Origin of the sequence: Streptococcus sp. 23.2, from assembly GCF_016648665.1 — a bacterium.
In the GTDB taxonomy this organism is placed as follows: Bacteria; Bacillota; Bacilli; order Lactobacillales; family Streptococcaceae; genus Streptococcus; species Streptococcus salivarius_E.
Map to the genome: position 1 here is coordinate 7,007 of NZ_JACLQJ010000004.1, position 57,671 is coordinate 64,677.

Annotated in this window: 43 protein-coding genes and 2 tRNA genes (1 of these 45 cut by a window edge); 5 read left to right on the plus strand and 40 right to left on the minus strand. The window is 41.5% G+C overall.

Translation table 11 applies throughout. From position 1 onward, the window contains the following. Positions 1-1,266, minus strand: a 1,266-nt coding sequence (locus tag H7T98_RS03280) for a YSIRK-type signal peptide-containing protein (protein ID WP_201035945.1), incomplete at its 3' end; no start/stop codon positions are given. Positions 1,267-1,616: 350 nt separating this feature from the next. Then, entirely contained in the window at positions 1,617-2,705 is a 1,089-nt protein-coding gene (locus H7T98_RS03285) for a hypothetical protein (protein ID WP_037602955.1), read from the minus strand. 434 nt (positions 2,706-3,139) lie between these two features. Between H7T98_RS03285 and H7T98_RS03290 the strand changes: the two genes are divergently transcribed. Then, entirely contained in the window at positions 3,140-4,663 is a 1,524-nt protein-coding gene (locus H7T98_RS03290) for an ATP-binding cassette domain-containing protein (protein ID WP_037602958.1), read from the plus strand. A 94-nt stretch (positions 4,664-4,757) separates the two neighbouring features. Here H7T98_RS03290 and H7T98_RS03295 read toward each other — a convergent pair whose 3' ends face one another. Beyond that, positions 4,758-6,626 carry an ABC transporter ATP-binding protein gene (locus H7T98_RS03295; RefSeq protein WP_049545411.1) on the minus strand — a complete coding sequence of 623 codons (1,869 nt, stop codon included), beginning with the start codon at positions 6,624-6,626 and terminating at the stop codon, positions 4,758-4,760. Beyond that, positions 6,616-8,361, minus strand: a complete 1,746-nt coding sequence (locus H7T98_RS03300) for an ABC transporter ATP-binding protein (RefSeq protein WP_037602964.1) — start codon at positions 8,359-8,361, stop codon at positions 6,616-6,618. The genes H7T98_RS03295 and H7T98_RS03300 overlap by 11 nt, the downstream gene beginning before the upstream one ends. A 775-nt stretch (positions 8,362-9,136) precedes the next feature. On the opposite strand from H7T98_RS03300, the gene gshAB reads away from it, so the two are divergent. Further along, positions 9,137-11,401 carry a bifunctional glutamate--cysteine ligase GshA/glutathione synthetase GshB gene (gene gshAB, locus H7T98_RS03305; RefSeq protein ID WP_175061908.1) on the plus strand — a complete coding sequence of 755 codons (2,265 nt, stop codon included), beginning with the start codon at positions 9,137-9,139 and terminating at the stop codon, positions 11,399-11,401. 61 nt (positions 11,402-11,462) lie between these two features. On the opposite strand, the gene H7T98_RS03310 is transcribed toward gshAB, so the two are convergent. The 29 genes from H7T98_RS03310 to H7T98_RS03450 all read right to left on the minus strand — a co-directional run bounded on the left by H7T98_RS03310 (position 11,463) and on the right by H7T98_RS03450 (position 46,059). Then, positions 11,463-12,059, minus strand: a complete 597-nt coding sequence (locus H7T98_RS03310) for a hypothetical protein (protein WP_096832974.1) — start codon at positions 12,057-12,059, stop codon at positions 11,463-11,465. Further along, positions 12,040-13,569, minus strand: a complete 1,530-nt coding sequence (locus H7T98_RS03315) for a DUF1310 family protein (RefSeq protein WP_049545338.1) — start codon at positions 13,567-13,569, stop codon at positions 12,040-12,042. Before H7T98_RS03315 ends, H7T98_RS03310 begins: the two co-directional genes overlap by 20 nt. Positions 13,570-13,674: 105 nt before the next feature. Then, positions 13,675-14,235 carry a GNAT family N-acetyltransferase gene (locus tag H7T98_RS03320; protein WP_049545337.1) on the minus strand — a complete coding sequence of 187 codons (561 nt, stop codon included), beginning with the start codon at positions 14,233-14,235 and terminating at the stop codon, positions 13,675-13,677. A gap of 212 nt (positions 14,236-14,447) precedes the next feature. Continuing rightward, a complete protein-coding gene (locus tag H7T98_RS03325) occupies positions 14,448-16,853 on the minus strand; it encodes a glycogen/starch/alpha-glucan phosphorylase (protein ID WP_049545336.1) in 2,406 nt (801 codons plus the stop codon). A 342-nt stretch (positions 16,854-17,195) separates the two neighbouring features. Continuing rightward, positions 17,196-18,626, minus strand: a complete 1,431-nt coding sequence (glgA, locus tag H7T98_RS03330; RefSeq protein ID WP_021143828.1) for a glycogen synthase GlgA — start codon at positions 18,624-18,626, stop codon at positions 17,196-17,198. Beyond that, complete coding sequence (glgD, locus tag H7T98_RS03335; protein ID WP_156685290.1) at positions 18,623-19,759, minus strand: glucose-1-phosphate adenylyltransferase subunit GlgD; 1,137 nt, start codon at positions 19,757-19,759, stop codon at positions 18,623-18,625. Before glgD ends, glgA begins: the two co-directional genes overlap by 4 nt. Further along, the gene (locus tag H7T98_RS03340; protein WP_049545334.1) at positions 19,749-20,891 is read right to left on the minus strand and encodes a glucose-1-phosphate adenylyltransferase; all 1,143 of its coding nucleotides are present in this window, start codon (positions 20,889-20,891) and stop codon (positions 19,749-19,751) included. Before H7T98_RS03340 ends, glgD begins: the two co-directional genes overlap by 11 nt. A 190-nt stretch (positions 20,892-21,081) precedes the next feature. Continuing rightward, complete coding sequence (gene glgB / locus H7T98_RS03345; RefSeq protein ID WP_049545333.1) at positions 21,082-22,962, minus strand: 1,4-alpha-glucan branching protein GlgB; 1,881 nt, start codon at positions 22,960-22,962, stop codon at positions 21,082-21,084. Positions 22,963-23,131: 169 nt separating this feature from the next. Beyond that, positions 23,132-25,327, minus strand: coding sequence for a type I pullulanase (gene pulA / locus H7T98_RS03350; protein ID WP_201061259.1), 2,196 nt, complete (start codon positions 25,325-25,327; stop codon positions 23,132-23,134). Positions 25,328-25,541: 214 nt separating this feature from the next. Then, a complete protein-coding gene (locus tag H7T98_RS03355; protein ID WP_156685288.1) occupies positions 25,542-27,956 on the minus strand; it encodes a DNA translocase FtsK in 2,415 nt (804 codons plus the stop codon). 99 nt (positions 27,957-28,055) lie between these two features. Continuing rightward, positions 28,056-29,054: an NAD(P)/FAD-dependent oxidoreductase gene (locus H7T98_RS03360; protein WP_156685287.1), complete on the minus strand. Its 999-nt coding sequence runs from the start codon at positions 29,052-29,054 to the stop codon at positions 28,056-28,058. A gap of 1 nt (position 29,055) precedes the next feature. Continuing rightward, positions 29,056-29,775 carry a tRNA (guanosine(37)-N1)-methyltransferase TrmD gene (trmD, locus tag H7T98_RS03365; RefSeq protein ID WP_156685286.1) on the minus strand — a complete coding sequence of 240 codons (720 nt, stop codon included), beginning with the start codon at positions 29,773-29,775 and terminating at the stop codon, positions 29,056-29,058. Then, a complete protein-coding gene (gene rimM, locus H7T98_RS03370; RefSeq protein ID WP_037602994.1) occupies positions 29,765-30,283 on the minus strand; it encodes a ribosome maturation factor RimM in 519 nt (172 codons plus the stop codon). The genes trmD and rimM overlap by 11 nt, the downstream gene beginning before the upstream one ends. A gap of 220 nt (positions 30,284-30,503) precedes the next feature. Next, positions 30,504-30,575, minus strand: a tRNA-Glu gene (locus H7T98_RS03375). A 29-nt stretch (positions 30,576-30,604) separates the two neighbouring features. Beyond that, positions 30,605-30,676 (minus strand) — tRNA-Gln (locus H7T98_RS03380). 301 nt (positions 30,677-30,977) lie between these two features. Then, the gene (locus tag H7T98_RS03385; protein WP_002891417.1) at positions 30,978-31,622 is read right to left on the minus strand and encodes a response regulator transcription factor; all 645 of its coding nucleotides are present in this window, start codon (positions 31,620-31,622) and stop codon (positions 30,978-30,980) included. Further along, on the minus strand, positions 31,612-32,622 hold the full coding sequence (locus H7T98_RS03390) for a sensor histidine kinase (RefSeq protein ID WP_002891418.1): 1,011 nt from the start codon (positions 32,620-32,622) through the stop codon (positions 31,612-31,614). The genes H7T98_RS03385 and H7T98_RS03390 overlap by 11 nt, the downstream gene beginning before the upstream one ends. Further along, complete coding sequence (gene liaF / locus H7T98_RS03395) at positions 32,619-33,317, minus strand: cell wall-active antibiotics response protein LiaF (protein ID WP_201061261.1); 699 nt, start codon at positions 33,315-33,317, stop codon at positions 32,619-32,621. Before liaF ends, H7T98_RS03390 begins: the two co-directional genes overlap by 4 nt. Before the next feature lie 162 nt (positions 33,318-33,479). Next, positions 33,480-34,238, minus strand: coding sequence for a potassium channel family protein (locus tag H7T98_RS03400; RefSeq protein WP_014634810.1), 759 nt, complete (start codon positions 34,236-34,238; stop codon positions 33,480-33,482). A 147-nt stretch (positions 34,239-34,385) separates the two neighbouring features. Next, positions 34,386-36,260: a Stk1 family PASTA domain-containing Ser/Thr kinase gene (gene pknB, locus H7T98_RS03405; protein ID WP_014634811.1), complete on the minus strand. Its 1,875-nt coding sequence runs from the start codon at positions 36,258-36,260 to the stop codon at positions 34,386-34,388. Beyond that, on the minus strand, positions 36,260-36,997 hold the full coding sequence (locus H7T98_RS03410; protein ID WP_037620217.1) for a Stp1/IreP family PP2C-type Ser/Thr phosphatase: 738 nt from the start codon (positions 36,995-36,997) through the stop codon (positions 36,260-36,262). The genes pknB and H7T98_RS03410 overlap by 1 nt, the downstream gene beginning before the upstream one ends. Positions 36,998-37,040: 43 nt before the next feature. Beyond that, positions 37,041-38,363 (minus strand): 16S rRNA (cytosine(967)-C(5))-methyltransferase RsmB, encoded by a 1,323-nt coding sequence (gene rsmB / locus H7T98_RS03415; protein WP_201061263.1) that lies wholly within the window; start codon positions 38,361-38,363, stop codon positions 37,041-37,043. Beyond that, positions 38,353-39,288 (minus strand): methionyl-tRNA formyltransferase, encoded by a 936-nt coding sequence (gene fmt / locus H7T98_RS03420; protein WP_080610733.1) that lies wholly within the window; start codon positions 39,286-39,288, stop codon positions 38,353-38,355. The genes rsmB and fmt overlap by 11 nt, the downstream gene beginning before the upstream one ends. 17 nt (positions 39,289-39,305) lie before the next feature. Continuing rightward, a complete protein-coding gene (locus H7T98_RS03425; protein ID WP_201061265.1) occupies positions 39,306-41,702 on the minus strand; it encodes a primosomal protein N' in 2,397 nt (798 codons plus the stop codon). Positions 41,703-41,844: 142 nt separating this feature from the next. Then, on the minus strand, positions 41,845-42,159 hold the full coding sequence (gene rpoZ / locus H7T98_RS03430) for a DNA-directed RNA polymerase subunit omega (protein WP_002886855.1): 315 nt from the start codon (positions 42,157-42,159) through the stop codon (positions 41,845-41,847). 21 nt (positions 42,160-42,180) lie between these two features. Further along, on the minus strand, positions 42,181-42,810 hold the full coding sequence (gene gmk / locus H7T98_RS03435; protein ID WP_002884259.1) for a guanylate kinase: 630 nt from the start codon (positions 42,808-42,810) through the stop codon (positions 42,181-42,183). Positions 42,811-43,045: 235 nt separating this feature from the next. Continuing rightward, positions 43,046-44,443, minus strand: a complete 1,398-nt coding sequence (gene ftsY / locus H7T98_RS03440) for a signal recognition particle-docking protein FtsY (protein ID WP_021143818.1) — start codon at positions 44,441-44,443, stop codon at positions 43,046-43,048. Between the two features lie 10 nt (positions 44,444-44,453). After that, positions 44,454-45,272: a Cof-type HAD-IIB family hydrolase gene (locus H7T98_RS03445; protein WP_014634817.1), complete on the minus strand. Its 819-nt coding sequence runs from the start codon at positions 45,270-45,272 to the stop codon at positions 44,454-44,456. Continuing rightward, positions 45,265-46,059: an HAD-IIB family hydrolase gene (locus H7T98_RS03450; RefSeq protein ID WP_021143816.1), complete on the minus strand. Its 795-nt coding sequence runs from the start codon at positions 46,057-46,059 to the stop codon at positions 45,265-45,267. Before H7T98_RS03450 ends, H7T98_RS03445 begins: the two co-directional genes overlap by 8 nt. A 181-nt stretch (positions 46,060-46,240) precedes the next feature. Here H7T98_RS03450 and H7T98_RS03455 point away from each other — a divergent pair, with 181 nt between their 5' ends. Genes H7T98_RS03455 through H7T98_RS03465 form a run of 3 tightly spaced genes read left to right on the plus strand, consistent with a single transcriptional unit; the run spans position 46,241 to position 48,118 of the window. Then, positions 46,241-46,618: a GntR family transcriptional regulator gene (locus H7T98_RS03455; RefSeq protein ID WP_021143815.1), complete on the plus strand. Its 378-nt coding sequence runs from the start codon at positions 46,241-46,243 to the stop codon at positions 46,616-46,618. A 4-nt stretch (positions 46,619-46,622) separates the two neighbouring features. Next, entirely contained in the window at positions 46,623-47,321 is a 699-nt protein-coding gene (locus tag H7T98_RS03460) for an ABC transporter ATP-binding protein (protein ID WP_002886849.1), read from the plus strand. Between the two features lie 11 nt (positions 47,322-47,332). Beyond that, positions 47,333-48,118, plus strand: coding sequence for an ABC transporter permease (locus H7T98_RS03465; protein WP_201061268.1), 786 nt, complete (start codon positions 47,333-47,335; stop codon positions 48,116-48,118). A 51-nt stretch (positions 48,119-48,169) separates the two neighbouring features. Here the strand turns inward: H7T98_RS03465 and H7T98_RS03470 are convergent, their stop codons facing one another. The 7 genes from H7T98_RS03470 to pta form a co-directional block, all read right to left on the minus strand. Beyond that, positions 48,170-49,099: an ATP-binding cassette domain-containing protein gene (locus H7T98_RS03470; RefSeq protein ID WP_201061270.1), complete on the minus strand. Its 930-nt coding sequence runs from the start codon at positions 49,097-49,099 to the stop codon at positions 48,170-48,172. Next, on the minus strand, positions 49,092-50,177 hold the full coding sequence (locus H7T98_RS03475; RefSeq protein WP_013990226.1) for an ABC transporter ATP-binding protein: 1,086 nt from the start codon (positions 50,175-50,177) through the stop codon (positions 49,092-49,094). Before H7T98_RS03475 ends, H7T98_RS03470 begins: the two co-directional genes overlap by 8 nt. Before the next feature lie 9 nt (positions 50,178-50,186). Then, positions 50,187-51,113: an oligopeptide ABC transporter permease OppC gene (gene oppC, locus H7T98_RS03480; RefSeq protein ID WP_002884564.1), complete on the minus strand. Its 927-nt coding sequence runs from the start codon at positions 51,111-51,113 to the stop codon at positions 50,187-50,189. Next, on the minus strand, positions 51,113-52,606 hold the full coding sequence (locus tag H7T98_RS03485) for an ABC transporter permease (RefSeq protein ID WP_048673698.1): 1,494 nt from the start codon (positions 52,604-52,606) through the stop codon (positions 51,113-51,115). Before H7T98_RS03485 ends, oppC begins: the two co-directional genes overlap by 1 nt. Positions 52,607-52,666: 60 nt before the next feature. Beyond that, the gene (locus tag H7T98_RS03490; RefSeq protein WP_148512819.1) at positions 52,667-54,637 is read right to left on the minus strand and encodes a peptide ABC transporter substrate-binding protein; all 1,971 of its coding nucleotides are present in this window, start codon (positions 54,635-54,637) and stop codon (positions 52,667-52,669) included. Between the two features lie 181 nt (positions 54,638-54,818). Further along, positions 54,819-56,789, minus strand: coding sequence for a peptide ABC transporter substrate-binding protein (locus H7T98_RS03495; protein ID WP_201061271.1), 1,971 nt, complete (start codon positions 56,787-56,789; stop codon positions 54,819-54,821). Between the two features lie 236 nt (positions 56,790-57,025). Further along, positions 57,026-57,671, minus strand: partial view of a phosphate acetyltransferase gene (gene pta / locus H7T98_RS03500; protein ID WP_084915446.1) — the 3' portion only. It continues 338 nt past the right edge of the window; 646 of the gene's 984 nt are visible here — the last part of the coding sequence; its start codon lies off the right edge, out of view — the gene reads right to left on this strand; it ends in the stop codon at positions 57,026-57,028.

Consider the following 57,671-nt stretch of genomic DNA (forward strand, 5'->3'; position numbering starts at 1 on the left):
ATCATCTTTAATATTAGTAGCTGGCGTCTTTTCTCCTGCACCTTCAAAAACAACCGTTTGCTTGGTTGATTTCGTTACGTCAGAAGTAAGTGGTACATAAACAATTGGTGTATCTTTTGAGATACGATCTGGATCACTTTCATCATTGGGTTCAATTGTTTTGTCAACAATATTATAGCCCCATGCATGAGGTTGTAATTCTCTAATCTTATATCCTGCAGGAGCATCTGGAATAGCAGTTTCTACAGCCTCTCTTGGATTGTACGGATTGTTCTCATAAGTTACTGAATTTGAGTTAGGAATGACGTTAAAGTTCTCATCTACTTGAATAATTTTTCCCAACGGTTTGTATATAACCTTATCTGTCACCTCTGGTTCATCAAGAGTAACTGTCTTAAATCCAGCTTCCGCCTTATCTGCATAGTAGCCTGGAACCACTGGAACTGGCACACTGCCGTATGTATGCGAGCTTGTTTTCCAAGTAATAGCGTTTGTTGTTAAATCTTTCTTACCTGTGAAAACATAATCATCTTTAATATTAGTAGCTGGCGTCTTTTCTCCTGCACCTTCAAAAACAACCGTTTGCTTGGTTGATTTCGTTATATTTTCGTCTGGTGTAGCTAAAGTATTATTTTGATTGCTGGTTGGTATGGTGACCGTAGGTAAACTACTATTTATAGGAGTCCCGTTATTCGATTCAGACGTATTTAAAGATGACATATTTCTTCCTCGACGTCCACTACGTCGTATAGGTATTTCAGCTGGGATTGCTTCTGATGATAGTATCTCTGTAGAACTCTCGACTGTTTCTTCAGACGCTAAAATTCTCCCTCGACGGAGACTAGTTCTTGATATTTCAGATGTTATCGTTTCTGATTTTAATCCTTCAGATAAATCACTTGTAGCTTGACTTTGATTTACTTGAGCCACATATGATTCTTCAGAACTAGCAAAAGACGTAGAATTTCTACTAGTGTTTGTTTCAGATGACGTGTCTTGTTGCTTAGAAACTGTTTCATTCTGTACAGTTACTACTTCTTCTACTGGTAACTTTTCTATAGCAGTTGGAACTTCTGATATAGTAGTATCCGATATTGCGGATTCAGCTGCTTCTACAGATTTCACAACGTTATCATTACCTGTTATAACTTCATCAGCTTGTACAGCCTGTCCAGAAAAAAGAACAATTCCAAGCAAGACTGAGCAAACGCCAATAGAATATTTTCTCAATGAATAACGTTGACGTTGATTAAAAAAATCTTTCATAAAGTCTCCATAAAAAATTGTAATATTTGGTTTATTGCTTTAATTTTATTTTATTATGATGATGCACTTTAAATTCTAACATTCTGATAATTACACGTCAATATAAGTGTCAATAATTTTAATCTTTATTAAATGATTTGTTCTGCTTATTATAAGCCTATAGACCCGATTGAAATATTTTTAATAATCAGCTAAACAAACTAATAAACAATCTATTTTAAACTTAGCTATCATATAACAAGAATTTCACAAAAAAACTAAAACAACAATTGCTATATCAGACCACACTAAAAAACCCAAGTATTATAGACTTGGGTTCATAATCTTATGGGTCTCAGAGGTAAGTTCCTCTATTTTTTTCTGATATGGTTGTCATTCCAAGTCTGCAATTCTTGGTAGGACTTGACTTTCCCTTCTTCCTGAGTCGGTCTAAATGCCCTAACCGGTAACTCGTAGGCATCCTGGCCTTCAGGTGCCATCCAATGGAGTAAGGTATTGAACCAGGTTTCATTGTTAATCTTGCTTGGAATGGTGTAGATTCTAGCATGTTTGGTCTTAATCGCTTCATAAGCATCCTTATGCTCTTTGGCAAAGTTGGTACTATCCATATTGAGGCTTCTGTCTTTTTCAGAAATGTAATAAAGAGCAGGCAGACTCGCAATTGGTGTTTCTGTTGGATGATCTAAATCCCTACCATTAGTTGCACCTGTCCACATCTCAAGTCCAAAAGGCTCTAAAGTCTTACGCATATCAACATTGGCGTAATCCAATTCCGAGTCCAAAGTATTCGAGTTAGCTGGAATATTCATTTCCTCGATCTTTTGTGTCTTAAGATTGAGGTATTTTTTATTAGAAGCAAAATCAGCTGATGACGCACCAAAAGGCATTTGTAAGTAAGCTTGCTCATTAAGCATGAAAAGCCTTAGACTTGCCTGATTTAAATAATCTTCATCCCCAGCTTTTTTAGCCAATTTCAAGAGGTCAATTTGTTTAGGTTTTTGATTTGGTTTTTCCGTGTCATACATATAGATATTAAAGTAGTCATACTTATAAAGTGTCTCACCCTTGGCATTTTTCTTACCAGATTCACCCCCCTTGTACTCCTGAGTGACTAAGTATTGACCAGCTACCCCCACAATGTTAAACATGTTTCTATCATGACCAGGATTTGGTGTCACGAGTAAAAATTCTTTATTATCTCCGAAGGTTTTCAGGGTGATTTTGAACAAGGGATCCTCTACATTGCTGCCGGAATAGACAGTCGTACTCGACTTACTGGATGCAACTGAACCTTTGGTAGCCTTACTGCTACTATTCACAGCAAAGAAGAAAGCCGTCCCTGCGATTATAAAAAGCAATGCCACTAAGAGACCTATAAAAACAATTCTTGTGGACTTATCCCCCTTAGGTGTTGGTTTCTTTACAAACTTATTTTCCATAAATAATCTCCATTTTTAGTATTGCTTTTAGTATAGCATAGGTGGAGACTATTGATAAGGTAGATTGGCAGTCTAATAAGGTTAGATATTTTATTTTCATTTGACAAAATCTCTCGGATAGCGTACAATCAAGGCAAGTAACATTCGGAGGTAAATGGAGACATGAACAACTAAGTCTATTCACAATAAACCTGCTTTATTTGATAGATTGTTTTCATGTCTTTTTTGCGCTCTTTTTCTATAGAAAATTTATTGGTGGTATCTGAGTTTTTTTGCATCCACACCATCACTATCTCCTAGAGGGCTTTTTAGCTAGATTCAAGACGGTTCTATCTTATAAGGTAGAACTGTTTTTTGACCTTTGATATTGTTTGAAGTAAAAACTGTACTACCCATAAAACACTATCAACAAGCACTCAGACCTAGGAGGTCCTATGATACAGATTCAACATCTAACTATTACCCATACCAAAGATTTGCGTGAACTCGTTCATGACTTAAATCTAACGATAGCTACTGGTGAAAAAGTCGCCATCATTGGGGAGGAAGGCAATGGAAAATCTAGTCTCCTTGCCCTTCTTGTCAATCCTAAAGCACATTTCGACCATCTTTCTTACGAGGGAACTATTAATAAACCAGATAGCCCACAGGTCTATATTCCCCAACAGATTTCGGATGACTTACAATCCCTAACCCTTAACGACTACTTCTTTGCGGATACTTATGACCTAGACTATGCTACCCTCTATCGTCTGGCTGATGAACTTCATTTTGATAGTGAGCGTTTTGCTAGCAGTCAGCTTGTCTCCTCTCTGTCAGGTGGCGAGAAACTCAAAATTCAACTCATCCGAGAATTAGCCCGTCCCCACGACATCATTTTTCTTGATGAGCCCTCAAACGATATGGACTTGACTACTATGACTTGGCTAAAAAATTTTATCAAACATTCTGATCAAACCATAATCTATATCTCACATGACGAAGACCTACTAAGCCAGACAGCAGATACCATTATCCATCTGGAACTCCTTAAACGTCGCCGTCAGGCAAGGACTAGTGTGGAGCACCTCGACTATGATAACTATAGCCAGCAACGCACTGATGCCTTCCAGCAACAAATGCAGCAAGCGAAAACCGAGAAAAAAGCCTATGACAAAGCCATGGCCAAGCATCGCCGTATCAAACAAAATGTCCAAACTACCCTACGTAATACGCATGATAGCACGCAAGGACGATTGGTTGCCAAAAAGATGAAAGCAGTCCTCTCGCAAGAGAAACGCTACGACCGTCTTGCCCAAGATATGACACAAATGCCTGATAAAGAAGACAGTATTGAACTATTCTTCTCTCATATCACTCCTCTACCTCAGGGAAAATATCTCTTAAATCTGGATGAAAAGCAGATAAACATCGCTCCTCACCTAACCATTGACCATCTCAAACTTTCTTTGAAAGGGCAAGAAAAAATTGGTATTGTTGGAGATAACGGCTGTGGTAAATCTACTCTCTTACACTTTCTCTACCAAGAACTTAGCAAGAAGACAGACCTGACTATTGGCTACATGCCTCAACGTTATGACGCTATCTTTCAAAATGATTTGTCACCGATAGCGTTTTTAAGTAAGACAGGCGACAAGTCTGAACGAGAGGTTATAAGCTCCCATCTCGCCAACCTCAACTTTAGTCATGATGAAATGAACCATGCCATTTCTGATTTATCTGGCGGACAGAAAGGGAAACTACTCCTACTGCACTTAGTCTTAGAAAGCCCTCAGCTCCTTATCTTAGATGAACCAACCAGAAATTTTTCACCCACCTCACAGCCTCAAGTTCGACAGCTCTTCGAGAACTATCCAGGTGCCATTCTGACAGTCTCACATGATGTCAACTACCTCAGACAAGTTTGCCAAAAGATTTATCGCCTGGACTCACACGGTTTAAAAGAAGTTGAGATTTAAGATATCAAATCTATCGTTTTTACAAGAAAAGTCTCAAAAGAAACATCTTCTTCATATGCAAAAAAACTCAGGCAAAGCCTGAGTTCTTTTAATGTTAATCAATTTCAAGACCACCAGTATAGAGTCGGTAGTAAGTACCACCTTGTTCCATAAGGCTGTCATGGTCACCACGTTCAATGATACGTCCGTGGTCCATAACCATGATAACGTCAGAGTTAACGATGGTTGAAAGACGGTGGGCGATAACAAAGACCGTGCGTCCTTCCATGAGTCTGTCCATCCCCTCTTGCACCATTTTTTCGGTACGAGAGTCAATAGAGGATGTCGCTTCATCAAGGATCAGAACTGGTGCATTAGCAAGGGCAGCACGCGCAATGGCAATCAGCTGACGTTGTCCATTAGACAAGCCTGCACCATCGTCTGTAAGAACAGTGTCGTAACCATTGTCCAGATGTTGAACAAAGGAATCCACGTTAGCAATACGAGCAGCTTCAAGAATTTCTTCACGAGTCGCATCCGCACGGCCGTAGGCAATATTTTCAGCAATAGTCCCTGTGAAGAGATGGGTATCCTGAAGCACGATACCAAGTGATCGGCGAAGAGAATCTTTTTCAATCAGCTTCACATCGATACCATCATAAGTAATCACACCAGATTGGATATCGTAAAAACGGTTAATCAAATTGGTAATCGTCGTCTTACCAGCACCTGTCGCACCGACAAAGGCTACCTTTTGCCCCTTGTCTGCATAGAGGTTAACGCCATGAAGAATTTGTTTCTTACCATCGTAAGAGAAATCAACATCTTGGAAGACCACATTTCCGACCAACTCAACCAATTCGTAGTCACCATTTGGACGTGGGTGCTTCCAAGCCCAGTGGTTGGTTTTCTTGTCTGTCGCATCCATCTGACCGTCTACCAATTCGTAGTTGACCAAAGTGACCTTACCTTGGTCAACTTCCTCTGCTTCATCCAAAAGATCAAAGATACGGTCTGCACCAGCAAGTGCCATAAGGACAAAGTTAAGTTGTTGAGAAACCTGAGTAATTGGGCCGTTGAAGGAACGGTTCAATTGTAGGAAGGCCATGAGACCACCGATAGTCAAGCTACCGACACCATTTAGAGCAAATACCCCACCGACCAAGGCAGTCAAAACAAAGGAAACATTTCCTAAGTTCCCAAGAATTGGCATGAGAACATTGGCATAGCGATTGGCTAAATATGACGATTCAAAGAGTTGTTCATTAATCTTGTCAAAGTCAGCCATACTTTTTTCTTCGTGGACGAAGGCCTTGACTACCTTTTGACCTGACATCATTTCTTCGATAAAACCATTCTCAATCCCTAGGTTCTTTTGTTGTTCACCGAAGTAACGACCTGATTTAGCTGATACATTTTTGATGACCATAAACATGATGCCTACCATGATTAGAACCACGATAAAGAGAAGGGGACTAACCGTAAGCATGGTTACAGTCACCCCGATAAGGGTAATGGCCGTTTGTAACAACTGCGGAATAGATTGCTCGACAGCTTGACGGAGGGCATCGATATCGTTGGTGTAAATAGACATGATGTCACCGTGTTGGTGAGCATCAAAGTAGCGAATCGGAAGCTTTTGCATACGAGCAAAAAGCTGATTACGAAGGGAACGCAGGGAATCTTGTGAAATCGTCGCCATGAGGAGGGAGGCCACATAGTTGGCAACCACACCGATAAGACAAAAGACCCCAACTGACGTCAAGAAACGTAACAGTGGCCCAAAATCATGACTACCAGATTTGAGCATGGGTTGAACGTAAACGTCCACCAAGGACTGAATCGAAGCCGTCAAATTAACCGTTGCCAAAGAAGCAACAACAATGAGGACAAAGGCAATACTAAGTGAAAGTTTGTAGTCTTGCCACAAAAAGCGTAGAAGACGTGCTAGAGAGCCCCAATTAGCTTTTTTCTTATTCTGCATCTGCTACTCCTTTCCCTTGTGTTTGCATCTTGTAAACCTCACGATAGATAGCATTATTAGCCACCAAGTCGTCATGCGTACCAACAGCATCGATACGACCATCATTCATGACGATGATACGGTCGGCATCTTGGATAGATGAAATACGTTGACCGATGATGATTTTGGTCGTGTCCTTAAGACTTGAAGCGAAGCCTTGACGAATCAAACTATCTGTCTTGGTATCGACTGCCGATGTCGAATCATCCAAAATCAAGATTTTCGGATTCATGAGAAGGGCACGTGCGATACAAAGACGTTGACGTTGTCCCCCTGAGACATTGGCTCCACCACGTTCAATCTTAGTATCATAGCCATCCTTAAACTCTTGGATAAATTCATCAGCTTGGGCAATCTTACAAGCTTCAATGATTTCCTCATCTGTTGCCTGTTTATTTCCCCAACGCATATTTTCTTTAATGGTTCCTGAGAAAAGGACATTGGTTTGAAGGACCATGGCAACTTGCTTACGTAAGCTATCCAAATCATAGTCCTTAACATCATGCCCAGCAACCCTAACCTGACCTTCTTCCACATCATAAAGGCGAGGAATCAGCTGAACCAAGCTTGATTTACCCGAACCCGTTCCACCAAGGATACCAATAACTTCACCAGACTTAATATCCAAAGTGATATCTTTGAGGACATGGGTCTTGTCACCATTTTCATCCGTGTATGAGAAATCCACATGATCAAAGCTGATAGAACCATCTGCAACTTCTGTTAAACCATTTTCAGGTGAAACAATGGTGGCTTCAGTGCTAAGAACTTCATCAATACGTTCAACAGATGCTGTAGAGATAGACAACATGACAAAGATCATCATGAACATCATGAGTGACATGAGGATGGTCATGGTGTAACTGAACATCGAAGTCAATTCCCCTGTAGTTAAGCTACCACCAACGATGAGATGGGCACCAAACCAGGAAATCATAAGGAAGGACGCATACATAGACAACATCATAGCTGGGTTAGACATGATAACTACACGAATGGCACGCATGAACATCTTGTAAATACGACGTGAGGCCTTCTTAAATTTGTCAGTCTCTTCCTGCTCTTTAACATAGGATTTCACCACACGCATGTTGGTGATATTTTCCTTGATACTGTTGTTAAGGTTGTCATAAGCCTCAAATACTTGAGTAAAAAGAGGATATACGATTTTGGTAATAATGGCCAAAACCACACCAAGGAAGATCGTTACACCAACAAAAATCCAAGCCATTTCAGCATTAATCAAGAAACTTGCTGCAATAGCAAAAATCAGGTTAAGTGGTGCACGCACACAGACACGGATAATCATCTGATAAGAGTTCTGCACGTTGGTAACATCAGTCATCATACGTGTCACCAAACCACCAGCTGAGAACTTATCGATATTTTCAAAAGAGAAAGTTTGAACCTTTTTGAAAATGGCCTGACGTAGATTCTTGGCAAATCCAGCAGAGGCAAAAGCTGCATAGCGAGCCGACTGCATGCCGCAGAATAGTGATAGAAAGGCGCAGACCAGCATGAGGCCACCGTAGAGCCAAATGTTAGACATGTTGGATTGCTGGACACCTTTGTCCAAAAGATTAGCCATGACAAAGGGAATGGAAATCTCAAACATGACTTCTAGTGTCATAAAGACGGACGCTAGGATTGAGGGTTTCTTGTATTCCTTTATCTGGGGGATAAGGGTTTGAAACATAATTACCTCCGTTTTTTATTCTTTTTCTTTTTTTGATATTTTTCTTAAGTGGCTTCGGACGCTAGTAGCTTCCTTCGGAATCTCATAGCTAAGTTTTGAGCCAAAGTCTCAAAACTTCCGAGTTATAGAAGTCTCTGGACTTCTATAACTATTGCCACGGTGAAAAATATCGCCTACCCTGAGCAGAGCGTGTTTCAGGCATTGATAGATATAATCTAGTCCTGTAATCCATCACGACGAAAGCATCACTTTTGGGCAGAGCGAGCTGTCGAATCGTGAGCAACTTCGAACAAGTGCAAATAGGTCCAGGATAACCCCTACCTCGGCGAAAAATATCGCCTACCCTGAGCAGAGCGTGTTTCAGGCATTGATAGATATAAGCTAGTCCTGTAATCCATCACGGCGAAAGCATCGCTTTTAGGCAGAGCATACTGTCTGAAAGCTACTCTTAACGCTCATCCTTTATCTATAAAAGAACGGTTATACCCTTTTGAGAGCATACAAAAGCCCCTGAGGGCAGACCCTAGGGATTCTTTCATTCTTATATATACGTCATTAGTATAGGCTAATTTGATTTAAATTGCAAGAGAAATAACATTTTACATAAAAATCGGTGGGTATTTTACAATTTTTGCATATAATAGAGCTAAAAAGCAACTGGTTTTAAGAATTCTTATCTAAAACATTCGGAAATTCCCCTTAACCGTAGCGGAAAGTTGTTTTCTTCTCCTATTTATAATAGACTAACACTAACATTAGATGAAAAGGTGACTCTATGACTATAAATCAACTGCTTCAAAAGCTGGAGCCTACCAGCCCTATCCTTCAAGCTAACTTTGGAATTGAACGCGAAAGTCTTCGTGTCGATAGACAGGGAAAATTAGCACATACGCCTCACCCTTCTTGCCTAGGAGCTCGAAGTTTCCACCCTTATATTCAAACAGATTTTTGTGAGTTTCAAATGGAGCTCATCACACCAGTTGCTAAATCTACCACTGAGGCCCGTCGTTTTCTTGGAGCCATTACCGATGTAGCTGGACGTTCCATCAGTAAAGATGAACTTCTCTGGCCCTTGTCCATGCCACCTCGTATCAAGGCCCAAGAAATCCAAGTTGCCCAACTGGAAAATGAATTCGAACGCCATTATCGTAACTACTTGGCTGAAAAATACGGAACTAAACTACAAGCTATCTCAGGTATCCACTATAATATGGAACTTGGGAAAGATTTGGTTGAGGCCCTATTCAAAGAAAGCAACCAGACTGATATGATTGCTTTCAAGAACGCCCTCTATCTCAAGCTGGCTCAGAACTATTTGCGCTACCGTTGGGTGATTACCTATCTCTTTGGTGCTGCACCTATTGCTGAGCAAGGTTTCTTCGACCAAGAAGTGCCAGAACCCGTTCGTTCCTTCCGTAACAGTGACCATGGTTATGTCAATAAGGAAGAAATCCAAGTATCTTTTGCAAGCCTAGAAGATTATGTCTCTGCCATCGAAAACTATATCGAACAAGGAGATTTGATTGCGGAGAAGGAATTTTACTCAGCTGTTCGTTTCCGTGGACAAAAAGTTAATCGCTCCTTCCTTGACAAAGGAATCACCTATCTGGAATTCCGTAACTTCGACCTCAACCCCTTTGAGCGTATCGGTATTAGCCAAACTACTATGGATACCGTACACCTACTCCTACTAGCCTTCCTCTGGATGGATGCCCCTGAAAATGTTGATCAGGCTCTGGCTCAAGGTCACGCGCTGAATGAAAAGATTGCCCTCTCTCATCCTTTAGAACCTCTACCATCTGAAGCTGAAACTCAAAACATTACGACGGCTCTGGACCAACTGGTGCAACATTTTGGCCTAGGTGACTATCATCAAGGTTTGGTCAAACAAGTTAAAGATGCCTTTGCTGATCCTAACCATACACTAGCAGCCCAACTCTTGCCTCATATCAAAGACAAGTCTCTTGCTGACTTTGCCCTTGACAAGGCTCTTACCTATCATGATTACGACTGGACTGCCCACTATGCTCTTAAAGGTTATGAGGAGATGGAACTTTCTACTCAGATGCTACTCTTTGACGCCATTCAAAAAGGGATTCATTTTGAAATCCTAGATGAGCAGGATCAATTCCTTAAACTCTGGCATAAAGATCATGTGGAATACGTCAAAAATGGTAACATGACTTCAAAAGACAACTATGTAGTCCCTCTTGCCATGGCTAATAAAACCGTGACCAAAAAAATCCTGACTGATGCTGGTTTCCCTGTTCCCGCTGGCGACGAATTTACCAGTCTGGAACAAGGTCTAGCCTATTATCCTCTTATCAAGGACAAGCAAATTGTGGTTAAACCAAAATCAACCAACTTTGGTCTGGGCATTTCCATTTTCCAAGAGCCTGCCAGCCTTGATAACTATAAGAAAGCCCTCGAGATTGCCTTTGCAGAAGATACAGCTGTTCTTGTTGAAGAATTTATCTCAGGAACCGAATACCGTTTCTTTATCTTGGATGGACGTTGTGAGGCTGTACTCCTTCGTGTCGCTGCCAATGTTGTCGGTGATGGCAAACACACCATTCGTGAATTGGTCGCTCAGAAAAATGCCAATCCATTGCGAGGACGTGATCACCGCTCACCACTTGAAATCATTGCGCTTGGAGACATTGAACAACTGATGTTAACGCAACAGGGTTATACACCTGATGATATTCTCCCAGAAGGGAAAAAGGTCAATCTACGTCGTAACTCAAACATTTCTACGGGTGGTGACTCTATTGATGTCACTGAGACCATGGATTCCTCTTACCAAGAACTAGCTGCAGCTATGGCGACTAGCATGGGCGCTTGGGCTTGTGGGGTTGACCTCATTATTCCAGATGAAACCCAACCTGCTAGCAAGGAAAACCCTCATTGCACCTGCATCGAGCTCAACTTTAACCCTTCTATGTATATGCACACCTACTGTGCTGAAGGACCTGGACAGGCTATCACTTCAAAAATCTTAGACAAGCTTTTTCCAGAAGTTGCCACAAATCAAAACTAAAACTTAAATCTTAAGCGCAAACAAATCACCTTTATCTCGAGATAAAGGTGATTTTGCTTTATTAACCAAACTCTCCTGCTTCTTCCTCAGGATGAGTTTCCATGTACTGGATGTGTTGTATATAGGCATCTTGAGCCTGATTGAAGGCTTCCTGATCACTGTAAGGATAATCTATGTAAAAGAGGTCCCGCCAGCCATTCAAGGTTTGGCTATTGTAGAAACCTTGAATCTTTGTGGGAAGAAACTCTTTGTTGTAGCTGATCCGCAGCTTGAGTAGGGTCTTATCCTGAAACTGAGTGATGATACTGTTGGAGGTTTCTTGGCCTTCCAGACTAGTCCAAACTTTATTCAGAACAATGTCCTGACTATAGTGATTAGCCTTGATGCGATTTTTGTCCACTGGGAGCTTCTGGGTAGCCTCTAAAAGGTAGGACACCTCCCCCTGAAAATAAGCCTCAATGGTCAAATCTCCAAGACTGGAGCCATATAACAGACCATCTTTAATAGCAATATTTGACCCAAAGAGTCTCTGACCAGCCACATCAAAGGACATCCCCTCATCCTGCCCGTAGAGCTTGATGGCATAGGCATCCCTTACACGATAGAAATTTTTAGCGACAAGAACACTATCAAGGGTTTCAGTCTTTTTTGTCTCCACCTTGGGGGTTGTAGGTTTCTTGGTAAAAGCTGTCAAACCCATTAAGCACAAGATGAGAGCGAATATAATCAAGGTAAGCATTGTAGACCTGGAGGCGGTCTTCAGCTTTAACTTGTTTCCATGTTTCAAGGTCTTTCAAGCCTCCTTTTTTAACAATATCAGCATAGCGCCCACCATTTAAGACATTCTTGGCATTTTTCCACTTTCTAACCATCTTACGTCTAATCGCATTATCCGCAGGGTGACGAACATCGAGATAGGTATGGCTATTATTGAGATAGGCTGGTAAGTCAGCATTTAATCCCTTAGATAGGCCGTAGTTAGCAGAGTCCGTATCAGCAATGTCAGCACCATCTTCAATCTTGTAATGCTTAGGATTAGAGTCGATACTACCGTCTTTCCTTTTCTTGTAGACATTCCACTCAGAAACAAATTTCCCTGTATCCATATTGACAATAAATTCAATAAAGCGGGAATTGCTGACACCATAAGGTCCCATGACACTGGTCTGAGGTAGCTGAATTTTCATGTTCTCTGGATAGGTAAAGTCTCCCAAGCTTCGATTATGATAGGAAGCACCTGTAGTATAATCCAACTTGATCTTCTTGTCCTTGCTGTAAGCCAGAAGCTTGTCAAAATCCGTCTTGCCCTTGTAGTTGGTCCTAATATAGTCCATGGACTGCTTATCAATCCAAGACCTAAAAAGGTGGAGCTTGATACCTAACTCATCTACTCCAAGCCCTAGATCCGTCTGATAGGTCTCCATAATAGCCTCGCGGAAGTAACTGTAAAAAGGACTGGTTGGCTCTAGATTCTTGGAAAATTTATAACCTGACTTCCCTAACTGGAGGAACTGGTACTTATCCACATAAACCTGCATGTGCTCCATAACCAAATTGAGCTTGTCGTGATTAGGCAGTTGAGAAGCTTGGAAAAAGGACGTATAGGTATCGGAGCCCACTTCCTTGCTTTCTTGGTCAATTTCTTGCAGAACCTTTTCCAACTGGTTCAAAGAAGTCTTCTTCATCTTACTTCTCACCTGAGCCACATAGGCCGGTTTAATGCCTTGATCCCAGTGATCACGAGATATAATAGCATCTGCCTTTTGCGAAATTAAGGTCAACCGTTTCTGATAAGACTCGTCCTCCAAGGCTAGCTTCAAAGCCTTTGATGGCGTCGCTTGAACCACAGATAAATCACCGTAGATATCAGACTTTAGGACAAGATTTACCTGCATATCATAGGAATGATTGATATGGAGAACGAGGTGAATCTTTCCATCTTCCTTCCTAACAGACAAAGAATCGAGTTGATAGGATTGTATAATCCCAGCCTGACTAAGGGCCAGTCTATCTAGATTTTCCAAAGAATCCTTATAGATATAGGAAATCTCAGGGTCTTTGACCTTCTTTACCAGAGAGTGATTTTGCTGTCTGTTGAAAACCACAAGACCAAGTATAAGGATTACAGTCAGAGCACTTGCCAGATACTGTAAAATTACTTTCTTCATAGTACTTCCATTATAGCATAGGACGACAAAATATTCTGAAAACGATTGGCAAACGCTGAAAACAAATGAAAAACAGGTCGACTAAGACCTGTTTGGTTTGATTATTTATAAATCACTCAAGCGACGATGTTTAATACTGAAGTCAAAATAAGCATTTTCCTGAAGTTTGCGGAATATCTCTCTGTAGGCTTCTTCGTCAAAGTGATCGCCACGATAGAGAATCTCAAAGCTTAACCCCTCATATTCCAAGAAAGCATTGGAAGTCTTGAACCCATTACGCTTATAGAAATCCCAACGTGCCTCACGTTGCTCTGTATTGTCATTGGGTTCATCCAAGCGCTCTACTTCCAAGACCATAGACCGAGATGGTCCATAAAAGTCCACCAGTTTATCAATAATCTCACTTCCGTAGCCATGACTCCTCATTTGAGGAACGATGGCAAAGAAACTCACATAAAAAACTTTGGCATTGTAGAGAACTGAGGCAAATCCAACAAAATCATCCTCGTCATAAAAGGCAAAGAAATGATAATCATCACGACCATCCAATTGTAAAAACTCACTTAATGGAATACGTTCTTCTTCTGGGAAGGCCTCGTTATTTAAGCGCTCTACCCTATCTAATTCTGGAAACTCCTTAGTAATTAATTGGCTGCGTAAAGCCATGTATTTTCCCCCTTTTTGATGCTTATACCTATAAGTTATTATAACACCTTGATAAGCTAGTGCAAGTTTCAAGGGCTAAGATAGATCTGCAGATAAACTTCTCCTGCCAATTATAAATCCTTTTGGGCTGTCTATGACACCCCTCTTCTAAAAAAATAAAAAGACAACGACCATTTCTAGCCTTTGTCTTTTTGTGATTCATAAGCTATCGCTTATTTTTTCAATTCCCAAATTTCTTTAGCATACTCTGTGATCGTATCATCTGAAGTGAATTTGTGAGATTTAGCAATATTAGCTAAGCTCATACGTGCCCACTTGTCATGATCACGATAAAGTGCATCGATTTTCTCTTGAGCTTCTACATAAGCAGCGAAGTCTTCCAAGAGGAAGTACTCATCGTTGTGGGTGATGAGGGCTTCGTAAATTTCAGTACCTTCAGCTTGAGCATTTGGAATCGTACCGTTAACAAAGGTATCAACGACACGGCGAATGACTGGGTTATTTTCATAAACTGCACGAGAGTAGTAATCGTGACGTGCATAGTGTTCATAAACTTCGTCCTTGTCCATACCGAAGATGACAACATTCTCATCACCAACTTCATCCTTGATTTCAATGTTGGCACCGTCAAGTGTCGCCAAAGTGATAGCACCAGTCATCATGAATTTCATGTTTGATGTACCAGATGCTTCTTTAGAAGCCAATGAGATTTGCTCAGATACATCTGCTGCTGGAATGATAAGTTCCGCAAGACTGACACGGTAGTTTTCAAGGAAGACCACTTTAAGTTTCCCTTGGAGACTTTCGTCGTTGTTAACAAGGTTGGCAACTTCGTTGATAAGTTTGATTACTGATTTAGCGAAGTGATAACCAGGGGCAGCTTTGGCACCAAAGATGAATACACGAGGTACCATGTCTTTATCTGGATTATCTTTAAGATCCCAATAAAGTTTGATGATGTGAAGAAGATTAAGCAATTGACGTTTGTACGCGTGAAGACGTTTCACTTGAACATCAAAGATAGCATCTGTAGACACTTCTACGCCTGTTGTTTTCTTGATATAGTCTGCCAAACGTTGTTTAGCAGTCTTCTTAACTTGATAGAACTGGTTCAAGACTTCCTTGTCATCCAAGTAAGTTGTAAGATTTTCAAGCTCATGGATGTCGTTACGCCAACCGTCACCAATCACGTCATCAATTGCTGCTGAAAGTTCCGGAGCTGCAATTTGTGTCCAACGACGTTGAACGATACCATTTGTCTTGTTATTGAATTTTTCAGGATAAATAGTATAGAAATCGTGAAGGGTATCTTCTTTAAGGAGTTCTGTATGGAGTTTGGCAACCCCGTTGACTGAGTGACCACCAATGATAGCCAAGTTAGCCATGTGGACTTGGTTATCCTTAACGATACGTGTGCGTTCGATAACATCCGCAGCAATACCACGTCCAGCCATTTCAGCAATGTAACGGTTGTCGACTTCCAAGATGATTTGGTAAACACGTGGAAGAACACGTTTGAAGAGCTGTTGATCCCATTTTTCAAGGGCTTCTTGAAGAATAGTGTGGTTAGTGTAGCTCATAGTCTTAACAGTCGCATTCCAAGCATCTTCCCATGAAAGACCGTATTCATCAAGGAGAAGACGCATGAATTCAGCTGGTGCAACCGCAGGGTGAGTATCATTGATGTGAACAGATACCTTTTCGTGGATATCTTTCAATGGCAAGCCCATCTTGAGGTAAGATTTGATAATGGTTTGGAGACCTGCACTTGTCATGAAGTATTCCTGAACCAAACGCAATTCTTTACCTTCAATCGTTGTATCATCTGGATAAAGAATGGCTGTAATATCTTTCACACGACGGCGAGCTTCAAGAGTAGGGTAATCCAATTCGTATTCTTCAGGAATTTCTACATCCCAAAGACGAAGGTTGTTAATCACACCATTTTGATAACCGATTTGTGGCACATCGTAAGGTACAGCACGAAGAACTTGAGCATTCTTATAAGTTGGAACAAAACGACCATCTTCGTCACTTTCAAGGACAACATCACCAAAGAGTTTTACATAGACAATATCATGGTCTTTACGCGTTTCCCAAACATTTCCTGTTGAACCAAACCAACCATCTGGTAGTTCTACTTGGTAACCATCAACAATACGTTGTTTGAAAAGTCCGTAACGGTAACGAAGACCATTACCAAAACCTGGATAACCAGTAGTTGCAAGCGAATCCATGAAGGCAGCAGCCAAACGACCAAGACCACCGTTACCAAGTGCCATATCATGCTCAGCTTCTACCACTTCGCGGAAGTCGATGTCAAGTTCTGCGAAACCTTCTTTAACAAGGTCAAGAATACCAAGGTTGAGGAGGTTAGTTTCCAACATACGACCTGGGAGGAATTCGATTGAGAAGTAGAAAGCAATCTTTTCTTTATTGTCTGAAAGCGCATGGTTACGTCCAATCCATGTGTCAGTGTAATACTTACGAATCAAACCAGCCAAGGCTGTGAAAATTTCAGTTGGTGTAGCCTTAGCCACTTTAATCAACTGTTCTTGGTGGAGCGTGTCTTTAAAGTCACGGATGAATTGTTCTTTTGTTAAATTTTCGACTTGCATAGAAATCCTTTCTTATACTTCTATACCTTTGATACACATCTTATAGAGTGAATATTAGGATAAGGGGGAATTGGAAATTTCTTTAAAACGTCCAAACCTTGCCAATCAAGATTCGAAACAGATATTTCAAAATCTTTATTTACAAAACTGTCAAAATAGTCAGGTTTATTAAACACGATTAGAGTTAGTCTTCTATTCAGATTTTTAGATATCTTCTCTTTCATTGCTTTATCAACAAGATTGAGAGATGCTATCCTGACTTTTGTCAAGATTATATAGAAGCGTTTTCAAACGCTTTACACGAAGATAACTTTTCCCTTGCGAGAAAAGTTATCTTTGCAATTATACTAATTGTTTGTACAAATCAACATATGCCAAACTTGCTGTATCCCATGAGAAGTCACGAGTCATAGCATTGTGCTGGAGTTGTTTCCAAGCATCAGCATTATTTTCGTAAACATCGAGAGCTTTTTCAAGGGTTTGAACCATCCAGTAACCTGAGAAGTTACCAAATGAGAATCCTGTACCTGAGCCTGTCACAGGGTTGTATGGTTCAACAGTATCACGAAGACCACCAACCTCGCTAACCACTGGCAAGGTACCATAGCGCATAGACATCATTTGAGAGAGGCCACATGGTTCAAAGGCTGAAGGCATAAGGAAAATGTCACAACCAGCATAAATTTGTTGAGCCAACTCTAGGTTGAAAGTAATGTTGGCAGACATTTTTTCTGGATAAGCATGAGCGAACCAAGAGAAAGAATTCTCATAGTCACTATAACCAGTACCCAAAAGAACAATCTGAACATCATGTTGCAAGATGTTGTGAAGCTCGTTAACCACCAAATCGAAACCTTTTTGGTCTGTCAAACGTGACACAATACCAATCAATGGAACGTCTTCTCGAACTGGAAGACCAACACGCTCTTGAAGCGCTGCCTTGTCTTTGGCTTTACCTGACAAATCATCCACTGAGAAATGATAAGGAATGTGAGTATCTGTTTCTGGATCAAGGAGGTCCGTATCGATACCATTAACAATACCAGATAACTTACCAGATTCCATGCGCATGATTTGATCAAGGCCTTTACCAAATTCAGGTGTTTGGATTTCACCAGCATATGATGGTGAAACTGTTGTGACACGGTCTGCGTAAAGAACAGCTGCTTTCATCCAGTTGAGGCAATCATTCCAACGAAGGGTACCATCAGCATAACGCTCGTAACCAACACCGAAAATTTCCCAAAGCATTCCACTGTCAAATTGACCTTGGAATTCAATATTATGGATAGTGAAGACTGTCTTAATACCTTGGTAAGCTTGAATCCAATGGTATTTTTCCTTAAGAAGGAAAGGAATCATGGCTGTGTGGTAGTCATGAACATGGAGAACATCTGGAATAAAGTCCACTTTTTCCATCAACTCAAGGGCAGCCATTTGGAAGAAACCAAAACGCTCACCATCATCCCACTCACCGTATACCGTACCACGGTTGAAATACTGCTCATTATCAATGAAGAAGAAAGTCACACCATCACGGACAATTTTCTTGATGCCGACATATTGACGACGCCAACCAACATTTGTATAGAAGAAGCCAAGGTCTTCAACCTGATCGCCAAACTTAGCCGAAACCACATCATAATAAGGGAGAATTACGGCAACTTCGTGACCATTTTTGACTAGAGATTTAGGAAGAGCACCGATAACGTCACCCAAACCGCCAGTCTTAGCGAAAGGTGCACCTTCAGCAGCTACAAATAAAATTTTCATCGTACAATATCCTCTGTTACAACGCTACCTTTTTTGATGACAACTGGGTTGTTTTCTGTACCGCGAATAGTAACACCATCAGCGATTTCAACCCCTTTATCCACAATCGCATATTCAACTGTAGCGCCTTTACCAACTGTAACACGTGGGAAGAGAACTGAGTAGCTCACGTTTGAGCCTTCGGCCAAATCTACATTACGTGAAACCACTGAGTGTTCCACTTTACCACGTACAATAGAACCTGATGCAAACTGAGACACTTTAACTTCAGAAGAAGCTGCATAGTATGTTGGCTCTTCATTTTTAACTTTTGTATAAACTTTTTGGTTTGGTGCAAAAAGTTTATAGAATTTTTGTGATTCCAGCATATCCAAGTTAGCATCAAAGTACGCTTTTACTGAGTGGATATTTGAAAGGTAACCAGTGTACTCGTAAGCAAAAGCATTTTCAGCAACTGCCAAATCACGAAGTACATAACGAAGCTTACGAGGTTCTTCTTTAGCTGCTTCTTCTTCCAATTTTTCAATCAAGAATGGTGTATCCACAACAAAGATGTCTGTAGACATATTGTAAACTTCTTTATCGCCACCCTGGAAGAGCTCATGGCCAAGCACTTTGTCAGAGTCATCAATTTCTAAAACGCTGTTTACATCTGAAATGAGTTCTTTAGGAAGTTTTTTGTAGACCACAGTAACTTTTGGTTTTGTTGTATTGTGAAGGTGGAAAACTTGGTTAAGATCAATGTTGACCAAAACATCACTGTTAAGAGCTACAGTCTGATCTGAGCCTGAACGTTTAAGGTAAGTCAAAATTTGACGATAGTATTCCTCATCAACAGTTGAGCTTTCAACAGGAGTATTGTAAATACCAAGGTAGTAGTGACTGAGAAGAGTAGACAAGCCCCACTCACGACCTGAACGAATATGGTCGAAGACAGAACTGATGTTTTCGTTTTGGAAGATTCCGAAGACGCTACGGATACCAGCATTAGCCAAGTTAGACAACGGGAAGTCGATGAGGCGATATTTTCCGCCAAATGGTAGGCTGGCAATAGGACGGTGCTCAGTCAAACCACCCATGTCATGGAATCCTACGGTATTTCCTAGAATTGCAGAATATTTATCAATCTTCATCTTTTGGTACCCCCACTACTTCATTGTATCCTACGACTTGCACTTCTTCTGTACCGTCAATTTCCACGCCATCAGAAATATGTGCCCCTTCACCGATAATAGCACGTTTAATTTTTGCGCCTTTACCGATAACTGCACCACTCATAATAACTGAATCTTCAACGACCGCACCTTCACGGATTTGGGCACTTGTTGAGAGCACTGAATGTTTAACAGTTCCATCAACCGAACAGCCATCAACAACGAGTGAGTCTTCAATTTCAGCATGTTCACCAAAGAAGTTCGGTGGAGCAATCATGTTACGTGAATAAATCTTCCATTGACGGTTACGGCTATCCAAAGCATTTTCAGGAGAAATATACTCCATATTTGCTTCCCAAAGGGATTCGATAGTACCTACGTCCTTCCAGTAGCCTTCAAATTCATAAGCATAGACGCTTTCACCTGTTTCAAGATAAGCAGGAATAACGTTCTTACCAAAGTCAGACATATCAACCGTACTCTTCTCAGCTGAAACCAACATATTGCGAAGACGTTTCCAGTCAAAGATGTAAATACCCATTGATGCCTTCGTAGATTTAGGATTTTCAGGTTTTTCTTCAAATTCGACGATACGGTTATTAGCATCAGTGTTCATGATACCGAAACGGCTAGCTTCCTTAAGTGGCACATCAAGAACTGCTACAGTAAGACTTGCGTTGTTGTCCTTGTGAGCTTGGAGCATATCATCATAGTCCATCTTGTAAATATGGTCACCAGACAAGATTAAAACGTATTCAGGATTGATGCTGTCGATATAGTCAATGTTTTGGTAAATAGCGTGGCTGGTACCTTCAAACCAACGATTACCTTCACTAGCTGAGTAAGGTTGAAGAATCGATACACCAGAGTTAACACCATCCAAGCCCCAACTTGAACCATTACCGATATGATTGTTCAAAGCAAGTGGCTGATACTGTGTAATGACACCGACATTGTTAATTCCTGAATTGGCACAATTTGACAAACCGAAGTCAATAATACGATAGCGTCCACCAAATTGAACAGCTGGTTTGGCAATACTTTGGGTCAATTTTCCAAGACGAGTTCCTTGCCCACCAGCAAGGATCAAAGCCAACATTTCATTTTTCATGAATAGTCCCCCTCATGATTTTTAGTTCCATCCTCAAAAGGATGTGAAACAATCAGTCGAAACTGATTATGACAATTAAAGTAAGTTCCTCAGTGTGGCAATAGTTTGGGCATCAAACAGCTTCTTTCAACCGTGATTTCCTTGCTATCACCACTGAAAAACAAATCGTGTACACGTTTAAGTCTACCCTTTATTTCAAGCGACGTTTAACACGCCAGATACTTGCTCCAAGAGCTGGCAATGTGAAGCTAAGGGTATTTTCATAATCCTTCCATTTCGCCTTTTGGGTACGAGTTTCAGGATTTCCTTTTTTCCAGACACCACCGAATTCTTCCATCTCAGTGTTAAGCACTTCTTGATAAATACCAGCGACTGGCAATCCAATAGTGAAGTCTTGACGTTCCACTGGAGCTAGGTTGAAGACACAGACAAGAAAGTCACCCTTATCGCCTTTGTCATCCTTACGAATGAAGGAAAGCACACTTTCAGCACGGTTATCCGCGTCAATGATTTCAATACCATCGTAAGAATCATCAATCTGCCAGAGAGATTTATGGTCCTTGTAGAAACCATTCATATGGCTAGTGAAAGCCTGCATCTTCTGGTTCATCTCATCTTCAAGATTATTCCATTCAAGTTGGTAATCAAATTTCCACTCTAAGAACTGACCAAATTCAGATCCCATGAAGAGCAATTTCTTACCTGGGTGACAGAGTTGATAAGTATAGAGGTTACGTAGGCCAGCAAACTGATTGTAGCGATCCCCCCACATCTTATGCATCATACTCTTCTTACCATGAACTACTTCATCATGTGAGAATGGCAGAACATAGTTTTCATTGAAGCAATACATGAAACTGAAAGTCATCAGATTGAAATCGTACTGACGGTAAACTGGATCTTCTTCGTAGAATTTGAGGATATCGTTCATCCAACCCATATTCCATTTGAAGTCGAAACCTAGACCACCCTCTTCAATCGGTTGTGTAATTGGTGTTGCTGCAGTTGATTCTTCCGCAACCATCATGACATCTGGATAGCGTTTTTTAATCTCACGATTGAGTTTTTGAAGGAAGCCATAGCCTTCCAAGTTACGGTTACCACCGTCCTTGTTTGGCATCCATGGACCCTCATCATAGTCCAAATAGAGCATGTTTGAAACTGCATCCACTCGGATACCATCGATATGATAATTTTCAATCCAGTAAAGAGCACTTGAAATAAGGAAAGACTGTACTTGATTTTTCCCTAAGTCAAAGTTAAGTGCACCCCAACGATAGTTATGAGCTCGATCGTGATCCTGATATTCGAAAGTTGGTGTACCATCAAAGTAGGCTAAAGCATCGTCATTCTGTGTATAGTGACCTGGGACCCAGTCTACCAAGACACCGATATTATTCTGGTGACATGCTTCAACAAAATCTTGAAAATCTTCTGGTGTACCATAGGTATGCTCAAAAGCAAAGTAACCCATGAGCTGGTAACCCCAACTCATCCCAAGAGGGTGAGCCATGAGTGGCATGAATTCCACGTGGGTATAGTTCATCTCAACCAAATATGGAATCAACTCTTCTTTCAATTCTTTGAAAGTATAAGGTTGACCATCCTCTTTTAGTTTCCAAGATGATGCATGAGCTTCATAGATATTAACCGGACGTTTTTGGAAACCAAAGCGTTTACGACGACCCATCCAAAGGCCATCCTTCCACTTCTTAGTTTTCTTCTTACGAATCACAGCTCCTGTTCCTGGACGTGGCTCCAAATAAGTAGCGAAAGGATCCATCTTTTCGACTACTTGACCTCCCTTACGTTTCACCAAGAACTTATAGAGTTGTCCTTCTTGAGGGAGGGCTGAACTTACCTCCCAAACACCGATATGGTTTTTGGTCATATCCAGAGGTTCATCAAACCAACCTGTGAAATCTCCAATTACCTGAATCTGCTCAGCATGAGGGGCCCACACACGGAAGACAAATCCTTCTTCTCCCTCCAATTCATGCACACCCAGATAATTCTGAAGGTGGAAGTTCTCACCTGTCCCAAACGTGTACATGGCTTCATCGAGATTCATACCATCACTCCTTTCTAAAACTAGCCTTGATAGATCTAACTATCAAGAAATTAAAACATTGAAATATATGTAAATACACTAGAAAACCCTTCAGATTGATAGGGCTCACAAGCGAATAAAACTGCTTGTGTAAGCGTTTCCTGTATTATAACATTTTTTGACTGCCTTGTCAGTAAATCTCCAAATCTTTTTTCATATTATTGAACACAAAAGTCTTACGTAATTTTCCAGAAATGTGCAATTCAACAATACCTGAATCGTACTCCGCTTTTGCGACATAGAGATTATCGTAAATATCTGCATATGAACGATATGACAATTCTGGTACGGTTTGCTTACGCTCAATTAATTTGGCAACTTTAGCAATCAATTTTTTCTTAAGGGTCACCTGATTCCAATCCACCCGATTGACCTCATCAGGGGCATTGTAGCTATTCATGGCACGCTTGACATCTGCTTCCGTGTAATTACCATCTTCGCCTGTTGCAACCATCTTAGTGCGCTGGAATTCTTGTCCCAATTGCATGAAACACATTCCCTGCATACTTAGATTAAGAGCATTTGCCAAGTAAATACGTTTTTCAATATCTTCTGGCGAATCATGTGGATGCAAATGATGCATAAGGTCATTCAAATTGTAGTTGTCGTGCGCTTCGATATAGTTGAGGACCTGACCTGGCATGAGGTAGTTTACAAAACCACGGCTACCAAGCAGACTCTTGGCAATCTGGTCTTCCAATGGGGCTCCAGACACATAGCCGTTATTGATGTACCCATAGACCTCTGCCCCCTTGACCGCGTCACGCGCATTGTCATTGAAAAATCCGATTCTAGGCATCAAGGCTGCATTATCCTTCTTGCCCTTTTGGTCTACAGGAAGACCAATTCCCATATCCCATCCTTCACCATAAAGAAGAATCCTAGAATCAATATCATCCATGGCTGAACGAATGGCATTCATCGTAGCAACGTCATGTAAGCCCATGAGGTCAAAACGGAAACCATCCACTCCAAATTCTTCTGCCCAATAGGTCAAAGAATCAATCATATACTTACGGTACATTTCCTTTTCACTGGCTGTTTCATTTCCACAACCTGACCCATCTTGGAAAGACCCATTGTCATGCATACGGTAGTAATAAGCCGGCACAGATAGTTGGAAAGGAGAGCTGTAAGATGAGTAAGTATGGTTATAAACCACATCCATGATGACCCCAATTCCTGCCTCATGGTAGGTCTGAATCATTTTCTTAAGCTCTAAAATTGGTGCCACGGGATTCTTTTGATCAGCAGCAAACTGACGGTCTGGAACATTATAATTCTCAGGATCATAGCCCCAGTTGTAGAGCAACTTACCATCTTTATCATAGGTTTTATGGTGATCAAAGACTGGTTGCAGTTGGACATAGTTGTAGCCCATGCGTTTGAGATAATCAAAACCAGTCACATCTCCATGGTCATTTTTAGTCCCTTTTTGACAAGCACCTAGATAGGTTCCTCTATAGGACTTCTTAACACCAGATGTCTCTGAAATCGAGAAATCACGGATGTGCATTTCACAGATAACGGATGAGCAAGCATTTGCCTTACGCCAGCTCGCTTTTTGTTTGGTAACCTTTTCAAATCCTCTTGGGACAAGTCGCTGTGGATTGACCACCAAACTTTTTTTATTATCTAAGCTAAGGGCAATACTGTAGGGGTCTCTCGTATCCTGATAAAAACTTTCCTCATGATACACACGAAACTGGTAGGCTACCCCATCCAAATCCTTTTTGACAGTGGCACTCCAAACACCGTGAGTATTCATCTCATGACGGTCCTTATTGACACTGGTTCCTCGGCTCATCTTAATGATCTTAGGATTTTTACTGCCCTTTTTAAAAAGCAGGAGCTGCACACGACGGGCTAGAGGTGACCAAAGGCGAAACTCTGTAGCCCCTTTTTCATACTTATGACCTAACCATCCTTGAAAGCCCCACTTCTGATCAAATTCCTGTCTACGAAGAGCCATATCAAAGGCATGCTGGTCGCGACCTTCGAAACTATGGCTAGTCAAGGCTGCCTGTTTAGAATAATAAACCGTTGGATCACCTTCAACTATCCAAATAGCATTGGGAGCATCCCCTAGGAAACGTCGAACGCGATAATCATGTGTTTGCCTCGACCAGTCTTCCGTTTTTACCAAAAGATTGACAGAATCAATAAAACGATTAGAGGGAGAAGTAACCTGACCAACAAGGCCAAAATCATCTTCACGTGAAAAATGGGCCTCTTCGCCCCAATAACCATCTAGCCACTTCCACATACTGTATCTGGAATAGTCGCCATGCATACTATGAAAATGAACGGTTAATAAATTGTCCATTTTTTACTCCTTAGTTTTTATTACTCACTTTTTCTCCTATTATAGCAGAAAATGTTCGTTTTGTAAGCGTTCTTATGGAATATTTTGCAATTTTTTGGTTTATTTTGAACATAAAAAAAGAATGAGAAAACAAATGGCAAAACACTCATTTTTCTCATTTCTTTTGTCTATTTTAATTCCTTTAAAAACCAGGCTTGATACTCTTTCCAGTTCATTATTCTTGAGTCATCAAAACCTTACGTGGTTTGGTACCTTCAGCCGGTCCAATAACACCTGCTTCTTCCAATTCTTCCATCAAACGAGTGGCACGGTTGAAACCAACTGACAGACGACGTTGAATCATGGAAGCACTGGCTTTTTGTGTTTCAAGGACCAAAGCCTTGGCTTCTTCAAAGAGTGGGTCACCTTCTGAGCTACCACCATTAGCAGAGGAACCTCCACCAAAATCATTTTCAGAAACTTCGCCAGGATCAAAGCTCTCATCATAGTCAGCTGAAGCCTGATCCTTGATAAAGGTCACAATACGTTCTACGTCATCGTCAGAGATGAAGGAACCTTGCAGACGAACAGGGTGGTTTTCATCAATCGGTTTGAAAAGCATATCCCCACGTCCGAGTAGCTTTTCTGCCCCATTTTCATCTAAAATGGTACGACTATCTGTTCCCGAAGACACCGCAAAGGCCACACGAGATGGCACATTGGCCTTAATCAAACCGGAGATCACATCAACCGACGGACGTTGAGTGGCGAGAATCATGTGAATTCCCGCAGCACGCGCTTTTTGTCCCAAACGAATAATAGCATCTTCCACTTCCTTACTAGCTACCATCATCAAGTCAGCCAACTCATCAACGATAACCACAATTAAAGGCAAGGGAATCTGTTTTTCTTGCGACTGAGCATTCCAGTCTTCCACCTTGGCATTATAGCCAGCTATGTTACGCACGCCAAACTTACTAAAGAGTTCGTAACGATTTTCCATCTCATCTACCACTTTTTGAAGAGCCTTGGCGGCCTTACGTGGGTTGGTCACCACAGGGATAAGGAGATGAGGAATATCATTGTAAACAGAGAGCTCAACCATCTTAGGATCGACCATGAGGAACTTAACCTGGTCAGGACGAGCCTTCATAAGAATACTAGAGATGATTCCGTTAACCGCAACCGATTTACCAGAACCTGTTGACCCAGCCACCAGCAAGTGGGGCATCCGTCCCAAATCAAAGCTACGAGCCGAGCCATCAACTGCCTTACCGAGAGGAACTTCCAAGAGCTTATTAGGATCCGTCTTGGACTGTTCCCAAAGTTCACGGAAAGAAACCGTCGCAATCTCAGAGTTAGGCACTTCGATCCCAACCAAAGATTTTCCAGGAATAGGGGCCTCAATACGGACATCTTTCGCAGCTAGAGCCAGAGCCAAGTCATCAGCTAGATTTGAAATACGATTAACACGAACCCCAACAGCAGGCTTGACCTCGTACTTAGTCACTGATGGTCCAATTTCGGCTCGCTCAACCTTGACGTCAATATTGAAACTCTTGAAAGTATCTTCTAAGATTCGAATATTCTTACGAACGATGTTTTTCTCTTTAGATTGACTCTTAGGCTTATCAGGTGCAAAGAGATCTATCTGAGGTAATTTATACTGTAAGAGCTCCTTCGGTGTGAAATCAACCTCGACAGGTGCATCATCTCCCTCAACAACCATAGATGGTGGAAACTCCTCGCTTGGCACATCCTCTGGATAAGGTGCATAATCTTCTTGGAAATCCTCATAATCCTCTGGAGGGAGATTATCATAGTAGTCCTCAGAAGCATAATCACTGATTTCAGGTTCAGATGCAAAAATCTCAGTTTCTTGTGGTAACTCCTCTGCAGCATCATCTAAGATTTCTCCCGTCTCCTCGTCAACAGTTAAATCAGCCAGACGCTCGGCTTCGGCACGTTCTTCCGCCTCACGTTCTTTCTGAGCCTGACGTTCTGCCTTCTTTTCCTGACGTTGTGCTATCCGTTCCAAACGCTTCTCAGCCCCTTTCTGCCAAGCTTCCTTAGCATACTCCATGATATCCAAGACATCCCAAGGGCTAAGAATGAAGGCACCCAAGAGAATGATCAATACCCCAATCATGAAGCTACCGATATTTGAAAAGAGGAAAGAAATCGGTTGGTATAGGAGAGCCCCCAACATACCACCACCCGCAAAACGAGCTACTTGCACACTGACCAGTTCCCCAAAAAGCAAATCCTTGGTACCAGGGAAAATATCCAGACCACTCATGCGTTCTAGACTAAAGAGATAGGCGTGAAACTCCAACAAGAGACCCGCGAAGATCATCCAAAATCCTGTTACGTAGTTACTATGTTTACGTAACCATTTAAAGCCAAAGAGATAAACATAGATAGCAAAAATTAAAGGATAAGCCATACTCCCCACAAATACTCGAAAGAGATTATAGAGGGTAACCCCAAAGAAACCCAATCGAAAGACTGGGAAAATTAAAACAAAGGCAAAAAAGAAGGTCCATAGCATTCGCTTAATCGCCTTCTGTCTGTCTAATTCTGCTTTTGTAAGCCGCTTCTTACTGTTCTTAGAAGTCGACCCTTTTTTCGTTTTTTTCGTTGTAGCCATAGGTGTATTATACCACGTTTTTAGACATGAAAAAAGAGAGACTGGTCTCTCCTTAGATTGAAGACAAAGTCTTTTTTTGAGACTTTCCTTCTTTTGACATTATTCTTCAATTAATGATGTTGAGTGAACCGGACGATTCTTACCGTCTGGATCAATATATTGGATAGCTTGGTTGATAGCGATAGGAGCTTCACCCATTCCCACAGCAATCAAATCAATCTTACCCTCATATTCTGCCGCATCACCGATAGCATAAACACCTTCTTGTGAGGTTTCAAACTGCGCATTAACAGTAATGCTAGAGCGTTTGTAATCAACATTCCAGTTACGAAGATTTTTATTGTTGGTTGAGAAGCCAAAGCTAACAATAAGGGCATCAAGTGGCAATTCCACAACCTCATCTGAATTAACTTTTTGAACGGTCAAACTTTGGGCAAGACCATTTTCACCCTTAATTTCAAGTGGCACATAAGGCGTCATCACATTAACTGACGATTGATGAAGCAGTTCTACACTATGCTCATGGGCACGAAAGGCATCACGACGGTGAATCAAAGTCACGCTCTCAGCAATCCCATCCAAGTGATTAGCCCAGTCAACAGCTGAATCTCCACCACCAGCAATCACAACCTTCTTGCCGGCAAATTGGTCAAGACTATGCACATTATAGAACAAGTTATTGTCCGCATAATCTTCTTCATTGTCCACACCCAAAGGACGGGGAGCGAAGGCACCATTCCCACAAGCAATGACGATAGCCTTAGACAAGTGTTGGCCCTTACTAGTGGCAATTGTGAAGATGCCTTCTTTCTTTTCAAAGGTTTGCACTTCTTCTTTCAAATGAATACTGACACGATCTTCAAAACGCTTAAGTTGAGTCAAGAGATTTTCTGTCAATTCCGCACCTGTCGTTTGCGGAAAGGCTGGAATATCGTAGATCTTCTTCTCTGGATAGAGAACGGCAGGTTGTCCACCAAGCTCTGACAGACTCTCAATAATATTAACAGTCATACCACGTAGACCGGCGTAAAAGGCAGCCCAAAGTCCTACTGGCCCACCACCGATAATGGTAATATCGTAAATCTTTTCTTCTGACATTTTATTTCCCTTCTGCTTTTATCTCATCTAAAATCTGACGTTCTTCATCCGTAAAGTCATAGTTTTCCAAGAGGTCTGGTCGACGCTCCCAGGTCTTACGCAAACTCTGTTCTATACGCCAACGTCGAATATTGACGTGGTGCCCTGACAAGAGAACATCTGGCACCTTCATGCCACGAAACTCAGCTGGGCGCGTGTACTGTGGAAATTCCAAAAGCCCTGATGAGAAACTATCATCCTTATGACTAGCTTCCTTACCTAAAACTTCAGGAATCAAGCGGACAGTCGCATCTACAATAGTCATTGCAGCCAACTCTCCCCCAGTTAAGACAAAATCTCCCAAGGAAATCTCATCTGTCACTAAGGTTTTGATGCGCTCATCATAGCCCTCATAGTGACCACAGATAAAGACCAATTCCTCTTCTTGCGCCAATTCTTCTGCATAGGCCTGATCAAAGGTACGACCCGCAGGATCTAAGAGAATAACGCGAGGTTTTGTGACGTCTAACTTGTCAAAGGTATCAAAAATTGGCTGGGCACGTAGCAACATACCTTGACCGCCACCGTAAGGTTCATCATCTACGTGACGAGCCTTCTCCGCATTTTCACGAAAATTGTGATAGTTGATTTCTAGAAGGCCCTTATCCTTTGCCTTACCAACAATGGAATGCTCTAAGGGAGCAAACATATCTGGAAATAGGGTCAAGATATCAATCTTCATCGTCTAATCCTTCCATGAGCTCAACCTCAACACGTCCAGCTGCAACATCAACATCGAGAACTACAGGTGGGATGTATGGCAAGAGCAAATCTTTTTTGCCTTTACGTTTTACTACCCAAACATCATTAGCGCCCGGCTGGAGAATCTCTTTGACCTGACCAATCAAAGTATCACCTTCGTAAACATCAAGGCCAATGATTTCATGGTAGTAAAATTCCCCATCATCAAGGTCTGTTAAATTTTCCTCAGCAATCTTGAGGCTGCAGCCCTTATACTTCTCCACATCATTGATATGGTAAAGCCCCTTAAACTTAACGATATCAAAGTTTTTATGTTTACGGTGACTCGCAATCTCAACATCCGTGATGTAATTGTCTTTGTCATCAAAAAGGGCTAGGACACTCTTCTTCTTAAAACGCTCATCCGCAAAATCTGTTACAGATAAAACACGAAGTTCCCCCTGCAAGCCCTGTGTATTCACAATCTTTCCAACGTTATAGTATGTCATTGAATTTCCTTATTATATGTTTTCTTATGCAAATGAAACCACGACTCGACTAACTGCATAGCATCATCTGATAACCATCACAAAACAAACATTTTACATCAGGTCGAGGTCTTGTCATTTATAATTTTAAAGTGGTATAAAATGTCTGGCTTAGGCCAGCCAACCCCTCTATTTTATCAAAAAGGACACAAAAAAACCAGCTTTCTCCAGCTGGCACTTATAGTCCGTACGGGATTCGAACCCGTGTTACCGCCGTGAAAAGGCGGTGTCTTAACCCCTTGACCAACGGACCATAATCTGTGTCTCTACCCTCAGGTAGAACTGGGGTAGCTGGATTCGAACCAACGCATGAGGGAGTCAAAGTCCCTTGCCTTACCGCTTGGCTATACCCCAAAAGACTCTTATTATTCTACAGAAAAACTAGTGGGCTGTCAACACTTTTTTAAACTTTTTTCAAAAAAAGCAACCGGAAATACCGATTGCTAGGAGTTAGGAGATTTCATCATCTAAGCGAACTTAGATAGATGATATGAGGTCGCTTCAACCTCATATGAAAAAAGAAAAGTTTTAGGATGATTTCATTATATGTTTTACTAGAAATAAAGTCAAAAGATTTGACTTGAAAAATCCGAGTAAGGGGTAAGAATTATGATAACTCTCCCTAGCCTCTAAATAACAAGGTTAGTTGATAACTTTATTCATCATCCTGTGAAACCAAATGATGTCTAAAGGCATAAACGACAGCCTGAGTACGGTCATCAACATTGAGTTTTCCTAGGATATTAGACACGTGAGTTTTAACGGTTTTCAATGAAATGAATAGCTCGTTAGCAATGGTCTGATTGTCATAACCCTTAGCCAAAAGCGCCAAGATATCACGTTCACGTGCCGTCAAGTCGTCGTGTAGGTCCGGGTGGCTATCGTGGTATTTAATCTTATTGTCCACCTCAGTTTCGATAGCTTCTTCACCACGGTAAACCTTACGGATACTATTGAGAATCTCTGCCGCACTGCTAGTTTTAAGCATATAACCTTTAGCACCAGCTTCAATGACTGGATAAATTTTTTCATTGTCCAAATAGCTAGTCAAAACCAAAATCTTGGCTTCTGGCCATTCTTTGAGCAATTCCAAAGTCGCTTGAACACCATCTAATTCAGGCATGACAAGGTCCATTACGACGACATCTGGACGAAGTTCCAGGGCAAGGTCAACACCTTCTCGGCCATTGCTCGCTTCTCCAACCACTTCGACATCTCCTTGGAGATTCAGGAAACTCTTAAGGCCCAAACGGACCATCTCATGGTCATCGACCAAAATCACATTTATCTTATTCGACATTGTCTTCTCCTCTTAATATCGGCACACGAACATCAATAGATGTTCCTTTACCTGTAGCAGATAGGAACTGCACAGTTCCCGCCATTTCATCGACACGCTCCTGGATATTTTTCAGTCCATAACTCATCTCGTCAGTCGACGCATTTAAATCATAACCAACACCATTATCCAACATTTTCAATTGAATTTCCTGACTATTTTGATAGAGATAAACCTCTATCTGGCTAGCCTTGGCGTGTTTAAGAGTATTAGAGATAAACTCTTGGGCAATCCTAAAGAGATTATTTTCAATACGCTTAGGCACTTTCTTAACCATATCCTTGTAGACGACATGGATATTGGATTTATCGGTTAATTCCTTAAGAATCATCTGCAAGCCTTCTTGCAAGGTCTTGTTCTCAAGCTCTGTCGGACGAAGATGCAAAAGCAAGACACGCATATCATTTTGAGCGTCCGTCAACATGGCCTCAACCGCCTGAATTTGATTATGCAAATCTTCTTTACTTAGCTGGTCCGCCATCTGAGAGACACCAGATAGGATCATACTAGCCGCAAAAAGCTCCTGACTAACGGTATCGTGAAGGTCACGAGCAATACGTCCTCGCTCCTTCTTAATAATATCACGGCTTTGAAGAGCTTGGGCATTCTCAGTTTTCTGCAAGTCCTTAGTCAATTTACGCATCTTATGAGATAAGCGCATCATGTTCTTGTCTAACTCAATATCTCCCTGACGTTTGACTGGTTGATTATTGATAATGCGACGCAAATCCTGATTGACTGATCGCATACTGTTATCATTGGCAATGGCCCAAAGAATATAAAGCAAAATGAGCAAACTCAGAACCACAAAAAACATGTTAAAAAGGAAATGGAAGACCTGAGATAGATTACCAAAAACCAATGAAAAGTTAAGGTTAAAGCTATCCATAACCACTAGGGTAACGCCAACCAGAACGACAACTGAATAAATCAGAATCAAAAATAGGTACTGTTTCTTCATTTGCGACGTACCTCCACTGGTCCAGCTCCCACATTGAGAATCAATTTCACTGTTCGATGAGCATGTTCATACTCCGTCCCCTGCAAGGTCAATCTTTCGTAACGGAGGTCGTACTCATCTTCATTGAAGAAGGTGACAGAGCTATAAATCGCTGATATATTGAGCTTGACGGAAACATCAATTGGTACCAAGATAGTCGTCGGACCATAAAGTTTCTGCAAAATCACAACATTATCTCGCCCCGAGACGATAACCTGGGTCAAATCAATCACATCTGTCCCAAAGAAACGGATGATATTGATATCATCAAAGTCATAACGATCACTGACAGGTTCCATCCGAGTCCCAATCCACTGATTTCGGACAGCCCGAGGATCCAAATCGTCTTCCTTAAATTGAATGAGAGCATAGCGATTCTTTTTCTTAACCTGTGAAAAATGGTTTATCATAACATAGGCCACACCCACTAGGATAGCAAGCACCACATAGATATTCCACATGGAAACCAGAAAAAGTGATATCAAACAGATGGTCAAGACAAAGTCACTCTTGGATTCCTTGTTAAAAAAGCGAACGGCCAACAAGGTCAAAACCAGAATGAAAATAAAACTGGTAATATCATTATTAAAGATGGTGATCAGGCCCAGAGTCAAAAGCAAGGCTTCCACCACTAAGAAAAAATTAAATTTGGTCATAAGGACCTCTCAAATAAAAGTATACAGGCTTCATTCTATCAAATTTTAAGGCAATTGACAAAAAGACCCAGTTTGAGCACCGACTAGTCAAGATAGAAAAGGAGCAGCAGAAAGCAAAAAAGTGTCTCCATTACAGGAAACACTGTCTTTCATTCAAAAATCCTAATCGTCAGTTTCGTCCATTTTACTATTTATGAGTTGCACCGTACTTCTGATTTCCTCCAGTATGACACGCTGCTCTGCCAACTCCTTCTCAATCTCAGCCAATTTTCTTTCAGTCTGACGACCTGACCGCACAAAAATATTATTGAGAGAGCTTGTTAACAACCCCAGAGTGGCAATCCCACTAAACATAAGAACGACCGCAACGGCCTTACCTACCAATGTTCGAGGAACGATATCTCCATAACCTACTGTGGTAACCGTTGCTACAGACCACCAAATAGCATCTATAAAATTATGGTGCTCTACTCTAGCAATAATAGCACTACTGATAAGGATGATAATGCTATTAACCGAAAGCAGAAAATAAAAGCCATTTCTGCGATTAATGCGATTGGAAATGTGCTTGAGCTTACTACTCAAACCAATTAAGCGAGAGAGTTTGGCCAAACGAGCAAAGCGTCCCACCCTTGAAAAACGGAGGAAGGTAAAGACTTCATTGTAGGGAATAATAGCTAACAAGTCCAAGATATGTGTTTTCACAAAAATTCGCTTACGAGGTGCCAAGGAGAAACGAATCGCATAATCAATGGCAAAGATGAGCGTTATAGACTGATCTATCACTCTGAAAGGTCGCCTTCCAATTGAAATTAATCCAACCAAATCAAAGATAACCAAGCCAATGGAAATCAGGGCCAGGACCGTCATGACGATATCGTAGGTAATGATATACCTTCTCAGTTTTCTACGGTTTCTCATAGCGTCTCTCCTATATGTGATGTCTTCATTATAAAAGAATCTCTGACCCCTGGCAAGCAGGCTTTTTAAGCTATCGACAAGAAGTCTAGATAACAAAAAAGAGAGATGAAATAACCTCTCTTTTTTTGTTACCTTAGTTATTTAAAACTACTGTAGCTCTGTGTGAGTAGCCTCTGTCGAGGTTTCAGTGCTTGAAGTTGTACTGTCAGTACTTGAGCTCGTCGATGACGAATGTGTCGTACTGCTTGAGCTTGACTGTAGGCTTGAACTTGCTGTTGCAACCGAAACATAGAGAATCACTGTACCATCAACACTTGTACCAGCTTGTGGATCTTGATAAAGGACCTCTGTACTGCTAGGAACCTTATCCTTGTCTAACTTGGCACCAGTATTATAGTCATGATACTCGATACTACTACTTGAGATACTCTTACGATTCAAGGTTTGAACCGCTGTTGAAACCGTCAAACCAGTCACATCAGGCATGGTAACTGTCTTAGGAGTTGCCACACGGAACTTAATCTTGGCCTTACTATCCTTAGGATTGAAAGACTTGTTTTTCCCTGGACTTTGAGATAGGATTTCTCCCTCTTCAGCACTGTCGTCTTCGACATGCTGAATATCAATTTGGTCCTCAGAAACGCCATAATTCGAAGTTAAGTCCTCAATGGCATCCTTATAGTTTTTACCTTTGTAGTCTTTCAAAGCGAAACCTTTACTACCAGAAGAAACATAGACATCAATGCTTGATCCTTCTTTTCGTGTAGTTCCAGCTGTAGGATCAGTCTTGATGACCTTGCCCGTATCGACAGAATCATCTTCCACTTCTTTGACTTCTCCTACCTTAAATCCAGCACCCTCAATTTTAGTCTGAGCTGTGGACAACTCTTGACCGACCACATTAGGCACCTGGACATTATCAGGATTGGTAAATACCAAATAGGCAAAGATGATGATACCAATAAAGACAAGTCCTAGGAAAACCTTGAGCAAGGTTGAGAAGAAATTCTTCTTCTTTTTCTTCTTAGCTGGTGTCGTTTTTTTCCTTGGTTGTTTACTTGGAGCAGGTGTAGGCTCTGATGGCTCAGCAGCAACAGCCTTTTTCTCAAGGCTTGCTGATGGAACTGGATCAACCTTTGGCAAGGTCTTAGTATCCGTCATATCATCAAAGACTACCTTGGCATCGCGTCGATGACTAGGATGCAAACTCGTTACCAAGTCACGGCTCATTTCCAAAGTACTATTATAACGATTTTCTAGTTTTTTGGCTGTTGCTCGAATTACCACGTTTTCCAAGGCTTGAGGAACGTTACGGTTCTCTGCCAAAATCGATGGGAGTGGCTTTTGGAAATGTTGGAGTGCAATGGTTACTGCACTATCACCATCATAAGGAATATGACCTGTCAACATTTCAAAAAGCATAATACCCATAGCATAGATGTCGCTCTGGATAGTCGCTTTAGATCCACGAGCCTGCTCTGGTGAGAGGTAGTGGACAGAACCCAACATAGAGTTGGTTTGAGTTAGGCTAGTCTCTGCAAAGGCAACCGCAATTCCGAAGTCTGTAACCTTGGCCGTACCGTCCTTAGTTAAAAGAACGTTTTGTGGCTTAAGGTCACGGTGGATAATGCCCTTTTGATGGGCAAGTGTCATGGCGGAAAGTACCTCCCCCATGATACGCACAACATCTTGGTTAGAAAGTGGCGCATGGTCTTGAATGTATTTCTTCAAGTCCGAACCGTCCACATACTCCATCACCAAGAACTGCTGGCCGTCTTCTTCGCCAATATCTCGGATAGCAACGATATTAGGATGACTGAGTTCTGCCATGGCACGCGCTTCACGCTGGAAACGCGCCACAGCCACCTGATCCGTTTGGTAATTGGTACGAAGCACCTTAATGGCCACTTCTTCATTATCCAGAATCAGGTCATTAGCCAGATAAACATCCGCCATACCACCACGTCCGATAGATTTAAGGATTCGATAACGTCCAGCAAACAATTTGCCAACTTGGATCATTATCCTTCCTCACTTTCTATCTTAATGAGAGCAACGGTAATATTATCAAGACCACCTGCCTCATTGGCTGCAGCTACCAAACGACTCGTTTTTTCTTCGACGAAACCAGGGCTATTGACAATATGTACAATCTGTTCAACTGAAATCATATTGGTCAAACCATCTGAATTGGCCAAAATATAGTCCCCTGGTTCCAATTGTTGAACACCAAGGTCAGCCTCAATCGGAGCAGCTTGCCCAATAGATTGCGTAATGATATTACGTTGTGGGTGAACTGCTGCTTCTTCTTCGGTCAACTGACCAGCCTTGATAAGAGCATTGACCAAAGAATGGTCATTCGTCAATTGCTTATACTCACCATTACGGATAAGGGCAATACGTGAATCCCCAACGTGGGCGAAAATCACAGCATTATCAACAAAGGCAAGAACCTCGATAGTTGTTCCCATTCCCTTATATTCTTCGTTTTGGCCAAGTTCATAAATTTTACGATTTTCTGCATCAATGGCAGCAATCATCCAATCACGAATCTGACTCAACTCACTAAAATCAGTGTTAATCCAGTCGCGACCAAGATCAGTCACTGACATCTCACTGGCAATATTTCCAGCACGGTGTCCACCCATCCCGTCTGCAACAACGACAAGGGTAACACCAGCTTGGTTGACAAATTTATTAACAAAATCTTGGTTATTTGACCGTTTTTGGCCAATGTCCGTTAATAATGATATTTCCATAGTTTTCTTTCTGACTTGCGTCAGCATTTCCTCCTCTGTAACCCTAAGCTTTTTTACGCAACTGTGCGATGAAAAAACCATCAGTTAGATACTGTTCGGGGGTAATTGCCAAACAGCCATTGACCACGATGTCTTTACATGGATGGTCTAAGGCAACTTGCTCAAAATCAGGATGGCTCTCAAGAAAGGCTTGAATCACCTCTTGATTTTCTTCTGCTATGATGGTGCAAGTACTATATGTTATTATACCACCTTTTCGTAGGGTTTGACAAACGCTGGATAGGATATCCAACTGCACAGCCTTGAGGGACTCAAAGTCTTGGAGATCCTTGTTATATTTGATGTCAGGTTTCCGACGAATGAGCCCAATTCCTGAACAAGGTGCATCCACTAAAATCTTGTCAAAACTATCAGCTGGAAAGACTTGATGTACCTGACTAGCATCCAGTTTCTGAGTCTTAACCTTATCAGCTAAACCAAGACGTTGTGCATTTTCTTCGATAAGGGCAAGCTTATGATCATAGAGGTCAAGCGCCGTCACATGTCCACCCGTCAAATAAGAGGCCATATGGACAGTCTTACCACCAGGTGCCGCACAGGCATCCAGGATTTCTTCCTCGCCTTGAATCCCTAAAGTTGGTGCAACCAGTTGACTGGTCTCATCCTGAATGGTCAACAAGCCCTCTTTAAAATAATCTGTTCCAGCAAAGTAACCTGAAGACTTAACAAGCCCGACTGGTGATAGGACTGAACGATCAGCCCCAGTGGTCTCCGCTATCTCTTTCAAACGTGACGCATCCGTTACACGTACACTAGCCTTATTTCTCACAAAGAGGCTTTGGAAAATAGCAAGGGCACGGTCTTCCCCGTACTGGTCGATAAGTTTTTTAACCAACCACACAGGTAGAGAATACTGAACGGAATAGCGTTTATTGACACGTTTAATCTGGCTTGGATCTGGCAAAGGCTGGCTAGATAGTTTACGAAGAACCGCATTGACCAGCTTCTCAGCCCCCTTTTTATTGCCACGATTTTTAGCAATAGAAACGGCATCATTAACCACCGCATGGGCTGGAATCTTATCTAAATAGGCCAACTGATATAGACTCAAAAGTAATAAGTCATAAACCCAAGGTTCAAGCTTATCGCGGTCCTCAATAACATGGGCTAGAATCCACTCCAAAGTAATCTTACGAGCCACGGTCCCATAGACAATTTCCGTCACCAAGGCCTTGTCCTTATCTGTCAGCTGCGACTTGCTCAGATGTGCATTGAGAGCAATATTTGAGTAGGCCCCTTCCTGGAAGACTTCTTCTAAGATTTCAAGTGCCTGTCCACGAGCTGTTTTTTTCCAATCATTGGCCAAATGCATCACCTACTTCAAGATTGCGTCCGACCCCATTAAGGAAATCAGCAATAGCCATACGAGGTTTTCCAGCAGGTTGAACTGTCTTAAGCGAAATAGCTCCTTGGCCAGTCGCAACTACCAAACTCTTCTTGGTTTTTTCAATAATATGACCAGCCTGTCCTTGACCTTCTGCCAAATCCGCTTCATAAATTTTGAAACGTTTGCCATCAAGCAAGGTATGGGCCACAGGCCATGGGTACATGCCACGGATTTGATTGAAAATGTCTCGTGCGGACTTGTTCCAATCAAGGCGCTCCTCTTCTGGACTAATATTTGGTGAAAAAGTTACCTGACTGGCATCTTGAGGGACAGGTTTGATTTCTCCGGCAATGTAGGCAGGCAAGGTCTCAAGCAAGAGGTCACGACCCAAGACTGCCAATTTTTCAAACATGGTACCGACATTATCCTCGTCAAGAATTGGCAAGGCCTTTTGGCTAACCATGTCACCAGCATCCATTTCCTTGACCATTTCCATAATCGTCACACCAGCTTCTGCATCACCATTGATAATGGCATAATGGATAGGCGCCCCACCACGGTATTTTGGCAAGAGTGACGCATGGACGTTAACCGCAAAATCCATGCTATCAAGCAACTTACTTGGCAAAAATTGTCCATAAGCCGCCGTAACAATCCCATCAGCACCAAGTGCCATAAGCTGTGCCATTTCCTCAGAACCTGACAACTTTTCAGGTTGATAAATTGGCAAGTCATGCGCCAAGGCTACTTCCTTGACCGGTGTCATGCGGATTTCTTTTTTACGGCCGACAGCACGGTCTGGTTGCGTCACCACAGCGACAATATCATAATGCTCATCGGTCAAAAGTCCTTCCAGCACTGTCGCTGAAAAGGCAGGCGTTCCCATAAATACTAATTTTGTCATATTCTTCCTTTTCTAGATTAGGTAAAATTCTGAGGTTCGTGATCAATAATCAAACGCAGGTCCTTGTTCTCAGGCTCCTGAGTCATGTCAAGGACCCTATTAAGCGTTTCTTCCAAGTTATCCTCAAAACGGTATTTGATAATAATCTGATAGTGATAAAGGTTATGTGTTCGGGCAATTGGCTTAGGTGTAGGCCCTAGGAAGGTCACCTTGTCTGACAGGTGCTCTCTTAAATAAGCCATAACCTCATAGCTCTTCCGAACCACAAACTCTTCATCCTTGTGAGAAAGCGTAATCCCTACCGTATAGAAATAAGGGGGATAGGCCAACTGACGTCGAATCCCCATTTCATAGGCGTAGAAACCTTCATAATCCTGTTGCTGTGCAAACCGAATGGCATAATGACTAGGATTATAGGTTTGAATAATAACTTCCCCTTCCTTGTCAGCACGACCAGCACGACCAGCCACCTGAGTCAAGAGTTGGAAGGTACGCTCAGCTGAACGAAAATCTGGTAAATTTAGCGACGTATCTGCATTCAAGACCCCTACCAAGGTAACATTTGGAAAATCCAAGCCCTTGGCAATCATCTGAGTTCCAAGCAAAATGTCGGCCTTACCACTTCCAAAGGCCTCCAAGAGTTTCTCGTGAGCCCCTTTCTTACGTGTCGTATCAACATCCATACGAATCACTTTGGCTTCTGGCAAAAGTTCCGTCAATTGGTCATAAGCCTTCTGTGTCCCAGTCCCATAATAGCGAATCTGACGACTCTGACAGTTAGGGCAGACATGTGGTATTGCTTTTTGAAAATCACAATAGTGGCAATTCATGGTCTTAGTATCCATGTGCAAGGTCAATGAAATATCACAGTTGGGACAATCATCCACATAGCCACAGTCACGACACATGACAAAAGAGGAATAGCCACGACGGTTCAACATTAGCACAACTTGTTCCTTACGTGCCAAACGTTCTCGGATTTTCTCTAAGAGAGGTGGCGTAAAATCACTCGCCTCTTGACGGCCCACAAAGTCCTTAAAGTCCACCACTTCCACCTGAGGAATTTTGGCATTAGGATTAGCCCTCTGAGTCAACTCAAGAAAATGGTAAACCCCTTTCTGAGCTCTCGCCCGTGTCTCAATAGAGGGTGTTGCTGACCCAAGGACGAGCACAGCTCCATGACTCTTAGTTCTAAGCAAGGCAACATCTCTTGCATGATAGCGAGGATTGGACTCTTGTTTATAAGTAGCCTCATGTTCCTCATCGATAATGATTGCCCCGATATTGTCCAAAGGAGCAAAGATAGCCGAACGCGCTCCTACCACAACTTTTGCCTGACCAGATTTAACCTTACGCCACTCGTCAAATTTCTCACCGTCTGACAAGCCTGAATGCATAATCGCCACCAAGTCCCCAAAACGTGAAATGAAACGATTAGTCATTTGGGGTGTCAAGGAAATTTCTGGCACCAAGACAATAGCAGTTTTACCCATTGCCAAGGTCCTCTCGATAAGATGTAGGTAAACTTCGGTCTTACCTGATCCCGTTACCCCTTCCAATAAGAAAGGTTTGCCACCTTGTCCAATCTGACGCGTCATTTCTTCAACCGCATGCGCCTGTTGGGCATTAAGCTCAAGAAACTCTGTCTTTTCTACTTTTTCAAAGTAGCTATCGGCACGATTGACCTCAACTTCGGTGATGACCAAGGCACCAGCTTCAATGAAAAACTTAACCACATCTCGTGAAAAAAGCTTGTGGAGGTCTGCCACCCTCCCTGGCTCACTCTTCTCTAACAAGAAGTCACGCATCTCCAAACGTCTCTTAGCCCGTTGTGAAATAGCCAAAGTCTCAAGAATGCCCTTTTGAACACTATAGTGCTTCTCAGTCTTAATGTTCTGCTTATCCTTAGCAAGGTAATCAACCGTTACACGCCCAGACTGGACCAGACGAGGAATGGCTTGACGCTGCTCCTCTGACAACTGCGAGAAAAGAACATGATCCTGCCCCTGAAGAAAAGTCTGTTTATCTTCTTCACCTAGTTTATCAGTCGCCATGATAACCTTATCGTACTGAGAATTAAGGAGACCAGGTAGCATTGACTTCAAGATGGAAATCTTATAGGAAAAGACCGTATGTCGCATCTGATCAGCCAAGTCCAGTTGATCCTGATTAAGGACTGGCTCATAATCTAAAAGCTCAGCAATAGGTTTTAATTCAGGAAAGTCTCTTAAATCCTCCTGCTCCTCTAAGCCAATAACAAAGCCTTGCAATAGACGATTTCCTTTACCGAAAGGTACATGCACTCGCATACCAAGGGCAATTTGATCTTGCATAGCTTCAGGGATAAGGTAACTATAAGGTCTGTCCGTCTGCATCAGAGGAACGTCTACAATAATTTGTGCTACTAAAACCATAAATTTCCTCCTGTCATTTCCTTAAAACCAGTATCTTTCAAGCTCAAGAAAAGCTGAGCTCTTGATTATCATCATAAAGAAGGAAGCTGAGACACTATGCCTCAGCTCCCCTCTCCTCATAAACCAAAGCATGACTTTGATTTTAGATTTTATCGCCTTCTTCTTTTTCTTTAGCGATTTGTTCTTTGATTTTACGTTCTTCTTCCTCAGCAGCAAGACGTGCTTGGATCACTTTCAAACGTGCCAATTCACGTTTAGATTCTGGATCTGGGTGAATAGTCACATTACCAGATTCAATTTCTTCAAGGGCTTGAAGGGTTGGTTTTACTGACGTAAACTCTTGAGTTGGTTCAGCACCAGCAGCCAATTCATGGGCGCGTTTTGCTTGCAAAATAACCAATGAATATTTTGAAGGCACTTTATCCAAAAGTTTGTCAATAGAGGGTTTCAACATCATAATTCTATACCTATTTCTAATTTATTTATCTGATAATTTCTTTTCTGAAATCATATTACGATAGCGGCCAATCACACGGTCAACGCGGAAGTGTTCTGCTTCAATAACACGTTTGACACGTTCAGCAGCCAAAGGCACTTCGTCATTAACAATGGCATAATCGTATTCGCTCATGAGAGCAATTTCTTCACGCGCACGCTCGATACGTTGAGCAATAACTTCCTCAGAATCTGTTCCACGACCAACCAAACGTTCTTGAAGCTCGTTCAAATCTGGTGGCGTCAAAAAGATGAAGACAGCATCTGGAACCTTTTTCTTAACCTGAAGGGCCCCTTGAACTTCGATTTCAAGGAAAACATCAATACCTTTATCCAAGGTTTCATTGACATAAGTCAAAGGTGTTCCGTAGTAGTTACCTACATACTCAGCATATTCCAACATTTGACCATTACGAATAAGCTCTTCAAATTCCTCACGCGAACGGAAGAAATAATCCTTCCCATCAACTTCACCAGGACGCTGGGCACGTGTGGTCATTGACACTGAGTATTCAAATTTATGGTCAGGTGTTGAAAAAATCTCCTGACGAACAGTTCCTTTTCCGACACCAGAAGGCCCTGAAAAAACAATCAAAAGTCCACGTTCAGACATGTCTTCTCCTTAAACTAAGATTAAAAATCTTCTTATGACTCACCTTAAAAAAAGAGAAAGCAATCATCTCTTTTTTAAGGCTTAGGGGTTGTTCAGTGATTAAGTTACAGCTCACTTTTCAAAGCATGCGTTTTTCCTTACTATTTTACCAATAAAAGTGACTTTTTTCAAGGTGAGGACACCATTAAAAAGAGTGAATCCTTTTTCCCAGTACTCACTCTTTTTAAACACTCTTTTAAACCAAACCAGTCAGGAGACCTTGCATGAATTCTTCTGAATGGAACTCACCAATATCATCAATTTTCTCACCAAAACCAATTAATTTAACTGGAATATCCAACTCTTGACGAATGGCCAGAACCACACCACCCTTGGCACTACCATCCAACTTAGTCAAGACAAGGCCTGTAAGAGGTGTGATTTTTGAAAATTCCTTGGCCTGACTAAGCGCATTTTGACCTGTTGAGGCATCCAAGGCCAAGAGGGTTTCATGAGGTGCTTCTGGAACCACACGTTTGATAATACGACCAATCTTTTCAAGCTCTGCCATAAGATTGTCTTTATTTTGCAAACGACCCGCAGTATCAATCATAAGGACATCAACTCCTTCAGCAAGAGCCTTTTCCATACCGTCAAAGACCACTGAAGCTGGGTCAGCCTTCTCAGCACCAGTCACTACTGGCACATCAACACGACGTCCCCACTCAACCAACTGAGCTACAGCTCCCGCACGGAAGGTATCAGCAGCTACCAACATAACTTTTTTGCCTTCTTGTTTGTATTTATGCGCCAACTTACCGATAGACGTTGTCTTACCAACCCCGTTGACACCAACGAAAAGCATGACTGTCAAACCATCTTGGAAATTAATCTGCTCCTTATAGACGTCATCCTTCTCATAAATGTCCACAAGTTTTTCGATAATCAAGCGTTGCAAATCTTCAGTCTTTTTGACATTTTCAAGGCGGGCTTCATAACGTAAGTCTTCCGTTAATTGCGTTGCAACATTAACACCCACATCGGAAAGAATCAGCATTTCTTCCAATTCTTCGAAGAACTCCTCATCAACACGACGGAAATTCGCAAAGAATTCATTCAAGCGGGCAGCAAAACCAGTACGCGTCTTCTTGAGGGTACGGTTATATTTCTCTTGTTCTGTTTCAGTTTTTGAATCCTGAACTTCTTCAGGTTTTTCCTCAACTTTACGGGTTTGAACGGCTTCAAAAGTGACAGTTTCACCTTTTTCTGCAGCAGCAGCTACTTGAGCCTTCTTAGCATAGTAATCAGCCATGACATCCGCAAAGTGGTTATCCACAGCAACTTGACTTTCTTCTGACTCGGAAACGCCTTCTGCTTCGCTTGAAGCCTGATTATCAACAGAAAGGTCTTCGTCAGACACTGCTTCACTTTCTTCTGTCACAGTAGAATCACTAGATTCAACAGATTCTGTGGATGAAATCTCTTCTACTTGAGTCTCCGACTCACTGAGCTGTTCTGTTTGACTCTCGCTTATCCCTTCACTTGTTGATAAGTCTTGATTATCAAGAGCCTCAGTTTCTGAAATTTCATGATTTGCTACAGTTTCCTGTGACTGGTTTTCCTCTTGTCCAAATAATCGATCAAATAGACCCATTTGGTTCTCCTTATTTCTCTAGAATATATTTGTGGATGGCCTCAGCCACTCCAGATTCCTCATTAGTTTTTGTCGTTACTGCCTTGGCAACAGCCTTGACCTTGGGAACAGCATTCGCCATAGCCACACCAAGACTAGCCCACTCCAGCATTGTCAAGTCGTTTTCCTCGTCTCCCATAGCCATGACCTGACTTTTATCCAGAGCAAGGTAATCAGTCAAGAGTCTCAAACCTACAGCCTTATGAACACCTTTAGGCATGACCTCTAGGATAATTTCACGAGACTTAAAGACCTCAAACGCTTGGTATAAATGGTCAGGTATTTTTTGAATTTGAGCATCCAAAAACGCTTCCTCACAGACCGTAACTACCTTATTATAGACGATATTTTCAGGAATGTCATCAATACTCTCCACATCAACGAAGGTCAGGGTAGGATTAGCCTGACGATAGAGAGAATGATTGCCTTTACTTGGCACACCATAGACAATGCCATCACTGATAACATCCATAGGAAGCCCTAGAGGTTCGAAGACAGCATAAATCTGCTTTAAATCTTCTCGACTCATCTCTTTCTTTATGAGGATATCCCCATTATTACGCTGAACCAAGCCACCATTGAAGGTCACACTATAGTGCTTATCATCCAACAAGCCCAAATCTTCCAAGATATGAGTAATAGCTGGCAGAGGGCGACCAGTCGTAATGACCACATGAACCCCCTTAGCTTCTGCCGCTTTCAGAGCAGCTCTATTTTCAGCTGTTACTTGCTTATCCTTAGTGAAGAGTGTCCCATCTAGGTCCAAGGCCAATAATTTAATCTCAGACATCTGAGTCCACCAATCCTTCCATGTAGTCAAAGACTGCACCGTCTTTATGGTGACCAATCACTTCGTCAGCTACTGCCTTAATCTCATCGCGGGCATTTTCCGTAGCAACCGCATGCCCAGCAAAGGTCAGCATCTCCATATCATTGAGATTATCACCAAAGGCTACAACATCTGAAGCTTGACGCCCCAACTCTTGACAAAGATGGTAAAGACCAAAGCCCTTATCCACACCTTTAAGGATAATATCCATAGAATCAAAGCCAGTTGTCACAGCTGTCATATCCTCAAAAATCGTGTTGAGGTAGTCACCACGTTCCATAATGGTATCCCCTTGGAACTTAGCAGTTACCTTGAAAATATCATCTGTAACCGCTTCAAGGTCCGTTGTCATAACATTTTCATAGTAGCGTTCCATGGCCTTAAGATAGGCTGGATCTGCATCGTTTGGAGCATAGGCACCACGACGTCCCGACAAGAGAATTCCCTCGCAAGTTGGCAAGGCTAAAGTCGTATCTGCAATTTCCAAATAATCTTTAGGTTCTAGCTTGGACTCAAACAGGACTTCACCCTTGTACTGAACCAAGGCCCCATTCTCCGCAATAATAGCTATGCGGTCCACAAAACCATCAAAAAGCTCCTCCAAGGCCAAGAGAGCTCGGCCAGAAGCTACGGTAAAAACGTAATCTTTAGCTTCACAAGCATCCAAAAGGTTATCCAAACGTGCTTTGTCATAGGCACCAAGATGGTCTAGAAAGGTACCATCCATATCTGTTGCTAAAATTTTCAAAATAATCTCCCTTCAGGTCGAATATACTTGCCCCTATTGTACCAAAAATAGGAATATAAGTTTGGGAAAAGCCAGAGAAATTAGAGAAAATATGGAATTTTACTTGCAAATTCAGTATTTTAGTTGTATCATTATGGTAGTACAAAAATAATACTATTATACTTTTAGAAAGGAGTCTCTTATGGCTTGGACATTTGATGAAAAATCGCCAATCTATCTCCAAATCGCCTATCGCGTCAAACTGAAGATAGCTTCCAAGGAATTGAGTATGGGACAACAACTCCTACCTGTTAGGGAATTTGCTCAGGAAGCCGGGGTCAATCCCAACACCGTACAAAGAGCCTTCCAAGAACTTGAAAAAGAGGGGCTGGTCTATTCTGCCCGTACCTCTGGTCGCTTTGTTACCGAAGATGAAAAACTAATTGATCAAAAACGACACGAGATTGCCCAAAGTCTCATGAAGAACTTTGTCTCTGAGATGACAGCCATTGGTTTTAGCTCACCTGAAATCAAATCTATCATCACTGACTACATCGAACAAACAGGAAAGGACTTGTAGACCGATGACTGATATTGTAACTCTAACAAATCTCACCAAGACCTATAATGGTATTCCAGCCCTTAGAGATGTGACCATGTCCATCCCTTCTGGTAAAATCATTGGTCTCTTAGGACCAAACGGTAGTGGTAAAACAACCCTAATCAAAATTTTGAACGGCCTCCTTCAACCAACTTCTGGTTTAGCAACTATTAATGGATTTCAGCCATCACCTATCACCAAAGCTCAAGTGGCATATCTACCTGATACAACTTATTTGGATGAAAGTAAGACTATCCAATACTACTTGGACTTCTTCCAAGATTTTTACGCTGACTTCCGCTATCCTCTTGCCTTGCAACTCTTGCAGGATTTAAAGCTCCAGCCTGATTTGCGCCTTAAGGACCTCTCAAAAGGTAACAAAGAAAAAGTTCAGTTGATTTTGGTTATGAGTCGTGAAGCTAAACTCTATCTCCTCGATGAACCTATCGGTGGAGTCGATCCTGCGTCACGTGACTACATTCTTAAAACCATCATCAACCAATACTCTGAAGATGCTTCTGTTATCATTTCAACCCATTTGATTGCAGATATTGAATCCGTCCTAGATGAAGTTGTCTTCTTAAAATACGGTCAGATTGAACTTCAGGGTGATGCTGATAATATCCGTCAAGCCCATGGCAAATCTATCGACAAACTCTTTAGAGAGATGTTCCACAACTAGGAGGTATGAGCATGTTTTGGAAATTAGTTAAATATGAATTACAATCGGTCCGTAAATGGTATCTTGGCATCTATGGTATTGCCATCCTACTCTCTATCCCCTTGGGTTTAATGCTTCGAAAATCTATTTTTGTAACTGAACAGAGCCACCAAGAACCTAGTCTACTCTTCTTTGCTTTCTTCACACTGATGGTTTTTGCTACCATTATCGTATGGGGAACTATTTATATAGCAACAATAGTTCTCATTGTCAGACGCTTTGCAAAGACTGTCTTTGGGAGAGAAGGTTATCTAACCAATACGCTCCCAGTTTCTGCTCACCAATTAATCTTGTCTAAACTCTTGGTAGCCTTTATTTTAGATATCATTTCATCACTCGTTATACTCCTTTCGATTGGAATTATAGCTGCTTTCTGCCTTGATATGAAAGATATCCTACTAGCTACCAGCTACTTTGGCCAGATCCTAAAAGAGATAGGCGCTTTCTACCTCTTCATCCCTTCTACAATCTTGTCAATGATTGCTGGTATCCTTTTCTATTACCTCTGTATTAGTATCGGAAATCTCTTCAACACTAACAAAGTTTTTATGGGATTTGTCGCCTTTTTCGCCATTCAGGCTATCCTATTCTTTATTGGTTTCTTCTTTGGACTCGGTGCAGCCTTGACCGGAGATGCAACATATACTGCAATTAATAACTCGTCATATATCATTAGTCTAGTTCAGTCTCTCATTCTCATCGCAGCAAGTTACTTTGGTACCTACTATATCATGACCAAACGCTTAAATTTAGACTAAAGAAAAACCGTGTTCCTTCTGGAACACGATTTTTTTTTGCATTGAAAAGACTTATTTACTTTGTTCTTTACGATAAGTCTCGATTTCGGCCTTGTTACCCCAAACGAAGTGTCCTGGACGTACTTCAACCATTTCTGGTTTATCGACAGAATAGTCGTGTTGGTTTGGATCATAAACCTTCAAGACTTTCTTACGTTCCAAGATTGGGTCTGGAATAGGAACAGCAGACAAGAGTGACTTGGTGTAAGGGTGGATAGGATTGTTGTAGAGTTCTTCTGTCTCAGCAACTTCCACGATTGTCCCCTTGTAAATAACAGCAATACGGTCAGAAATGAAACGGACCACTGACAAGTCGTGAGCGATAAAGAGGTAGGTCAATCCCAACTCTTTTTGGAATTTCTTAAGCAAGTTCAAAACTTGGGCACGAACTGACACGTCAAGGGCTGAGATGGGTTCGTCAGCGATAACCAAGTCCGGTTGCATGACCAAGGAACGTGCAATCCCAATACGTTGACGTTGTCCCCCAGAAAATTCGTGAGGATAACGTGTCAAGTGCTCCTCAAGAAGTCCCACTTCTTTGATGATTTTCTTGATTTTTGCTTTACGATCTTCCTCATCCTTATAGAGATGGAAGTTATGCAAGCCCTCAGACAAGATATAATCGACTGTTGCACGTTCATTCAAACTAGCCGCAGGGTCTTGGAAAATCATCTGGATACGACGTATAAGGTCGTTTTTCTCATAGTGAGATAAGTGTCCATTGATTTTCTTACCGTCAAAAATAATCTCACCATTACTTGTATCATTTAGACCAATAATGGCACGCCCGATAGTGGTTTTACCACTACCAGACTCACCAACGAGGGAAAAGGTTTCACCCTTGTTGATGAAAAAATTAGCATTGTGGACAGCAACGAATTTCTTGCTTCCTTCACCGAAGGAAATCTCCACATCTTTTACTTCAACTAACTTCTCAGGCATTGCCTTCCTCCTCATCTCCTAAATGTGCAAATCCCATATTAGTACGGATTTTTTCATGTAGATTTTGGATAACCTCAGGTTTTTCAACTTTTGGTGCATCCTCATGTAAGAGCCAGGTCTTAGCCCAGTGAGTATCTGAAACTTGGAATTGTGGTGCTTTTTCCTCGAAGTCAATTTGCATGGCATAGTCTGAACGCAAGGCAAAGGCATCTCCAACAACTGGTGTATAAAGTGATGGTGGTGTCCCTGGAATAGAGAAAAGCTCACCCTTATCGTCAGCCAACTGTGGCAAGCTTGAAAGCAAGCTCCAAGTGTATGGGTGACAAGGCTCATAGAAAATTTCCTCAACAGTTGCGTACTCGATGATTTCACCAGCATACATAACAGCAACCTTGTCAGCGATACTTGCTACCACACCAAGGTCATGGGTAATGAAAATCACTGAGAAACCGTACTCTTCTTTAAGTGATTTCAAGAGGTCAATGATTTGAGCTTGAATGGTTACGTCAAGGGCAGTTGTTGGCTCGTCACAGATAAGGACATCAGGACGACAAGCCAAGGCAATGGCAATGACGATACGTTGACGCATCCCACCAGAGTATTGGAAAGGATATTCGTTGAAACGTTTTTCAGCATCAGGAATACCAACCTTGTCCATGTAATCAATGGCCATTTTTTTAGCTTCTTTAGCTGATTTTCCTTGGTGTTTGACAATGACTTCAACAATTTGGCTACCGATAGTCTTAATTGGGTCAAGACTGGTCATAGGATCTTGGAAGATAGTCGCGATCTTAGCTCCACGAATAGGTGCCCAATCTTGGTGACTCTTAAGTTTGGTCAAATCTTGGCCACGATAATCAATAGAACCGCTAGCTACACGACCATTTTCTTCAAGCATCCCTGTGAAAGTCTTAGTCAAAACTGATTTACCTGAACCAGACTCACCAACCAAGGCTAAAACTTCACCTTCAACCAGATCAAGGGAAACTCCTCGAATGGCTGTCAAAACACGGTCACGAACGTCAAATTCCACGACGATATCGCGAGCCGATAATATTACATTTTTATTTTCTGTCATATTGGACTCCTATCTATGCGTACGTGGGTCACTGGCATCCGCCAAGTTTTGACCGACAATAAAGAGAGAGAGGGAAACGAGGATCAAGGTAGTCAATGGAATCCAGAAGAGATAAGCATTGACTGTAACGTTCTGTGCATAGTCTGAAATCAAACGACCAAGACTAGGCGTTGTAACAGGAAGCCCCAAACCAAAGTAAGAAAGGAAGGCTTCGTAAGAGATAAATCCTGGCAAGAGCTGACTAGCCATAGTCACGATAACTGATACAAGTTGTGGCATGATATTTTTAACCACAATCTTAGGAGTTGGTGTTCCCAAAGTACGAGAAGCCAAGTTGTACTCCAAATCACGGTAACGCATGATTTGAATACGGATAGTATAAGCAATACCAATCCAACCTGTGACAGTCATGGCAAAAATCATGTTCCAGAAACCAGCACCCAATGAGTAAGTCAAGACGATAACGACAAGGAGGGCAGGAATGTTTGAGATGATGTTGTAGATTTCCATCATAATCATATCGAAGGTCTTAGAAATCCCCCAAACAGCACCAACGACTAAACCAATAGCAACGTTAAGGAAGGTAGCGATAACAGCAATAAGGATAGAATTACGAGCTCCAAACCAAACACTGTCAAAGAGAGACTTACCATTACTGTCTGTACCGAACCAGTATTGAGCATTTGGATGCACATAACGCACACTAAAGTCATTAACCTTAGACACGTCATTGAAGTCAAATTTTGAAAACATTGGGTAGATAAAGCTCATCAAAATGATAGCAATCAAGATACCCAACATAACAGTTGTTGACTTTTTCTTGAAGAACTGACGCATCACCGATTTCCAGTATGAATAGGCCGGCGCATCAATTGTTTCAGAGGCAAAATCATCGCGCTTTACAAATTGGAACTTACTTTTATCAATTGAAGCCATTATTTACCTCCTTTAGATGTCAATTTGATACGTGGGTCAATCATAGTCATAAGGATATCACCCACAAGCAATGAGAAGATGGTGAGGGCTGTGAAAATAAATACAAGACCCACAACCATAGCGTTATTTGAAGCACGGACAGAGTCAATCAACATTTTACCCATACCAGGGTAGGCAAAGATTGTTTCTGTCAAGGTTGCCCCTGTGATAACACTAACGATAGATGCTGGGATCCCTGAAACCAAGGAAACCATAGCATTTTTGAAAATGTGTTTATTCGAAATTTCTTGTTCTGACAACCCTTTGGCACGTGCAAAACGAACGAAGTCTTGTGACTGCAAGTCAATCATGTAACGACGAATCCAAATGGCAAGACCTGGTGTAGACAAAAGACCGAGAATAACAGATGGCAAGACGTATGAACGCCAGTCACCCGCACCCAAGATAGGGAAGGAATCTGGAAGACCAATCTCAGAACCAATCAAACGAATGATATAAACCAAGGCGATGGTTGGTAGTGAGAGCAAGAAAGTCAAGACACCAGTTGAAATACTATCAAAGAGTGTATTTTTAAAGCGTGCCATGTATGATCCCAATGGAATTGCCAAAGCATAAGACAAGACCAAACCAATCAAACCAGCAATGGCAGAACTTGTCACCATTGATGGGTATTGGTAGCGACTCTTAGTAGATGTGTATGGGTCATCACCATAGTAAGAACGATCCCTAGCATCAGCCTGACTTGGTGATTTATAAGTACGAGAGTAGATATCTACTGAAGATACTTTCTTACCAGTAGGGAAGTTGACCTCAGAGCTTTGTGTTTGCCCTTGACCTTGTGTAATAACATCAAGAACACCTTGCTCAGCATAAGTTGGGTAAGATGTACCAAGGTTCATCTTAACAAAGTTTTGGTGAACAAATGGGAACTGACTGTTAAAGTAAAGCAAATATTTATGCTTAGTCCCTGAACCGACAACTGACCAACCGATAGCTGGGTCATTTTCAATACGGATGTAACGCTTCAAGTTTGGATTTGTTTTATCTTTAACCCATCCGGTATTGTCAAATTCAAAGAGGTGTGCATAGAAGCCAAACACACGTTCAAGCACCGGCACATCACGTGTCGCATAGAATTGTTTACTTTGCTTGAATTGATGCAAACGCCAGCCACGTCCTAAACTATCCACATATTTTTGGTAAATAGCCTTATTTTCTTTTGTTGGCTTAGTGGTTACTGACTTATCGAGGGAGCTAGCTTTCTCCTGCAACTCCTTGGTGTCATAGTAATCAATATAACCCATACGTTCATAGATTGTATTTTCATAGTTAGTCTTAGAATCAGCTGTCTTAGCAATCTTATTGTAGTTAGGGTCCTGTCTGAAAATCAGACGCCTCGGCACCATGGTATAGATAATCGTGTAGGTCAAGGCCGTCACGACAAATATTGACAATAGAGAACGGAGGGTTCTCAATAAAATATATTTTTTCATGTCTCTTCCTTTAATTCCAAAAGAACTTTCCCAATCTAATGAGAAAGTTCCATCGTCCTTTTATTTAACGTGTTTCTCAAGGTCTTTTTGAGCTTTTTCGTTGGACTTAGACTTTTCTTTAAGCCAGCTTTCACGGGCTTTATCATAGTTTTTCTTAGTGACAACATCTTTTTGAGGCTCAAGGTACTTGAAGTATCTGTCAGAACCCTTAGGTCCTACTTGAGAGTAAGCACCTGAGAATGGTGTCAAACGAGCTACCATTGGAGCAGCACCCTTGTTAACCATAAGTGGCATGAAGAGTGAGCTATCTTCCAACCAAGCTTGTGCCTCTGCATAACGTTCATAACGTACGTTGAGGTCGCTTGTTTCTTTAGCTGCATTATCAACCAAAGCATCAAAGTCTTTAAGACCTACTTGAGCTGCTGCTGCATTGTTAGGATCGTCAAATCCCATGTAAGTTTTTGTGTTCTCACTAGCTGTTGTCTTGAAGATATCAAGGAATGTTGATGGGTCTTCATAGTCAGGCGCCCAAGCAACTGAAATATTGATATCCCAGTCTTCTGCTGCTGCGTTAGCTGCATACAAAGTACTGTTAAGAAGATCATCTTGAGACATTTGATGAACGTCTACAACCACATTTTCTTTACCGAGTGTCTTTTCAACAGATTGTTTCAAAGATTGTGCACGTGCTACAGTTGGTTTTGCAGCTTGGTCAACTGGAAGGTCCAAGTGAATTGGGAATTGAACACCTTGTGCTTGGAGAGCTTCCTTAGCCTTATTAAATTCAGTCTTAGCCTTATCAGCGTTGAAGAGACCATCTTGACTGTCTTTAAGGTTAACACCTGACCACTCGTCACCATATGAAGGCATCTTTTCAGTTACCAAATCACCGAATGACTTGTCACCAGCATAAACAAAATCAGGTTTCACAAGAAGGTTACGAACAGCAAGTGCTGCACCCTTTTCACCATTAAGTTGTGCTGAATAAGCAGTACGGTCAATAGCGAAGTTAACTGATTGACGGAAGTCCTTGTTAAGAAGAGCTTTCTTAGTTGAATCTTTCTCAGCATCAGTCTTCTTAGATGTATGGTTGTAAGACTGACGGTCAATATTAACACCAACCCCACCAATATCTGCAGATGGTTGTGTATAGAAGATATTATCTTTATATTGTTTTTCTACTGAATCAAAGTTTGAGCTTGTTGGATATAAACGTGCTTGACTATAAGCGCCATCAGTGAAATTACGGACAAGTGATTCTTGGTCAGATGCATCGTAGAAAGAAAGTTTGATGCCATCAAAGTGAACATTCTTCTTATCCCAATAGTTTTCATTTTTAGTCAACTCAATAGATGATTTAGCTGTCAATGACTTAAGGATGTATGGACCATTATAAAGGATAGATGATGGATCTGTTGATTTACCAAAGCTATCCCCTTTTGACTTAAGGAACTCTTCGTTAACAGGCCAGAAGAGAGAATAAGTCATCTTAGAATTCCAGTATGGTTCTGGTTGTTTAAGAGTGTACTGAAGAGTGTAGTCATCAAGTGCTTTAACACCAACTTTAGAGAAGTCTTTATCAGTACCGTTGAAATAATCAGCAAGACCTACTACAGAATCTTTTGCCAAATAAATTGACTCTGTCTTCTTATCAGCAGCATGCTTAAGACCTGTTACGAAGTCTTTAGCTGTTACTTCCGCATACTCTTCACCGTCTGAAGTATACCATTTAACTCCCTTACGAAGTTTGTAAGTATAAGTCAAACCATCAGCTGAAACAGTCCAATCCTTGGCAATAGCAGGTACCAAGTTACCATATTTATCATTTTCCAAAAGGCCATCGACACCATTTGTCACAGCATCAGTCGTTGAACCTTTATTGGAAATAAGGTAATCCAATGTCTCAGGATCAGCAGTATAAACATAGTTATAAGTATTGCTTGAAGTGTTTGATTTTGATGAACAAGCCACTAAAACCCCAACACTTAGGAGGGAAACACCCGCAAGGGCCAACCATTTACTTTTTTTCATAAGCATTCTCCAAAAAATCTTTTTTTATATGCCTACATTATACCATAAAAAATAAGATGAGTACAATTTTCAGAATATTTTGTCTTATACTGACTTTCTCACAATTATACCCCTTATGAACACTAGGAATTAGCCCTTTTTGGACAAAAGAAAAAGGCTAACTGCCTTCTCCTCAAGAATATTATTTAACGTGTTTCTCAAGATCTTTTTGAGCTTTTTCGTTAGATGCTTTCTTTTCTTTAAGCCATTTTTCACGACTTTGTTCATATTCTTTCTTAGTAACTACTTTTTCCTGTGGTTTCACATATTTGAAGTAGTCTGATGAGTTCTTATCACCCACCTGCATGCTAGCACCCGTAAATGGTGTCAAACGTGAGATAACTGGTGCTGCACCGTTACCAACAGTCAATGGAATGACAAGAGAGCTATCTTCCAACCAAGCTTGGGCTTGAGCATAACGGTCGTAACGAGCGTTGAGGTCTGTTGTTTCTGAAGCTGCTGAATCAAGCAAGGCGTCATAATCTTTAAGACCTACTTGAGCTGCGGCCGCATTGTTTGGATCATCATAACCCATGAAAGTCTTGGTATTTTCACTTGAAGTTGTCTTAAAGATATCAAGGTAAGTTGATGGATCTTGATAGTCTGGACCCCAAACCACACCGTTTGAAATATCCCAGTCTTCTGCTGCCGCATTAGCCGCATTAAGAGTAGCATTTTGCATATCATCAGATGACAACTGGTTGATATCGATAACGACATTTTCACTGCCCAATGATTTTTCAATCGTTTGTTTCAATGATTGAGCTTGAGCAACATTAAGTTTAGAACTTTGATCAACTGGAAGGTCCAAGTGAATTGGGAATTGAACACCTTCACCTTGAAGAGCTTCTTTGGCTTTGGCAAACTCAGTCTTAGCTTTTTCTGCATTGTAGAGACCATCTTGACCATCCGCAAAATTGACACCAGACCATTCATCACCGTAAGTGCTCATTTTCTCTGTCACAAGGTCACCGAAGGTCTTATCACCTGCACTGACAAAATCAGAAGGAACAAAGAGGTTACGTAGAGCAAGAGCTGCCCCATCTTTACCATTAACTTGAGATTGATAAGCTGTACGATCAATAGCGAAGTTGATTGATTGACGGAAGTCTTTGTTTAGAAGAGCCTTCTTAGTTGATGTCTTTTCAGCATCTGACTTCTTAGCTGAGAATTTATAGCTTTGACGATCAATATTCACACCAATAGCTGCTGTAGACGCACCTGGTGCTGTGTAATAAATATTATCTTTATATTTCTTTTCTACTGACGCATAGTTAGAGCTCATAGGGAATACACGTGCAATGCTGAGAGCACCATCTGAGAAGCTACGCTCTTGAGCCTCCTGGTCAGAACCATCATAATATGACAATTTGATAGCGTCGAAATGCACGTTCTTCTTATCCCAATAATTCTCATTCTTAGTCAACTCGATAGATGATTTAGCTGTCAAAGATTTAAGAAGGAAAGGACCGTTATAAAGGATAGAGGTTGGGTCTGTTGACTTACCAAAATCTTTTCCTTTATTCTTAAGAAAGTCTTCGTTAACCGGGAAGAGCAAACCATAGGTTGTCTTAGAATTCCAGTATGGTTCTGGTTTTTTAAGGGTATATTGCAATGTGTGATCGTCGATTGCTTTGACACCTACATTTGAGAAATCTTTATTGGCACCAGAGAGGTAGTCAGACAAGCCTGCAATAGAATCTTGTACCAAATAGAGGGCTCCAGCTTTGGAATCAGCCGCATGCTTAAGACCAGTCACAAAGTCCTTAGCAGTCACATCAGCATACTCTTCACCATCTGAAGTGTACCATTTAACACCCTTACGGATTTTATAAGTATAAGTCAGACCATCTTGAGAGACAGACCAATCTTCAGCTACTGAAGGGACAAGATTTCCATATTTATCTGCTTCCATAAGACCATCTACACCGTTTGTCACAGCTGTCTTAGTAGGTCCTGTATTTGAAGTGATGTAATCCAATGATTCTGGATCTGAATTATAAACATAACCATAAGTCGTTCCACTAGTACTTGACTTAGAAGAACAAGCCGCTAAGGCACCTACACTGAGGAGTGCCACACCCGCAAGGGCTAACCATTTGCTTTTTTTCATAAGATTTCTCCAAAAAATAAAATTTTACTCTTTCATTATAGCATAAATAATCAAGAAAAGGAGTCATTATCAGACTATTTTGCACAATTATTGCACCTGATGAAATACGAAAAATTCAGCAGTCCCTTGTGTTTTCTGGATTTCTAGCTACTTTAATCGATTTATTTTTAATCACCAGTCATGCATAAAACAAAAAGGCCTAACACCTTGGTTAAACCTCTGTTTCTAAGTTAAAATTAGCTATTAAGAGCTTGAGCAGCTGTAATAATCGCCAAATTGTAAATATCTTCAGCACTAGCCCCACGAGAAAGGTCGTTAACAGGTTTATTAAGACCTTGTAAGATTGGTCCGATAGCTTCGAACATTCCCAAACGTTGGGCAATCTTATATCCAATGTTACCTGCTTGCAAGCCAGGGAAGACAAAGACATTAGCATGTCCTGCTACGTCACTATCTGGAGCCTTAATAGCTGCTGTTGCTGGAACAAATGCTGCATCGAACTGCAACTCCCCATCAATAGCCAAGTCAGGACGCATTTCTTTAGCAATATTTGTTGCTTGAACAACCCTGTCAACTTTTGGCGATTTAGCAGAACCTTTTGTTGAGAAGCTAAGCATGGCCACTTTAGGATCAATACCAAAAACTTTAGCTGTTTCAGCAGTATTAATTGCAATTTCTGCCAACTCTTGAGCATTTGGTTCAATATTGATAGCACAGTCAGCAAACATCAAGCGATGATCGGTATTTTCACGGTTCATAAGGAAGACACCTGATGTACGAGAAATACCAGGTTTTGTTTTGATAATTTGAAGGGCCGGACGTACCGTATCCGCTGTTGAGTGAATAGCACCTGAAACCATCCCATCAGCAAGACCAAGTTTA

Excerpts from the sequence above, each read along its gene's own strand:
- H7T98_RS03285 (WP_037602955.1), bottom strand. The coding sequence starts at position 2,705 with ATGGAAAATAAGTTTGTAAAGAAACCAACACCTAAGGGGGATAAGTCC.
- H7T98_RS03290 (WP_037602958.1), top strand. The coding sequence starts at position 3,140 with ATGATACAGATTCAACATCTAACTATTACCCATACCAAAGATTTGCGT.
- H7T98_RS03295 (WP_049545411.1), bottom strand. The coding sequence starts at position 6,626 with ATGCAGAATAAGAAAAAAGCTAATTGGGGCTCTCTAGCACGTCTTCTA.
- H7T98_RS03300 (WP_037602964.1), bottom strand. The coding sequence starts at position 8,361 with ATGTTTCAAACCCTTATCCCCCAGATAAAGGAATACAAGAAACCCTCA.
- gshAB (WP_175061908.1), top strand. The coding sequence starts at position 9,137 with ATGACTATAAATCAACTGCTTCAAAAGCTGGAGCCTACCAGCCCTATC.
- H7T98_RS03315 (WP_049545338.1), bottom strand. The coding sequence starts at position 13,569 with ATGAAGAAAGTAATTTTACAGTATCTGGCAAGTGCTCTGACTGTAATC.
- H7T98_RS03320 (WP_049545337.1), bottom strand. The coding sequence starts at position 14,235 with ATGGCTTTACGCAGCCAATTAATTACTAAGGAGTTTCCAGAATTAGAT.
- H7T98_RS03325 (WP_049545336.1), bottom strand. The coding sequence starts at position 16,853 with ATGCAAGTCGAAAATTTAACAAAAGAACAATTCATCCGTGACTTTAAA.
- glgA (WP_021143828.1), bottom strand. The coding sequence starts at position 18,626 with ATGAAAATTTTATTTGTAGCTGCTGAAGGTGCACCTTTCGCTAAGACT.
- glgD (WP_156685290.1), bottom strand. The coding sequence starts at position 19,759 with ATGAAGATTGATAAATATTCTGCAATTCTAGGAAATACCGTAGGATTC.
- H7T98_RS03340 (WP_049545334.1), bottom strand. The coding sequence starts at position 20,891 with ATGAAAAATGAAATGTTGGCTTTGATCCTTGCTGGTGGGCAAGGAACT.
- glgB (WP_049545333.1), bottom strand. The coding sequence starts at position 22,962 with ATGAATCTCGATGAAGCCATGTACACGTTTGGGACAGGTGAGAACTTC.
- pulA (WP_201061259.1), bottom strand. The coding sequence starts at position 25,327 with ATGGACAATTTATTAACCGTTCATTTTCATAGTATGCATGGCGACTAT.
- H7T98_RS03355 (WP_156685288.1), bottom strand. The coding sequence starts at position 27,956 with ATGGCTACAACGAAAAAAACGAAAAAAGGGTCGACTTCTAAGAACAGT.
- H7T98_RS03360 (WP_156685287.1), bottom strand. The coding sequence starts at position 29,054 with ATGTCAGAAGAAAAGATTTACGATATTACCATTATCGGTGGTGGGCCA.
- trmD (WP_156685286.1), bottom strand. The coding sequence starts at position 29,775 with ATGAAGATTGATATCTTGACCCTATTTCCAGATATGTTTGCTCCCTTA.
- rimM (WP_037602994.1), bottom strand. The coding sequence starts at position 30,283 with ATGACATACTATAACGTTGGAAAGATTGTGAATACACAGGGCTTGCAG.
- H7T98_RS03385 (WP_002891417.1), bottom strand. The coding sequence starts at position 31,622 with ATGTCGAATAAGATAAATGTGATTTTGGTCGATGACCATGAGATGGTC.
- H7T98_RS03390 (WP_002891418.1), bottom strand. The coding sequence starts at position 32,622 with ATGAAGAAACAGTACCTATTTTTGATTCTGATTTATTCAGTTGTCGTT.
- liaF (WP_201061261.1), bottom strand. The coding sequence starts at position 33,317 with ATGACCAAATTTAATTTTTTCTTAGTGGTGGAAGCCTTGCTTTTGACT.
- H7T98_RS03400 (WP_014634810.1), bottom strand. The coding sequence starts at position 34,238 with ATGAGAAACCGTAGAAAACTGAGAAGGTATATCATTACCTACGATATC.
- pknB (WP_014634811.1), bottom strand. The coding sequence starts at position 36,260 with ATGATCCAAGTTGGCAAATTGTTTGCTGGACGTTATCGAATCCTTAAA.
- H7T98_RS03410 (WP_037620217.1), bottom strand. The coding sequence starts at position 36,997 with ATGGAAATATCATTATTAACGGACATTGGCCAAAAACGGTCAAATAAC.
- fmt (WP_080610733.1), bottom strand. The coding sequence starts at position 39,288 with ATGACAAAATTAGTATTTATGGGAACGCCTGCCTTTTCAGCGACAGTG.
- H7T98_RS03425 (WP_201061265.1), bottom strand. The coding sequence starts at position 41,702 with ATGGTTTTAGTAGCACAAATTATTGTAGACGTTCCTCTGATGCAGACG.
- rpoZ (WP_002886855.1), bottom strand. The coding sequence starts at position 42,159 with ATGATGTTGAAACCCTCTATTGACAAACTTTTGGATAAAGTGCCTTCA.
- gmk (WP_002884259.1), bottom strand. The coding sequence starts at position 42,810 with ATGTCTGAACGTGGACTTTTGATTGTTTTTTCAGGGCCTTCTGGTGTC.
- ftsY (WP_021143818.1), bottom strand. The coding sequence starts at position 44,443 with ATGGGTCTATTTGATCGATTATTTGGACAAGAGGAAAACCAGTCACAG.
- H7T98_RS03445 (WP_014634817.1), bottom strand. The coding sequence starts at position 45,272 with ATGTCTGAGATTAAATTATTGGCCTTGGACCTAGATGGGACACTCTTC.
- H7T98_RS03455 (WP_021143815.1), top strand. The coding sequence starts at position 46,241 with ATGGCTTGGACATTTGATGAAAAATCGCCAATCTATCTCCAAATCGCC.
- H7T98_RS03460 (WP_002886849.1), top strand. The coding sequence starts at position 46,623 with ATGACTGATATTGTAACTCTAACAAATCTCACCAAGACCTATAATGGT.
- H7T98_RS03465 (WP_201061268.1), top strand. The coding sequence starts at position 47,333 with ATGTTTTGGAAATTAGTTAAATATGAATTACAATCGGTCCGTAAATGG.
- H7T98_RS03470 (WP_201061270.1), bottom strand. The coding sequence starts at position 49,099 with ATGCCTGAGAAGTTAGTTGAAGTAAAAGATGTGGAGATTTCCTTCGGT.
- H7T98_RS03475 (WP_013990226.1), bottom strand. The coding sequence starts at position 50,177 with ATGACAGAAAATAAAAATGTAATATTATCGGCTCGCGATATCGTCGTG.
- oppC (WP_002884564.1), bottom strand. The coding sequence starts at position 51,113 with ATGGCTTCAATTGATAAAAGTAAGTTCCAATTTGTAAAGCGCGATGAT.
- H7T98_RS03485 (WP_048673698.1), bottom strand. The coding sequence starts at position 52,606 with ATGAAAAAATATATTTTATTGAGAACCCTCCGTTCTCTATTGTCAATA.
- H7T98_RS03490 (WP_148512819.1), bottom strand. The coding sequence starts at position 54,637 with ATGAAAAAAAGTAAATGGTTGGCCCTTGCGGGTGTTTCCCTCCTAAGT.
- H7T98_RS03495 (WP_201061271.1), bottom strand. The coding sequence starts at position 56,789 with ATGAAAAAAAGCAAATGGTTAGCCCTTGCGGGTGTGGCACTCCTCAGT.